This window comes from Mesorhizobium sp. YC-39 (assembly GCF_025753795.1).
GTDB lineage: Bacteria > Pseudomonadota > Alphaproteobacteria > Rhizobiales > Rhizobiaceae > Mesorhizobium.
The window spans coordinates 844200-885908 of the sequence record NZ_JAOWPS010000004.1 but is presented as its reverse complement, the minus strand read 5'-3'; the positions used below and the strand labels follow the sequence as shown (position 1 = coordinate 885908).

42 protein-coding genes, 1 tRNA gene and 1 riboswitch (1 of these 44 cut by a window edge) are annotated in these 41709 nt (G+C 63.2%); of the genes, 23 read left to right on the top strand and 20 right to left on the bottom strand.

The window, feature by feature from the left end; all coding sequences use genetic code 11:
- The 3 genes from OHD62_RS25735 to OHD62_RS25725 all read left to right on the top strand — a co-directional run.
- The coding region (locus tag OHD62_RS25735) for a glycine cleavage T C-terminal barrel domain-containing protein (protein WP_263788488.1) at nt 1-181 on the top strand (181 nt) is incomplete at its 5' end.
- Nucleotides 174-761, top strand: a complete 588-nt coding sequence (locus OHD62_RS25730; protein WP_263788487.1) for a sarcosine oxidase subunit gamma — start codon at nt 174-176, stop codon at nt 759-761. The genes OHD62_RS25735 and OHD62_RS25730, both read left to right, overlap by 8 nt.
- Nucleotides 762-900: 139 nt before the next feature.
- Nucleotides 901-2343, top strand: coding sequence for an MFS transporter (locus tag OHD62_RS25725; RefSeq protein WP_263788485.1), 1443 nt, complete (start codon nt 901-903; stop codon nt 2341-2343).
- A gap of 24 nt (nt 2344-2367) precedes the next feature.
- Here OHD62_RS25725 and OHD62_RS25720 read toward each other — a convergent pair whose 3' ends face one another.
- Nucleotides 2368-3066, bottom strand: a complete 699-nt coding sequence (locus tag OHD62_RS25720; protein WP_263788484.1) for a nitroreductase — start codon at nt 3064-3066, stop codon at nt 2368-2370.
- A gap of 259 nt (nt 3067-3325) precedes the next feature.
- On the opposite strand from OHD62_RS25720, the gene OHD62_RS25715 reads away from it, so the two are divergent.
- Genes OHD62_RS25715 through OHD62_RS25695 form a run of 5 tightly spaced genes read left to right on the top strand, consistent with a single transcriptional unit; the run spans nt 3326 to nt 10900 of the window.
- Nucleotides 3326-3913: a helix-turn-helix domain-containing protein gene (locus OHD62_RS25715; protein WP_263788482.1), complete on the top strand. Its 588-nt coding sequence runs from the start codon at nt 3326-3328 to the stop codon at nt 3911-3913.
- A gap of 15 nt (nt 3914-3928) precedes the next feature.
- Nucleotides 3929-6382, top strand: a complete 2454-nt coding sequence (locus tag OHD62_RS25710; protein ID WP_263788481.1) for a GcvT family protein — start codon at nt 3929-3931, stop codon at nt 6380-6382.
- Nucleotides 6379-7278, top strand: a complete 900-nt coding sequence (locus OHD62_RS25705; RefSeq protein WP_263788479.1) for a homocysteine S-methyltransferase family protein — start codon at nt 6379-6381, stop codon at nt 7276-7278. The genes OHD62_RS25710 and OHD62_RS25705 overlap by 4 nt, the downstream gene beginning before the upstream one ends.
- Nucleotides 7278-8459: a pyridoxal phosphate-dependent aminotransferase gene (locus OHD62_RS25700; RefSeq protein ID WP_263788477.1), complete on the top strand. Its 1182-nt coding sequence runs from the start codon at nt 7278-7280 to the stop codon at nt 8457-8459. The genes OHD62_RS25705 and OHD62_RS25700 overlap by 1 nt, the downstream gene beginning before the upstream one ends.
- Complete coding sequence (locus OHD62_RS25695; RefSeq protein ID WP_263788475.1) at nt 8456-10900, top strand: GcvT family protein; 2445 nt, start codon at nt 8456-8458, stop codon at nt 10898-10900. Before OHD62_RS25700 ends, OHD62_RS25695 begins: the two co-directional genes overlap by 4 nt.
- Before the next feature lie 45 nt (nt 10901-10945).
- Here OHD62_RS25695 and OHD62_RS25690 read toward each other — a convergent pair whose 3' ends face one another.
- From OHD62_RS25690 to OHD62_RS25660, 7 genes are read right to left on the bottom strand one after another with little or no spacing between them, the layout of a single operon-like run.
- A complete protein-coding gene (locus tag OHD62_RS25690; protein WP_263788474.1) occupies nt 10946-11533 on the bottom strand; it encodes an NAD(P)H-dependent oxidoreductase in 588 nt (195 codons plus the stop codon).
- Nucleotides 11533-12114 carry an NAD(P)H-dependent oxidoreductase gene (locus tag OHD62_RS25685; RefSeq protein ID WP_263788473.1) on the bottom strand — a complete coding sequence of 194 codons (582 nt, stop codon included), beginning with the start codon at nt 12112-12114 and terminating at the stop codon, nt 11533-11535. Before OHD62_RS25685 ends, OHD62_RS25690 begins: the two co-directional genes overlap by 1 nt.
- A gap of 8 nt (nt 12115-12122) precedes the next feature.
- The gene (locus tag OHD62_RS25680; protein WP_412177417.1) at nt 12123-13523 is read right to left on the bottom strand and encodes an FAD-binding oxidoreductase; all 1401 of its coding nucleotides are present in this window, start codon (nt 13521-13523) and stop codon (nt 12123-12125) included.
- Nucleotides 13520-14821 (bottom strand): cytosine deaminase, encoded by a 1302-nt coding sequence (locus OHD62_RS25675; RefSeq protein WP_263788575.1) that lies wholly within the window; start codon nt 14819-14821, stop codon nt 13520-13522. The genes OHD62_RS25680 and OHD62_RS25675 overlap by 4 nt, the downstream gene beginning before the upstream one ends.
- 13 nt (nt 14822-14834) lie before the next feature.
- The gene (locus tag OHD62_RS25670) at nt 14835-15686 is read right to left on the bottom strand and encodes an ABC transporter permease (protein WP_263788472.1); all 852 of its coding nucleotides are present in this window, start codon (nt 15684-15686) and stop codon (nt 14835-14837) included.
- Entirely contained in the window at nt 15673-16503 is an 831-nt protein-coding gene (locus OHD62_RS25665) for an ABC transporter ATP-binding protein (RefSeq protein WP_263788470.1), read from the bottom strand. The genes OHD62_RS25670 and OHD62_RS25665 overlap by 14 nt, the downstream gene beginning before the upstream one ends.
- A gap of 2 nt (nt 16504-16505) precedes the next feature.
- A complete protein-coding gene (locus OHD62_RS25660; protein ID WP_263788468.1) occupies nt 16506-17510 on the bottom strand; it encodes an ABC transporter substrate-binding protein in 1005 nt (334 codons plus the stop codon).
- 252 nt (nt 17511-17762) lie between these two features.
- Here OHD62_RS25660 and OHD62_RS25655 point away from each other — a divergent pair, with 252 nt between their 5' ends.
- Nucleotides 17763-18146, top strand: coding sequence for a RidA family protein (locus OHD62_RS25655; protein WP_263788465.1), 384 nt, complete (start codon nt 17763-17765; stop codon nt 18144-18146).
- 158 nt (nt 18147-18304) lie between these two features.
- Complete coding sequence (locus OHD62_RS25650) at nt 18305-19108, top strand: creatininase family protein (protein WP_263788463.1); 804 nt, start codon at nt 18305-18307, stop codon at nt 19106-19108.
- Between the two features lie 12 nt (nt 19109-19120).
- On the opposite strand, the gene OHD62_RS25645 is transcribed toward OHD62_RS25650, so the two are convergent.
- Entirely contained in the window at nt 19121-19630 is a 510-nt protein-coding gene (locus tag OHD62_RS25645) for a tyrosine phosphatase family protein (RefSeq protein WP_263788460.1), read from the bottom strand.
- Nucleotides 19627-20682: a threonine-phosphate decarboxylase CobD gene (cobD, locus tag OHD62_RS25640; RefSeq protein WP_263788458.1), complete on the bottom strand. Its 1056-nt coding sequence runs from the start codon at nt 20680-20682 to the stop codon at nt 19627-19629. Before cobD ends, OHD62_RS25645 begins: the two co-directional genes overlap by 4 nt.
- On the opposite strand from cobD, the gene cbiB reads away from it, so the two are divergent.
- A complete protein-coding gene (cbiB, locus tag OHD62_RS25635) occupies nt 20681-21652 on the top strand; it encodes an adenosylcobinamide-phosphate synthase CbiB (RefSeq protein ID WP_263788456.1) in 972 nt (323 codons plus the stop codon). The genes cobD and cbiB overlap by 2 nt on opposite strands.
- Before the next feature lie 361 nt (nt 21653-22013).
- On the opposite strand, the gene cobO is transcribed toward cbiB, so the two are convergent.
- The 5 genes from cobO to OHD62_RS25610 form a co-directional block, all read right to left on the bottom strand.
- A complete protein-coding gene (gene cobO, locus OHD62_RS25630) occupies nt 22014-22643 on the bottom strand; it encodes a cob(I)yrinic acid a,c-diamide adenosyltransferase (RefSeq protein ID WP_263788455.1) in 630 nt (209 codons plus the stop codon).
- A gap of 1 nt (nt 22644) precedes the next feature.
- Nucleotides 22645-23166 carry a bifunctional adenosylcobinamide kinase/adenosylcobinamide-phosphate guanylyltransferase gene (gene cobU / locus OHD62_RS25625; protein WP_263788453.1) on the bottom strand — a complete coding sequence of 174 codons (522 nt, stop codon included), beginning with the start codon at nt 23164-23166 and terminating at the stop codon, nt 22645-22647.
- On the bottom strand, nt 23159-23941 hold the full coding sequence (locus tag OHD62_RS25620; protein WP_263788451.1) for a CbtA family protein: 783 nt from the start codon (nt 23939-23941) through the stop codon (nt 23159-23161). Before OHD62_RS25620 ends, cobU begins: the two co-directional genes overlap by 8 nt.
- Before the next feature lie 15 nt (nt 23942-23956).
- Nucleotides 23957-24136: a CbtB domain-containing protein gene (locus tag OHD62_RS25615; RefSeq protein ID WP_183460518.1), complete on the bottom strand. Its 180-nt coding sequence runs from the start codon at nt 24134-24136 to the stop codon at nt 23957-23959.
- Nucleotides 24137-24172: 36 nt separating this feature from the next.
- A riboswitch (cobalamin riboswitch) is annotated at nt 24173-24368 on the bottom strand.
- A gap of 66 nt (nt 24369-24434) precedes the next feature.
- Nucleotides 24435-25127 carry a gamma-glutamylcyclotransferase gene (locus OHD62_RS25610; RefSeq protein ID WP_263788445.1) on the bottom strand — a complete coding sequence of 231 codons (693 nt, stop codon included), beginning with the start codon at nt 25125-25127 and terminating at the stop codon, nt 24435-24437.
- 119 nt (nt 25128-25246) lie between these two features.
- Here OHD62_RS25610 and OHD62_RS25605 point away from each other — a divergent pair, with 119 nt between their 5' ends.
- The gene (locus OHD62_RS25605; protein WP_263788444.1) at nt 25247-26428 is read left to right on the top strand and encodes an aromatic ring-hydroxylating oxygenase subunit alpha; all 1182 of its coding nucleotides are present in this window, start codon (nt 25247-25249) and stop codon (nt 26426-26428) included.
- A gap of 3 nt (nt 26429-26431) precedes the next feature.
- Here the strand turns inward: OHD62_RS25605 and OHD62_RS25600 are convergent, their stop codons facing one another.
- Complete coding sequence (locus OHD62_RS25600; protein ID WP_263788442.1) at nt 26432-27631, bottom strand: MFS transporter; 1200 nt, start codon at nt 27629-27631, stop codon at nt 26432-26434.
- Nucleotides 27632-27885: 254 nt separating this feature from the next.
- Between OHD62_RS25600 and OHD62_RS25595 the strand changes: the two genes are divergently transcribed.
- Entirely contained in the window at nt 27886-28890 is a 1005-nt protein-coding gene (locus tag OHD62_RS25595; RefSeq protein WP_263788440.1) for a DUF1624 domain-containing protein, read from the top strand.
- Entirely contained in the window at nt 28887-29363 is a 477-nt protein-coding gene (locus OHD62_RS25590) for a methyltransferase family protein (protein WP_263788438.1), read from the top strand. The genes OHD62_RS25595 and OHD62_RS25590 overlap by 4 nt, the downstream gene beginning before the upstream one ends.
- A gap of 15 nt (nt 29364-29378) precedes the next feature.
- Here OHD62_RS25590 and OHD62_RS25585 read toward each other — a convergent pair whose 3' ends face one another.
- The gene (locus tag OHD62_RS25585) at nt 29379-29765 is read right to left on the bottom strand and encodes a MerR family transcriptional regulator (RefSeq protein WP_107650335.1); all 387 of its coding nucleotides are present in this window, start codon (nt 29763-29765) and stop codon (nt 29379-29381) included.
- Between the two features lie 146 nt (nt 29766-29911).
- Nucleotides 29912-31342 (bottom strand): magnesium transporter, encoded by a 1431-nt coding sequence (gene mgtE / locus OHD62_RS25580; RefSeq protein WP_263788436.1) that lies wholly within the window; start codon nt 31340-31342, stop codon nt 29912-29914.
- A 395-nt stretch (nt 31343-31737) separates the two neighbouring features.
- Here mgtE and OHD62_RS25575 point away from each other — a divergent pair, with 395 nt between their 5' ends.
- The 8 genes from OHD62_RS25575 (at nt 31738) to OHD62_RS25540 (ending at nt 40246) form a co-directional block, all read left to right on the top strand.
- Complete coding sequence (locus tag OHD62_RS25575) at nt 31738-32421, top strand: LuxR C-terminal-related transcriptional regulator (protein WP_263788434.1); 684 nt, start codon at nt 31738-31740, stop codon at nt 32419-32421.
- A 135-nt stretch (nt 32422-32556) separates the two neighbouring features.
- Nucleotides 32557-33747, top strand: a complete 1191-nt coding sequence (locus tag OHD62_RS25570) for an aminotransferase class V-fold PLP-dependent enzyme (RefSeq protein WP_263788433.1) — start codon at nt 32557-32559, stop codon at nt 33745-33747.
- A 13-nt stretch (nt 33748-33760) separates the two neighbouring features.
- Nucleotides 33761-34717 carry an HpcH/HpaI aldolase/citrate lyase family protein gene (locus tag OHD62_RS25565; RefSeq protein WP_263788431.1) on the top strand — a complete coding sequence of 319 codons (957 nt, stop codon included), beginning with the start codon at nt 33761-33763 and terminating at the stop codon, nt 34715-34717.
- A 19-nt stretch (nt 34718-34736) separates the two neighbouring features.
- On the top strand, nt 34737-35921 hold the full coding sequence (locus OHD62_RS25560; RefSeq protein ID WP_263788429.1) for a malate--CoA ligase subunit beta: 1185 nt from the start codon (nt 34737-34739) through the stop codon (nt 35919-35921).
- A gap of 13 nt (nt 35922-35934) precedes the next feature.
- Nucleotides 35935-36834, top strand: coding sequence for a succinate--CoA ligase subunit alpha (sucD, locus tag OHD62_RS25555; protein WP_263788427.1), 900 nt, complete (start codon nt 35935-35937; stop codon nt 36832-36834).
- A 433-nt stretch (nt 36835-37267) separates the two neighbouring features.
- Nucleotides 37268-38128 carry a MipA/OmpV family protein gene (locus OHD62_RS25550; RefSeq protein ID WP_263788426.1) on the top strand — a complete coding sequence of 287 codons (861 nt, stop codon included), beginning with the start codon at nt 37268-37270 and terminating at the stop codon, nt 38126-38128.
- A gap of 25 nt (nt 38129-38153) precedes the next feature.
- The gene (locus OHD62_RS25545; protein ID WP_263788423.1) at nt 38154-38924 is read left to right on the top strand and encodes a response regulator; all 771 of its coding nucleotides are present in this window, start codon (nt 38154-38156) and stop codon (nt 38922-38924) included.
- The gene (locus OHD62_RS25540; protein WP_263788421.1) at nt 38921-40246 is read left to right on the top strand and encodes an ATP-binding protein; all 1326 of its coding nucleotides are present in this window, start codon (nt 38921-38923) and stop codon (nt 40244-40246) included. Before OHD62_RS25545 ends, OHD62_RS25540 begins: the two co-directional genes overlap by 4 nt.
- Nucleotides 40247-40425: 179 nt before the next feature.
- Here OHD62_RS25540 and OHD62_RS25535 read toward each other — a convergent pair.
- A tRNA-Leu gene (locus tag OHD62_RS25535) sits at nt 40426-40510 on the bottom strand.
- 181 nt (nt 40511-40691) lie between these two features.
- Between OHD62_RS25535 and lipB the strand changes: the two genes are divergently transcribed.
- Nucleotides 40692-41435 (top strand): lipoyl(octanoyl) transferase LipB, encoded by a 744-nt coding sequence (lipB, locus tag OHD62_RS25530; protein ID WP_263788419.1) that lies wholly within the window; start codon nt 40692-40694, stop codon nt 41433-41435.
- Nucleotides 41436-41465: 30 nt separating this feature from the next.
- Here the strand turns inward: lipB and OHD62_RS25525 are convergent, their stop codons facing one another.
- Nucleotides 41466-41709, bottom strand: the end of a protein-coding gene (locus OHD62_RS25525) for a site-2 protease family protein (RefSeq protein ID WP_263788417.1). 1022 nt of this gene lie beyond the right edge of the window; only the last 244 of its 1266 coding nucleotides appear in the window; its start codon lies off the right edge, out of view; its stop codon occupies nt 41466-41468.

Below are 41709 nucleotides of genomic sequence, written 5' to 3'. Positions count from 1 at the left end.
CACGGCATGCTGTTATTCGCCGGCGCTCGGCAAGCACATCGCGCTGGCGCTGGTCAAGGGCGGCAAGGCAAGGCACGGCTCTCGCGCCTTTGTCTCCGATCCACTGCGCAACCGGTTCGGGCCGATCGAGATCGTCTCCAACCACTTCTACGATCCGGACGGGAGCCGCATGCATGGTTGAGCGCCAATCACCGCTTGAGCCGGTGCTGCAGGCCGGTTCGCATGGTAATTTCGAACACGGCGTGGACATTATCCTGTCCGAAACGCAGCCGGGATCGATCGTGCAACTCGCTGCCTGGCCAGGCGAGGAGAAGAAGCTGATATCGGGCATCCGCGCGGTCACCGGCCTTGCCCTGCCCGATGGCGCTGGCGGCGGCAGCACCGACGGCGTGCGGTCGGTATTCGGCTTTGCGCCGGGAAAATTCACCGTCGTCGACGAAGCCGAAGGCCTCGCCTCGGCCTTTGCCAGTGTCGTCACCCCGGCAATCGGCACGGTGACCGACCTGTCGCATGGCCGCACCGCCATCCGCATCGCCGGACCGAAGGCCGAATGGGTGCTGGCGAAGTTCTTCGCCATCGATTTTGCGCTGCCGGCCTTCCCGCTCGGCGCCGGCCGTTCGACCGTCCATCACGATGTCTTCGCGCAGATCCAGCGCACCAGCGCCGACCAGTTCGACATCTATGTATTCCGCTCCTTCGCGCGCTCATTCTGGAAGGCGCTCTGCCATGCCAGCGAGGAAGTCGGCTACGAGGTGCAATAAAACTCTCGCAGGCCGCCTGGCACTATGGACTGACACAACTGCTGCTTGAGCCTTGGACCAGCCGGGAGGATAGATAGAAATCACGGGCCCTTGTCGGGGCAAGAGCTCGTTCAGGCAACCGGTTCGACAATATCCTTCCATGACCGCAGAGACTTCGGCGACAGCCACAACCCGCTTTGCCCCGGCGGGCGAGGCGTCGATGCTTTTGCCGGCGACGGTCGCCTGCGGCGTCTTCATGACCAGCCTCGACCAGAATGTCGTGGTGACCGCGCTACCCGGCATCGGCGAAAGCCTTGCCCGCCCGCCCAGCCAGCTTGGCCTGCTGATCACCGTCTATGTCGCCAGCCTGATCATTTCGATGCCGGTTGGCGGCTTGGCCGCGGACCGCTTCGGCTTGCGCAACGTCTATTGCTTCGCCTTGCTTGTCTTCGCTACTGCCTCGGCGCTGTGCGGCCTGTCCGGCGACCTCTGGACGCTGGTCGCCTCACGCGCCTTGCAAGGTTTCGGCGGCGCGCTGATGGGAACGCTCGGCCAGGTCGTGATCCTCTCAAGCTTTCCGCGCGATCGCACGCTGAAGATCAACATGTACATTTCGCTGGCCGGCCAATCCGGACCGCTGGTCGGCCCGCTGGTCGGCGGCGCACTAACCACCTACATTTCCTGGCGCTGGATCTTCTTCATCAACGTGCCGTTCGCGCTGACGGCCGCGCTGCTCGCGGCTTCGCTATTCCCCACCACAACCAAACCGGTTCGCACCTCATTCGACTTTCCGGGCTTCCTGCTTGTCGGCAGCGGCATGGCGCTGCTCGTCTTCGGCATGGATTCGCTTGCCGCCAGGGATGCCGCCGGCGGGATCATCGCCGGCGAACTCGGGCTCGCCATCGCCATCCTTGCCGTCGCCGCCTTCTATTGCCTGCGCGCCCGCAATCCGCTGCTCGACCTCAATCTGCTGCGCATCCGCACGTTCCGCATCAGCTTCCTGACCGGTGGCGGTCTCGACACGATCGGCCTCAGCTCGGTCGTCTTCCTGTTGCCGCTGATGTTTCAGCTTGGTTTCGGCATGAGCGCTGTGCAGGCGGGATCGCTGACCTTTGTCGCCGCGATCGGCTCGCTGCTGATGCGCTTCTTCATGCCGCGCGTCTTGAACCGTTTCGGCTTCCGGCGCGTGCTGGTCTTCAACACGCCGGTTGCCGCGTGCCTGGTAGCGGGCTTTGCCTTGATGCAGGAGAGCACTCCAGCCTGGATCGTGCTCGCCTACATCTTCGTCTTCGGCATGTTCCGTTCGGTGCAATGGGCTTCGACCGGCAACCTCTCCTATTCGGACATCGCCCCCGAGCAGCTCTCCCGCTTCAGCGCGCTCTATTACATATTGTGGCAGCTTGCGGTGGCGATCAGCGTCGGCCTGGCGGCCGCGCTGCTGTCGCTTCTGGCTGGCGGCGGCCATGCGAGCATCGACGATTTCCGCGTCCTGTTCATCGTCGAGGGCTTGATCACGCTGTGTGCGCTGTTCGCCTATCTCAAGCTGACGCCGCAGGACGGTGCTCACGTCAGCGGCCATGGGGCGCCGGTCAACACCGAATAAAAGCAACCGAATCCGAAGGCTGCCTCACTTGGCGAAGGTAACCCACTCTTCCAGTGGCGCGCGGTCGGTGCGGAACTCGTTTTCGGGCTTGGACGTGTCCTCATGACCGAGCGCCATGCCGCAGACGACGATCTCCTCGTCGGGAATGTTGAGCACCGGTCTGATCTGCCGGTGATAGGGCGCGAAGGCTGCCTGCGGGCAGGTGTGCAGACCCCTGCCCCGCGCCGCCACCATGATGTTCTGCAGGAACATGCCGTAGTCGATCCACGACCCCTTGTTCAGCCGCCGGTCGACGGTGAAGATCATGCCCACCGGCGCGTCGAAGAAGACAAAGTTGCGGTCGTGCTGCGCGCGCATCTTGTCGACCTCGCGGCGGCCGATGCCGAGCACGCCGTAGAGGCCGAAACCGTTCGCCCGCCGCCGTGTGAGGTAGGGTTCGAAGAACTGGTCGGGATAGTAGCGGTACTCGTCCCAGTCGGCCTTTTCGGCGCGGATGCCGGAATTGAGGATGGCGTCGGTGATCCGCTGCTTGACCTCGCCCTTGGTCACATAGACCCGCCACGGCTGCATGTTGGTGCCTGAAGGCGCACGCGCCGCAACGGCCAGAATGGCACGGATCGTGTCGTCGTCGACCATGTCGGGCAAAAATGCTCGTACCGAACGGCGCGAAGTGATCGCCTCGTCGACGATCGCCGTCGCAATCCGGGTGTTGTCTTCCAGCATGGGCCGTCCCTTACCCCAGTGCATGTCGCCCAAAAGTGTGTAGCGGTTTTGGGACAACGACATGCACAAAACAAAGACTTAAAGCGCGACGCGCTTTAAGGACCGACCGGACGCCCCCACTCGCCGTTCGCGGCCGAGCCTTTGCATGAACCGTCAAAATGGCGCAAGCAATTCTTCTGGCTCATGAAAATCTCCTTGATTTTTTCACAGACTTGACCTCTCATGAAATTTGTTCAAGATTTTTCATAGAGAATCTGGCTTGCCCTCAACAGCGATCCGACCGGAGCAGGAAAACGCCGAACGGCTGCTGGCCGGCGATATCCGTGCACTGCGCAAGGCGCGCGGGCTGACGCTGGCCGAGATCGGCCTCAAGCTCGGCCGCTCGGTCGGCTGGGTCAGCCAGGTCGAGCGCGGACTGTCGATGCCATCGCTCGGCGATCTCAGGGCCTTTGCCGAACTGTTCGGCGTGCCGCTCAGCCTGTTCTTCAGCCATGACGTGCCGCTCGAGAAGGAGCGTGGCGTCGTCGTGCGCGCCGGCAGCCGGCGATCGCTTGGCACAAGCGAATCCGGCCTGGTGGAAGAGCTTCTGTCACCCGATCTCGGCGGTAGCTTCGAGATGCTGCGTTCGGTCTTTGCGCCGGGCGCGGAACTGAAGACCGAGGCGCGCCGGCCGACGGAGGAAGCCGGCTATGTCGCGTCGGGCACTTTCGAGATCGAGATTGCTGGCGTCTGGCACAGGCTTGGCGAGGGAGACTCCTTTCGCTTTGACGGCAAGCCGTTCCGCTGGCGCAATCCGGGCGCCGAGCCGGCGGTGGTCATCTGGGTGGTTTCGCCGCCTGTTTACTAGACAAGGGGTTTTGATATGGCCGGTTTGCCGACCACGGCACGCGTGGTGATCATCGGAGGCGGTGTAGTTGGCGCCTCTTCGCTCTATCACCTCGCCAAGGCGGGCTGGACCGACTGCGTGCTCTTGGAAAAGAACGAGCTGACCTCGGGCTCGACCTGGCATGCTGCCGGCAATGTGCCGACCTTCTCCTCGTCATGGTCGCTGATGAACATGCAGCGCTATTCGACCGAGCTCTATCGCGGACTGGCCGACGCGGTCGACTATCCCATGAACTATCATGTCACGGGTTCGCTCAGATTGGCCCACACCAACGAGCGCATGCAGGAATTCCAGCGCGCCAAGGGCATGGGCCGCTATCAGGGCATGGACATCGATGTGGTCGGGCTGGACGAGATCAAGCGCCGTTATCCCTTCATCGAAACCCATGAACTGAAAGGCGCGCTTTACGATCCGAGCGACGGCGACATCGACCCGGCGCAGTTGACCCAGGCGCTGGCCAAGGGCGCGCGCGATATGGGGGCCAAGATCATCCGCTTCTGCCCGGTCACCGGCGTGCGCCGCGAGAACGATGAATGGGTGGTTGTAACAGCGCAAGGCGAAATCCGCTGCGAGATCGTCGTCAACGCCGCCGGCTACCGCGCCGCCGAGGTCGGAAAAATGTTCGGCCGCGAGGTGCCGATGATGGTGATGAGCCATCAATACATATTGTTCGAGGAAATTCCGGAGCTCGCCGCCTGGTCGAAGGAACAGGGCAAAAAACTGCCACTGCTGCGCGACGTCGACACCTCCTACTATTTGCGCCAGGAAAAGACCGGCATGAATCTCGGTCCCTATGAGCGCAATTGCCGCGCCCATTGGGCAACCCACAACGATCCGATGCCGGAGGATTTTTCCTTCCAGCTGTTCCCCGACGATCTCGACCGTCTCGAACATTATTTGGCCGACGCCGTCTCCCGCGTGCCGATCCTCGGCACGGCCGGCCTGTCCAAGGTCATCAACGGTCCGATCCCCTACGCACCGGACGGCAACCCGCTGATCGGACCGATGCCCGGCGTGCCCAATGCTTTCGAGGCCTGCGTCTTCACCTTCGGCATCGCGCAAGGCGGCGCCGCCGGCAAGGTGCTGGCCGAATGGGTCACCGAGGGCCAGACGGAATGGGACATGTGGTCCTGCGACCCGCGCCGCTTCACCAGCTTTGCCGCCGCACCCGATTATTGCGTCGCGAAGGGCATGGAGATCTACGGCAACGAATACGCCATTCAGTTCCCGCGCCATGCCTGGCCGGCAGGACGCGACCGCAAGCTGTCGCCGATCCACGATCGCATCAAGGCGCTCGGCGCCCGCTTCGACGCCTATAATGGCTGGGAGCGCGCCACCTGGTACGCGCGACCAGGCGATGATGTCTCCGAGGAATCAACGCTCACCTTCCGCCGTGATGGTCCTTGGCAGCAACGCGTGCGCGAGGAATGCCTGGCAGTGCGCGATGCCGCCGGCATCCTCGACCTGCCCGGCTTCTCGCGTTTCAACCTCGAAGGTCCCAGCGCTGCTGAATGGCTGGGACTGCAAGTCACCGGACTGGTGCCCAAGCCCGGCCGCATCGGCCTCGTCTATTTCTCCGACGACCAGGGCCGCATCGTCACCGAAATGTCTGTCGTGCGCCATGGCGAGGAGCAGATGACGCTGATCACCGCGGCGGTGGCGCAGTGGCACGACTTCGAATGGCTGAAATCGCGCATGCCCAAGGATGCGCCGTTCAAGCTGATCGACCGCACTGAGGAATATTCGACGCAGATCCTCGCTGGTCCCAACTCGCGCAAGATCCTCGCGGAGGTCTGCGCTGCCGATCTAGCCCTGCCCTGGCTCACCCATCAGGAAACCAGCATCGCCGGCCGCTGGGCGAAGCTGGTGCGTGTCTCCTTCGCCGGCGAGCTTGGCTGGGAGATCCACACCAAGGTCGGCGACACCGCCGCCGTCTTCGATGCAGTTTGGGCCGCTGGCCAGAAGCATGGCCTGAAACCGTTCGGCATGTATGCGCTGGATTCGCTGCGGCTCGAAAAAGGTTACCGCGCCTGGAAGGGCGACCTGTCGACCGATTACTCGATCCTGCAGGGCGGGCTGGAACGCTTCGTCAAATGGGAAAAGCCCGAATTTCGGGGCAAGGCAGCGCTGCTCAACGAGAAGCAGCAAGGCGTGAAGAAGCGCTTCGTCACGCTGGTCGTCGAAAATCCCGGCGATTGCGACGCGCCCTATATGTCGACGCTCTGGCATGACAGCAAGATCGTCGGCGAGACGACGTCCGGCGGCTGGGGCCATCGCATCGACAAGTCGATCGCGCTCGGCATGCTGCGCGCCGACCTGACCGAACCCGGCACCGCGGTCGAGGTCGAGATCTTCGGCGACCGCTTCAAGGCGGTGGTGCAGAAGGACGAGCCACTGTGGGATCCGAAGAATGAGAGATTGCGCGCATGAAGTCCGTCATCCTCACCGACGGCGGCATGGGCCAGGAGCTGGTCCGCCGCAGCAAATCCGAGCCGACGCCGCTATGGTCGGCCAGGGTGTTGATCGACGAGCCCGATCTGGTGCGCAACCTGCATGCGGAATTCATTCGGGCGGGCGCCCGCGTCATCACCGTCAACACCTATTCGGCGACGCCGGAGAGGCTCGCGCGCGAGGGCGCGGAAGCGCTGTTCGAGCCGTTGCAAAAACGCGGTATCGAGCTCGCAAGGCAGGCTTGCGACGATGCCGGTGACGTGGCCATCGCCGGCTGCCTGTCGCCTTTGTTCGGCAGCTATGCACCGGCGCTGACAATTTCCTTCCAGGAGACGCTCGACACCTATCGCCGCATCGTCGCCGAACAGGCTGATGGCGTCGATCTGTTCCTGTGCGAGACCATGGCCTCGGCCGAGGAAGCACGTGCCGCCGTCACCGCAGCCTCGGAAAGCGGCAAGCCGATATGGGTGTCGTGGACGCTGGCCGATCACGGCGCGCCTCACCTGCGCAGCGGCGAGGCTATAGCGGCAGCGGCGAGCGCGCTCGACGGCCTGCCGGTCGCAGCCAGGCTGATCAATTGCTGCCGGCCCGAAGCGATCACCGCGGCACTGCCCGAACTGATCGCTCTCGGTGGCCCGGTTGGCGCCTATGCCAATGGCTTCACCTCGGTCGAGGCGCTCAAGCATGGCGGCACTGTCCACGTCCTGCACGCCCGCCACGACCTTGATCCGGAGGCTTATGCTGACCAGGCCGTCGGCTGGGTCGAAGCCGGCGCCAGCATCATCGGCGGTTGCTGCGAAGTCGGCCCAGCCCACATCGCCATTCTGCGCGACCGGCTCGAACAGGCCGGCTACGAAATCTCGGGAGTTGCATAATGCCTAGACCATCATCGCGTATTTCCGGCATCGTGCCTTCGGGCAAGGATGGCTGGGAGGTTCATTCCGCCGCCTGGGCGCGCAAGGAGGCCGGCGAGGACATCATCATGCTGTCGGTCGGCGACCATGATTTCGATACGCCGAGCCAGACGATCGAAGCCTGCGTGACGGCGGTTCGCGGCAGCAATCACCACTACACGCCGCTTCCCGGCCTGCCGCGCCTGCGCAAGGCCATGGCGGCGGCCTCGACCGCCTGCACCGGCGTTGCGACCAGCCCCGACCAGGTCATCGCCACGCAGGGCGGACAGGCAGCGCTCTACGCTGCCGTGCAAGCCGTTCTCGATCAGGGCGATCATGCCATCGTGGTCGCGCCCTATTACGCGACGTATCCAAATACGTTCAGTGCCGCGGGTGTGGAATTCACCGTGGTCGAGACGCCCGCAGAGGACGGCTTCCAACCCCATGCGGACATGATCCGCGCGGCGCTTCGGCCGAATACGCGCGCCATCCTGATCAACACGCCGAACAATCCGACCGGTGCGGTCTATTCGCGACAGCATCTCGAAGAGCTGGCGCAGGTCTGCCGCGAGCATGATTTGTGGCTGCTGTCCGACGAGGTGTACTGGACGCTGGGTGGCGGCGAGCATATCTCGCCCCGCGCCTTGCCCGGCATGGCGGAACGCACGCTGGTCATCAATTCGATGTCCAAGAGCCACGGCATGACCGGCTGGCGCATGGGCTGGCTCACCGGCCCCGAGGCGATGATATCGCTGCTGATCAATCTCAATCTGGTGACAACCTACGGCCTGCCGGCCTTCATCAGCATTGCTTGCGCCGAAGCACTGGAGAACGGCTATGGCGTCAAGGAGATCGCCGAGCGCTATGCCGCGCGGCGTACCGTGCTGCTCGATGCCGTGCGCGGGATGAACGACGTCACTGTGCGCGGCTCCGAAGGCGGTATGTTCGTCATGCTCGACATATCGGCCGTCGAGCCCGACGATGAGAAATTCGCCTGGGCATTGCTCGACAAGGAGAAGGTCGGCGTCATGCCGGGCTCCAGCTTCGGCGAAGCTGCCGCCGGCCACATCCGCGTCAGTCTCTGTCAGCCCGAACCCGTGCTGCAGGAGGCGGCGCTTCGCCTGCGTCGCTTCGCTTCCAGCTATCGCCGCGAGGCCGCATGACCGCCAAGACCATTCCTACCAAAGCAAGGGCCGTCATCATCGGTGGCGGCGTCTCCGGCTGCTCGGTCGCCTATCATCTGGCCAAGCTCGGCTGGACCGACATCGTTCTTCTCGAGCGCAAGCAGCTCACATCAGGCACGACATGGCATGCTGCCGGCCTGATCGGCCAGTTGCGCGGCTCGCAGAACATGACGCGGCTGGCGAAATATTCGGCCGATCTCTACGTCAAGCTGGAAGCCGAGACCGATGTCGGCACCGGTATGCGCCAGGTCGGCTCGATCACCGTGGCGCTGACCGAGGAGCGCAAGCACGAGATTTACAGGCAGGCGTCCCTCGCCCGCGCCTTCGATGTCGACGTGCGCGAGATTTCGCCGAGTGAAGTCAAGCAGATGTATCCGCATCTCAATGTTTCCGATGTGGTCGGCGCCGTCCATCTTCCCCTCGACGGCCAATGTGACCCGGCCAATATCGCCATGGCGCTGGCCAAGGGTGCGCGCCAGCGCGGCGCCACCATCGTCGAGAACGTGAAGGTAACCCAGGTCCGCACCAAAGCCGGCCGCGTCACCGGCGTGTCCTGGGCGCAAGGCGACGAGCAAGGCACGATCGAGGCCGACGTCGTCGTCAACTGTGCCGGCATGTGGGCGCGCGAACTCGGGCGCCAGAATGGCGTCACCATCCCGCTGCATGCCTGCGAGCATTTTTACCTCGTCACCGAGCCGATCCCCGGCCTGACCCGCCTGCCGGTGCTGCGCGTGCCCGACGAATGCGCCTACTACAAGGAGGATGCCGGCAAGATGATGCTCGGTGCGTTCGAGCCGGTGGCAAAGCCGTGGGGCATGGAGGGCATTCGCGAAGATTTCTGCTTCGACCAGTTGCCCGAGGATATGGAGCATTTCGAGCCGATACTCGAAATGGGCGTCAATCGCATGCCGATGCTGGCGACCGCCGGCATCCACACCTTCTTCAACGGCCCCGAGAGCTTCACGCCTGACGATCGCTACTATCTCGGCGAGGCGCCGGAGCTGTCCGGCTACTGGATGGCGACCGGCTACAACTCGATCGGCATCGTCTCTTCGGGCGGCGCCGGCATGGCGCTGGCGCAATGGATCAACGACGGCGAGGCGCCATTCGATCTCTGGGAGGTCGACATCCGCCGCACCCAGCCGTTCCAGAAGAACCGCCGCTATCTGAAGGAGCGTGTCTCCGAAACGCTTGGCCTGCTCTATGCCGACCATTTCCCCTACCGGCAGTTTGCGACGTCACGTGGTGTCCGCCGATCGCCGCTGCACGAGCATCTGAAGGCGCGCGGCGCCGTGTTCGGCGAGGTCGCCGGCTGGGAGCGCGCCAACTGGTTCGCCCGAGAGGGACAGGAGCGCGAATACCGCTACTCCTGGAAGCGGCAGAATTGGTTCGACAACCAGCGCGAGGAGCATCTGGCGGTCAGGAACGGCGTCGGCCTGTTCGACATGACCTCGTTCGGCAAGATCCGTGTCGAGGGCCGCGATGCCTGTGCCTTCCTGCAAAAGCTTTGCGCCAACGACATGGATGTGGCGCCGGGCAAGATCGTCTACACCCAGATGCTCAACCAGCGCGGCGGCATCGAGAGCGACCTGACCGTCTCGCGCCTGTCGCAAACGGCCTATTTCCTCGTGGTGCCCGGCGCCACTCTGCAACGCGATCTCGCCTGGCTGCGCAAGCATCTTGCCGACGAATTCGTCGTCATCACCGATGTGACAGCTGCGGAAGCCGTGCTCTGCCTGATGGGTCCGGACGCACGGAAACTGATTCAGAAGGTGAGTCCCAATGATTTCTCCAACGAAACCAATCCGTTCGGCACGTTTCAGGAGATAGAAATCGGCATGGGTCTGGCCCGCGCCCACCGCGTCACCTATGTCGGCGAGCTCGGCTGGGAGCTCTATGTCTCGACCGACCAGGCAGCCCATGTCTTCGAGGCGATCGCAGATGCCGAGGTCGGCCTGAAACTCTGCGGCCTGCACACACTGGACAGTTGCCGCATCGAAAAGGCCTTCCGCCATTTCGGCCATGACATCACCGACGAGGACAATGTGCTGGAGGCCGGCCTCGGCTTTGCGGTGAAGACGGCGAAGGGCTATTTTCTCGGCCGTGATGCGGTGCTGAAGAAGAAGGAGACCGGCCTGTCACGCCGGCTGGTCCAGTTCCGGCTGAAGGACCCGCAACCCCTGCTCTTCCACAACGAGGCGATCTTGCGCGACGGCAAGATCGTCGGCCCGATCACCTCGGGCAATTACGGCCATTATCTCGGTGGGGCGATTGGGCTCGGTTATGTACCTTGCAAGGGCGAGAGCGAGGCTGACGTGCTGGCCTCGTCCTACGAGATCGAGATCGCCGGCGAACGCTTCGCCGCCGAAGCGTCGCTCAAGGCGATGTATGATCCGAAGGCCGAACGGGTCAGGATGTAGCGCTTCTTCTTTCTCCCCTTGTAGGAAAAGGGAGTCGCGCGCACTTCAAAACCGCTCCAGCTTCCTCCGCACCTTCTCCAGAAACGCCGCCCTCGTCTTTGGTGTCGACGCATCCATGAGATAGTGCGCCAGGAAGAACGTCCTGCAGCGGGTAGCGCATAGCGCCCGCATGCCGCGCAGGATCGTCTTGCGCCCCGGCTGGCCGACGACGACGCTCCACCAGGTCGGGGCGCCGCAGGTCGTGATCACGCCGACCTTCGTCACATGCGTCATCAGCGACACGATCCGCCCCTTGCCCGCCGGCAACCGGAAGGCAACGTCCGTCGCCCACACCCGGTCAAGCCAGCCCTTGAGCATCGCCGGCAGCCCGTACCACCATGTCGGATAGATGAAGAGGATCGCTTCAGCCCAGCGCAGATGGTCGATATGCGGCTTGAGCGCCGGGTCCCGCGGCGCACCGTCATTGTAGGAGCGCCGCTCGTCGCAGCCCATCACCGGATCGAACTTATCCGCATAGAGGTCGAGCAGCCGTACTTCCCAGCCCCTCGCCTTCAGCACTTCGATGGCACTGTCCCGGATCGCGGCGCAAAAGCTCTCCGGCACCGGGTGGCAATAGACCACCAGGGCCCGCATCAGAACGCATCCATCCCGGCCGCGACCTTCGCCATGAACGCTTTGCGCGTCCCGTCGGTCGACAGGTTCATCGAATAATGCGCGAGATAGGAGACCGCCGCTCCCGGCTTGATGGTGGCGCGCAACATGCGGTTGACCAGCTTGCGTGGCGGGTCGCCCATCAGCATGGCGCGGAACCGGCTGCCGCCATAGGTGGTGACCGCGGTCAGCTTGCTTATGTTGTGCAGCGTCGGCTGCACTTTGCCGTCGACCAGCCTGAACGACACGCCGGGCAGGAAGACGCGGTCGAAAAAGCCTTTCAGGATCGCCGGATAGCCGTAATTCCAGACCGGGAACGACAGCACCAATGCCTCAGCCCTTTGCAAGCGCCGGACATAGTCGGCCACCGCATCGCCCGGCCCGCGCTGGTCGTGGTAGCCCAGTCGTTCGGCTCGCGTCAGCCTGGGATCGAAATCCTCGGCATAGAGATCGCAGTCGTCGACGGCATGGCCGGCCGCCGTCAGCCGCTCGACGATCACCTTGTGCAGCCCGGCATTGAAGCTGCTCTCGACCGGATGAGCGAAGAGGACGAGGATGTTCATGCGTGCTCTCAGCCCGCCTTCTGCAAGCCCTTGAACAGGAACGACTTGCCCGAACGGTAGTCGTAATCCGGGTTCTCCCAGGCGATCATCTTGCCGGGGTTGAGCAGCCCTTGCGGATCGGTCTCGCGCTTGAAGGCAAGCTGCACCTCGTCGGTCTGCTTCATGCCGCCCTCTTCCAGCGTGTAGCGATGCGGGTTGAAGATCCAGCAGCCATTGTCTTCATGGATGCGGATGATCTCGTCGAGCCGTTCCGCCGTGGTGAAGCGAACCAGCGGCAGGCCGGCGACACCGATCGCGCCGTCGAAGCGGATGAATTCGAGATGCGACGGTACTTCGTCACCAAAACGGTCGATCATCGCCTTGACGTGACCAAGATGATCCGGCGAGGGATAGCGGGCCTGCAGATAGGTGATCGTGGGATCAACCCTGATGGCGCGCAATGTCGTGTGGTTCCAGGTCAATTCATAGGCCGGCGGCAGGCCTTTTAGATCGCTCTCCTTGTCGGCGCGGAAGACGATCTCGCCCTTGCTGCGCGCTGTGAAAGCGAGGAAGGCGTCCATCGCATGCGGCGCGATCATCAGGACTACGATGCTCTGCTCGCGCCGGAAGAATCTCTGGTGGCGCTTGAAATAATCGTACGGGATGGGTGCCGCGATCGGCGTGATCAGTTTCGCCAATATGCCGTCCTGGACGGCGAGATCGTCGCCGAAGCCGGCCGCGTCCATGAAATCGTCGAAGCCGACGATGACATCGATCCAGTCGTAAGCTGATGTCAGCGGCATCTCGACTTCGGTGATGATGCCGTTGGTGCCGTAGGCATGCATGACCTTCAGCACATCCTCGCCGGTAAGCTCCATAACGCGCGGTTCGGCCTCCATCGTCACGGTTCGCAGCCGGATGACATTGCCGAGGTCGCGCAGGCCGCCCCAGCGGATCGAGCCGACGCCACCCGACCCACCGGCGACAAAGCCGCCAATCGACGCCGTGTTGTAGGTCGATGGCGACATCCTGAGCTCCTGGCCGGAATGCGCCCGCGTCGCTCTGTCGATTTCGGCCAGAACCGCGCCCGGCCCAGTGACGACGCGACCGGGTGCAATCGCCTTGACCGCGTTCATCTCGGCGAGATTGAGCACCACGCCGCCCGACAAGGGCATGGCCTGTCCGTAATTGCCGGTGCCGCTGCCACGCGGTGTCACCGGAACGCCGTGCCGGTGGCAGGCCGCCAACACGCGGATCACTTCCCCCTCGGTTTTCGGCGTCACGATCAGGTCGCCGGTGACATGGTCGAGCTGCTGTTTCAGCACCGGACTGTACCAGTAGAAGTCGCGGCTCTTCTGCTGGACGATCGCTGGATGGTCGTCGATCTTCAGCCCGTCGAGGTCGTGCTTGAGCGCCGCAATATCCATCATTTCACCATCAACTCATCGAGTTCGGCATAGTCGGGCAATTGGCGCTCGATGGCGCGGCCATCGCGCACCACGATGCGATCAGATTCCGGCCGCGACAGCAATTCCGTCCAACTCCGCCCCTTGAAGACGACAAAATCGGCGGCGCCGTCAACGGCAAGCGTGCCGAAGCTGTCGAAACGCATCACCTTGGCCGGTGTCGAAGTCACCGCCATCGGCCAGTCGCCGACAGGATGGTCGAAATGCAGGATGCGCGTCGCCATGCGGTAGACCTCCAGCATGTCGAGATCGCCATAGGCATAGAACGGGTCACGCGTATTGTCGGAAGCAACGGCAACGGGAATGCCGCGCGCCTTCATCTCATGCAAAAGCGTCACGCCGCGCCAGCGCGGCGTGGTTTGGTCAGCGCGCCGATCCTGCAGATAGAGATTGCACATCGGCAGCGACACCACGGCGAGACCCGCCTTCGCCACCTTGTCCAGCGTATCGAGCACGTCGAGATCCGGCTGGCGGGCCAGCGAACAACAATGGCCGACGAGGATATTGCCCTCGAAACCGTTCCACAGCGCAGCCTCGGCGATCTTCTTCAGCGAGATCGCGGCAACGGCGTCTGTCTCGTCGGCATGGAAGTCGAGATCGAGCCCGTGCTTGATCGCCTGCGCGAACACCTGATCAAGAAGTTCGTCGAGGTCCGGCACCATGTAGGTGACGACGCCGAGGACGCCCTTGGCCGCGGCCACGCGTTTGGCCAGTCCTTCGAACCATTTCCTGTCGCGCACGCCTTCGATGCCGAGCAGGCAGGCCGCCTGCAACTCGATACTGCCGCGCCACATCTCCCGCATCGTCTCGAACACCGGCCAGGAGATCTCCTCCTGCGGCGCGACACTGTCGAGATGAGTGCGTAAAGCCTTGGTGCCATGTGCGTAGGCGCAGCGCAGCGAAAAATCCATGCGGCGCGCGACGTCCTCGGCACTCCAGCGGGCGGCGCGGTCCGCACCTGTGGCATTCAATGCTCCCATGAAAGTGCCGTCGGGATTGGGTTTTCGCGGCCAGATATGGCCCTTGTCGATATGAGTATGGCAGTCGACGAAACATGGCAGGACGATGCGCCCGCCGAGGTCGATGGCGCCCGCAGGCCCCTTGGATCGGCTATGCGCGGCAATGCTGGATATCTTGCCGTCGGCGACGGCGATATCGGCAAGCGCGAAACCATCGTCATCGTAAGCCGCGACAAGGCCGAGCATCAGCGACCGATGAGCACGGACGTTGGCGAGATGATAAGAACCCGAGGCCGGTATCAAGTGCTCCGACATTTCACCGCTCCTGCTTCAGGGCGCTTTCGTGCCAGCGCCGCAAGATGAGGTGGGAAATCAGCGACAGCACCAGGAAGATCAGAATGCCGGTTAGCGAGATCAGGATCAGCGCCGCGAACAGCCGCGGCGCATTGAGCCGGTAGCCGGCCTCGATGATGCGCGAGGCAAGGCCGGACGACTGGCCGGTGGCGCCGGCGACGAATTCCGCCACGACAGCGCCGATCAGCGACAGGCCGCCGGCAATCTTCAGACCGCCGAGGAAATAGGGCATGGCCGCCGGCAGCCTGAGATAACGCAATTGCTGCCAGCGCGTCGCGCCGTTGAGCTTGAACAAATCGCGCAGATTGCGGTCGACCGAGTTGAGGCCAAGCGTGGTGTTGGACAGGATCGGAAAGAAGGCGACGATCCAGGCGCATAACAGCAGCTTCGTCGTCTGGTTGTCGACATAGATGTTGATCAGCGGGAAGATCGCAACGATCGGCGTCACCTGCAGCACGATGGCGAAGGGGAAGAACGACATCTCCACCCATTTCGATTGCGCGAACAACACCGCCAGCCCGACCCCGCCGACGACGGCCAAAGCCAAGCTGAGAAAGGTGATCTTGAGCGTCACCAGCAGCGAGGAGAACAACAGCCCGGCATCGTCATGGAGCGTCTGCAGGACCACGCCGGGGCGTGGCAGGATGTATTTCGGGATATCGTTCCAGACGCAGATGCGGTCCCACAGCCAGATCGCCAGGATCATGATCGCCAGCGGCAGCAGCCATCTGCCGATCCGTTCCAGCCGCTCCTGGCGCAGGCGACGCGCCTCCTCGGGATCCAGGGTTACGGCAGGATGATCAATGGCCGTCATGATGCGATCCGGCTGTTGAGTTGATGGCGCCGATCAGCACATCGGACGCCTGGCGGCAGAGCGCGGCATAGGCGGGCGAGGTGCGAAACGCTTCGTCACGTGGATAGGGCGCTTCGACGGCGAATTCCCTGAATACGCGTCCCGGCCGCGCCGCCATGACGACGACGCGGTTGGACAGGAACACGCTTTCGAAGACGCTGTGGGTGACAAAGACGACGGTGAATCGCTCGCCTTGCCACAGTTCCAGAAGATCGTTGTTGAGCTTGAAGCGGGTGATCTCGTCCAGCGCTCCAAACGGCTCGTCCATCAAAAGCACGCGCGGCTTGGTGACCATGGCGCGGGCGATCGAGACGCGCATCTTCATGCCGCCGGAAAGCTCGCGCGGCACGGCGTTTTCGAAGCCGGTCAGATGCACGCGCGCCAGCATCTCCATGACTGCCGGCGCGGCCCTGGCCCGCGACACGCCTTTGAGCCTGAGCGGCAGCCAGACATTATCAAAGACATCGGCCCAGGGCAGCAGCGTTGGCTCCTGGAAGACGAAACCGATGTCGGAACGGTCGAAGGAGCCACTGCCGCGCCAGTCGAGCAGGCCGGAGGTCGGTGTCGACAGGCCGGCAATCAGCCGCAGCGCCGTCGACTTGCCGCAACCTGACGGGCCGAGAAGGCTGAGGAAGTCGCCCTCCCTGATCGTCAGGTTGACATCGCTAAGCGCTGTCACGCCGTTCGAAAAGACCTTGCCGACATCGCGCAACGCCAAGAGCGTCGAGCCTTGGCCCGAAGCCGCCACCGGCGCTTGCGCCACTTTCTCGAACTTCACGATTATTTCTTCAGGTCCAGCCCGACGCCCTTGTTGACGAAAGCCAACGTGTAGGCCTTCTTGATGTCGATGTCAGGCTGCGCCACCTTGGCCTTGACCATCTTGTCGTAGAAGCTCTGGATGCGCGCTTCCGTCATTGCGCCGATGCCGAGCTTCTCGGTATCGCCGGAATCGACCACGCCGAACTTCTTCAATTGCTCGATCGAAAAGGCGATCTGCTCATCCGTCATGTCGGGATTGTCCTTCTTGATCATGTCGTTGGCAGCCTTGTTGTCGCCGTAGAGGTAGTTGTACCAGCCCTTGGCCGAGCCATCGACGAAGCACTGCACGACCTCCGGGCGCTTGTCGATCGTGTCCTGCATAACCTCCACCGTAGTCGCATACGTGTCCCAGCCATAGTCGGCGAGCAGGAACTGGTTCGGCATGAAACCGCCCTGCTTCTGGACGGCGAACGGTTCCGAGGTGACATAGCCCTGCTGGATCGACTTCTTGTTGGCGATGAAGGGCGCCGGGTTGAAGGTGTAGGGGACGCGCTTGGCGGCATCGAAGCCGAGTTCGGTGACCATCCATTGGAAGAAGGTCTGCGCGCCCTCGTCGCCGAGGATGTACTGCTCGGCCTTTTTCAGATCATCCCATGTGTCCAGTCCCTGGCCGGGCTGGGACATGATGACCTGCGGATCCTTCTGGAAGTCGGCCGCAACAACGCGCATCGGAATCCCCTGCTGCACGGCGTCGAAGGCCGACAAAAGATTGCCGCCCATGTAGAAATCGATCTTGCCGGCGAGCAGCAGAGGCCGGCCGCTGACCTGCGGACCGCCTTGCGAGATCGTCACGTCCAGGCCGCAGGCAGCGTAAGTGCCATCGGCAATCGCCTGATAGTAGCCGCCATGCTCGGGCTCGGCCAGCCAGTTGGTGCCGAAGGTCACTTTTTCGTTCGCAGCCGCCTCAAGCGTACCCATAGCAAGCAGCGCGATCGTGCCTGCCGAGATCATCCATTTTCTACGCATGAACACCACCCTTTGTTTGCTCAGCGCGCCACGCGCCGGGCTCGACACCATTGTTTCAAGAAGCAAGACACATGCCACCACCAGGGCCGTCCGCTTGCGCAACAGCCGCATGCGAAGGCTGGACGGGTCGTGCCGTATGGGATGCATCGTGCCTATTTTTTAAACGCCTGTCCACAATTGCACCGATGGCATGCACCACATCTTGAAGACCCCACCGGTCCGGTCCTACGCTGGCGCAAACAGGAGATTGTCATGTTCAGATTCCTCGCGCCGAAGTCGATCAAGCCGCCTTTCGCCCGTTACAGCCACGGCGTCGAGGTGCCCGCGGGCAAGCGGCTGGTGCTGTGCTCGGGCCAGGTGGCCATCACGGCGGACGATCAAATCCCGGAGGATGCCGGCACCCAGGCCGAACTGTGTTTCCAGAACATCGCGGCGATTCTCGGCGAGGCCGGGCTTGGGCTTCAGAACATCGTGCGCATCAACGCCTATGTCACCGACCGCGCCTTCCTCAGGCCCTATATGGACGTTCGCGACCGGCTGTTTTCGAGCCCGGCGCCGGCCTCGACGCTGATGATCGTCTCCGGTTTCGCCCGGCCCGAATTCAAGGTCGAAATCGAGGTCGCCGCGGCCGGGTGATCGACAGGCGATGCCCGCCGCGCTAGAGCATGATCCTGAAAAGTTGCAGACTTTTCGGACAAGATCATGCGAAAAAACAAAGAACTAGAGCAGGATGGCCGATTCAACCTCAATTCATCCTGCTCTAGGTCTGGCCTGTTCGTTGAAAGAGGCATGAGATGACCGCTGCAAACAGACGCGTATGGTGGGGCGACTACCGGACCACCGAATACGCCACGATCGACCCGGAGGCGACGATCGCCATTCTGCCGGTCGCGGCGATCGAACAGCACGGCCCGCATCTGCCGGTTTCGACCGACACCTCGATCATGAACGGCATGCTTGAAACGGTGATCGCACGCCTGCCCGGCGATCTCGATATCCGCATCCTGCCTGTCCAGGCGGTGGGCAAGTCGAACGAGCATCTGCATGCGCCGGGCACGCTGACCCTGCCGGCAATCACGCTGGTCGATGCCTGGACCGAGCTTGGCCTGTCGGTCGCCCGGGCCGGCGTCAGGAAGCTGATCGTCGTCAACGCGCATGGCGGCAACGAGGAGATCATGGGCATCATCACGCGCGAATTGCGCGTGCGCGCAAAAGTGCTGGCGGTGAAGACGAGTTGGCAGCGCTTCGGCCGGCCGACCGGCATGTACACCGAGCTTGAGGACCGTCACGGCATCCATGGCGGCGATGTCGAGACCTCGTTGATGCTGCATTTCCGGCCGGATCTCGTCGACATGGCCAAGGCCGACAATTTCGCCAGCAATGTCGGCCGCGCCGAAAAGGAGTTTTCGCTGCTGCGCCACACCGGAACGCATGCGTTTGCCTGGATTGCCACCGACCTCAACCCGAATGGCGTGGTGGGCGACGCCAGCATTGCGACAGCCGAAAAGGGCCGGCTGACCGCCGAACATCAGGCCGACGGTTTCATCAGTCTTTTGAGGGATGTGCGCAAAGCGAAGCTCGCCGACTGGCTAGCCTAGAAATCCCGGCGGTCAGGCATCGATTCTGAACTCGAAAGGCACGCCCTCGAAAGCGTCCGCGCCGCGCCCGATCGCCGCTATCGCCGCGACCATGCGGCCGTCGCGCTCGAGCAGCGCGTCCGCAACCGCAATCAGCCGTGGATTGGGCGTCGCCGTTGGCGACAGCGCACGCAGCGTGTGAGCCAGTTCGACCTCGGAACGCTTCGGCGCAAGTGCCGCCGCAATAATGTAGGCCGAGGCGGTCGAGCGGCTGATGCCGGCATAGCAATGCACCACCAGCGGCCTTGCACGATCCCACCGGCGCGCGAAATCGAGCAGGCTGCGGACATGCTCCTCGCCTGGCATGGTCATGCCGTCCTGCGCCACGGCAATGTCGTGCATGACGAGGTGCAGATGGTTTTCCCTGGCGATCGAGGCCGGCCGCGTCACCTCGGTGCCGGTGGCCAACAGCGAAAGCAGCCGTTCGGCGCCGGTCTTCGCGACTGTTTCCTCGACCTTCGACAGCGAACAGACATGGATCATCGCTTGATCTCCCTGGCAGCATCGTTGCGCCGCGAAGCCCAGTCGGCAAGAGCCGATTCGAGCCGCCGCCATTCCTCGTCTCCACCCGGCAGCCCGGCGCGCAGCACCTGTGGCCGATCGGAGAAATGCCGAAACAGGACGCCGCGTTCGCCGAGCGCCGAAAACAGGCCGGCAGCGTCCGGCAGTCTGACATAGCGAAACAGCGTGGTGCCGCCAGCGACCGGGACGCCGAAGCGGGAAAACAGCGCATCGAGCCGCGCCGCGTCCTCGGCCAGCCGGCGCCGCATCCCGGCCTGCCAATCCGTGTCGGCCAGCGCGCGGATGCCATATTCGAGCGCCGGGCCGGCAACCGCCCATGGCCCGAATTGCGCTTCCAGCCGTTCGACGGTCAGCGCATCGGTCAATGCAAAGCCAAGCCGCAAGCCGGCGAGACCGAAGAACTTGCCGAAAGAGCGCAGCACGACGATGCCGCCCCGGTCGACGTCGCCCGCAAGGCTTTCCTCATGCGGGCCGACATCCATGAAGGCTTCGTCAACGACCAGCAACGCCCCCTTTGCGCGCAATGTCTCGGCAAGCTGAAGCAGTCTGTCACGCTCGACGACGCGCCCGTCCGGATTGTTGGGATTGACGATGATGGCAAGGTCGGCCCCGGCAAGCGTCTCGAAATCATCGACTTCCGCCGCCGCATGGCCGGCAATCGCGGCGGCTCTGGCGTGTTCGGCATAGGTCGGCCCGAGCACCAGCGCCTTGCCGGGCTTTACCAGCGAAGCGACGCGCGGCAACAGAACCTGCGTGCCGGGCGCCGCCGCCACATTCGCCGCCGAGGGCGCGCCATAGGCGCTCGCCGTGACATCGGCGAGTTCACGCAGACGCGCGGCCTCAGGTAACCGCGACAGGACGGTGGCGGGCAGCTCGAAAAGCGGATAGGAGTGCGGATTGATACCGGTCGAGAGGTCGACGAAAGGCTGCGGCGCCTGGGGAAAGAGCGCCCTCGCCCGGCCAAGGCTTCCGCCATGATCCACCGCTGCCACCGCTCCATCAAGAAGCTTCATGTCGTTCCTGATCGCCTTCCTGTCATTGGCTATTGAATTCGCCCTCGGTTATCCGGATTGGCTGTTGCGTAGCATCGGCCATCCCGTCACCTGGTTCGGCAGGCTGATATCCTTTCTCGATGCCAGGCTCAACCGCGCCACTGATTCCGACGCGCTGCGTCGCCGGCGCGGTGTTCATGCGCTGTTGGTGATCGTGCTGGTACCGGCGGTCATCGCATTGATTCTGGAAATCCTCTTGTGGCAGATTCTTCCTTTCGGTCTGCTCATTGTCGCAGTTCTCGCGACGTCGCTGCTGTCGCAGAAGAGCCTGGCCGAGCATGTCGAGGCGGTGGCCGACGCGCTCGACAATGGCGGGCTGGCCGTCGGTCGTGTCGCGGTTTCGCACATTGTCGGCCGCGATCCCGAAACGCTCGACAGGGCCGGCGTCTGCCGCGCCGCGATCGAAAGCCTGGCCGAGAATTTTTCCGACGGCATTGTCGCGCCCGCCTTCTGGATCGGCGTCGGCGGGCTCCCCGGCGGCGTCGCCTACAAGGCCGCCAATACCGCCGATTCGATGATCGGCCACCGCACCCCGCGCCATGAGGCCTTCGGCCGGGCGGCGGCGCGTTTCGACGATCTGATCAACCTGCCGGCGTCACGGCTGACCGCGCTGCTGATCGTGCTGGCAGCTTTTCTCGTCGAAGGCGCCGATGCGAAAAATGCCTGGCACACCGTACGGCGCGATGCGAAAAAACACCGCTCGCCCAATGCCGGCTGGCCGGAAGCTGCAATGGCCGGCGCACTTGGTCTCGCCCTTGCCGGCCCGCGCTCCTATGGCGGCGTGGTAGTCGAGGATGCCTTCATGGGCGACGGCGGCCGGCGCGATGCCGAGAGCACCGACATCAGGCGGGCGCTGAAACTCTACCGGACGGCCGACTTTCTGCTGATCGCGCTGTTTGGGGTCATCGCGGTGATCGTCCTGGCCGCTTGACGGTTTGAATGAGTCGAAATCCGACTTACCAAGTAACGCGGACTTCCTTTGCGCTTGGATCGGCTGCCTCTCCAAGCCTTTTGATCGCATACCCACCGGCAGCCGCAGGAGAAGATTTCAATACGGGTTCAATCACAGCAAAAAGCCGTTCAGCGTTTGGCCCATACATGTAGAGGATGCATTTGCCCTCGCCAAACTCGTCGCCATCGAACTCACCAACTGAAGCACTCTCGACAACTTGCTCTAGCCCTCCAGCGCGAGAATAGATTCGTGCTCTCGCGACGTTCCAAACTGACCGTCATTGAGAAGAAGATAGATGATTACCGCTTGTTCCACAGATAACGCTCGTACTGCCAAGTGATCAGAATTCTATCCCTTGCTGCGCCTTCACGCCCGCCGAGAAATGGTGCTTGGTCACGCCCATCTCGGTGACCAGGTCGGCCGCCTCGACCAGCGCCGGCTTGGCGTTGCGGCCGGTGATCACGACGTGCAGGCCTTCGCGCCGAGCTTTCAGCGCCGCGACAACCTTGTCGAGGTCGAGATAATCGTAGCGCAGCGCGATGTTCAATTCATCGAGCACCACAAGGCTGATCGATGGATCGGTCATCAGTTCGAGCGCCTTGGCCCAGGCGGCCTCGGCCGCCGCGATGTCGCGCTTCAGATCCTGCGTCTCCCAGGTAAAGCCCTCGCCCATCGTGTGCCATACGACCCGGTCGCCGAAGGCGGTGAAGGCGTCCTTTTCCCCGGTGTGCCACTTGCCCTTGATGAACTGGACGACGCCGATGCGCTTGCCATAGCCGAGCATGCGCAGCGCCAGCCCGAAGGCGGCGGTGGTCTTGCCCTTGCCGGGCCCGGTGTTGACGATTAGCAGACCCTTCTCGATCGTCTTTCCCGCCACCTCGGCGTCCTGCACCGCCTTGCGCTTGGCCATCTTGGCGCGGTGGCGTTCCTCGTCCCGGTCTTCGATGGATTTGCCGTCGATATCGGTCATTTTACTTCACCTTGAGCGGCAGGCCCGCCACCATCAAGAGCACCGTATCGGCGGCTGCGGCGACCTGCTGGTTGAGCCGGCCGGCGGCGTCTCGAAACCGGCGGGCAAGTGCATTGTCGGGCACGATGCCTTGGCCGACCTCGTTGGAGACTACGAACCACGGCCCGCGCGGCCGTGACAGCACATCGGCCAGGTGCCGGGATTCAGCCTCAAAATCATGTTCGGCCAGCATATGGTTGGTCAGCCACAGCGTCAGGCAATCAATCAGGACCGGCCGGTCGTCAGGCAATGCGGCGAGCGCGCCGACAAGATCGAGAGGCGCGTCCACCGTCGTCCAGCCCTCGCCACGCCGCGCGCGGTGCAACGCGATACGCTCGCGCATCTCGTCGTCATAGGCTTGCGCCGTGGCGATATAGGTCCATGGCCCCCGACAGGCTGTCGCCAATGTTTCGGCGTGCGCGCTCTTGCCGGAGCGCGCGCCACCGATGACCAGGGTCAACGCCCCGGCAGCGCGATCAGGCAAAGCTGCCGCGCAGGCTGGTCGCCGTGCCGGTGAAGCGGCCGCGCACCACGCCGACAACGGCGCCGAGCACCAGCCAGAACACTAGGTTGGTGAGCGTCACCGCCACCACGAACTGGTGGTGCAGGCCTTCGGGGATCGGCGTCTCGAAACTGTCAGGCTGCGGCGCGCCGACAACATGCGGCGCCACGATCAAGGCCACGGCCAGGATGGCTAGCGGCAGCGATTTGCGGAAGGCAAGCAGGCCGAGACCGGCCGCGGTTGCCACCGCCGTTGCCGTCCACCAGATCTGGCGCTGGGTGAGATCGGCCGCCGGCATCGCCGGCAATTCGGGCGGCAGGCCGAGGCCTGGCGCCAGCGTGAACACGGCAAAGCCGGCCAGGCCCCAAAACACGCCCTGGCGCCAATTGCCAATGCCGCCGGCGAATTCCGAAACCGCGACCAGGATCAGCGCGAAGCCGATGCCGGTGACGATATTGGCAACCACGTTGAAGGCAAAGCGCTCGAAACCATCGGCCGGCGCCCAGCCTTCATCTTCCGCCGGCGGAGCGGCCGCTTCGGCTGGTGCCGGTGCAGCGCTACTCATGGCATTGGTGTCGGTGGCGTTGGCGGCCGGCGCGGCGGCATGCTCATGCTGGTGGCCGCCGCCGGCCTGTTCATAGACTTCCGCCTTGAGGATCAGCGGCACGGTGGCATAGGCCTGCAGGCAGGCAAGAACGACGCCAGCCACGAGCCCTGCGATCGCCGCGATGAACACGACGTTGCGAAACAGTGTCATGATGTCAATTCCTCGTCAGTGGCAGGGAAACGCCATGGAATGGCGATAGTCGTGGGCGGCATTGTGGACCGCATCGATATGCGAGAAGCCGACAAAGCCCATGACGAAGATGCCGAGCAGCGCGGCAAGCGCCAGCTGCATGAAGCGCGACTGCGAGGAGACGGAAGCGCCGAGGGAGACGGAAGCGGTATTCATAATCTTGTCCTTTCGCCCTCCACCCGAGGGCATCGAAGTCAGTTTCCTGTCGCCGGCAGGTCTCCTGGCTCGCGGATCAGCGCCCTTCCCCACCTTCCCGAAGAAAATCTTCAGTGGCATATGGAGAGGACTACCGCACACAGTTGCGGGGGCAGCCACGGCATCGGACAAAGATTCGCCCTCACCGCATTCCCTCTTGGTTCCAAACGGAACCGACGACAACCGTGACTATAGGCAGAATCGCCGCGCCCGGCAAACCAAATTCCGCCTGTTACCAGCGTGAATGCGCCACCTGATTTCAAGGCTTCGAGGCAGCGATCCGCTCGGCAACCAGCCGTTGCAAACGCCACAGATGGCGGTCGTGAATGCCGCGCTCTTCCAGGTTTTTCACCGTGTTGTAGAGGTAGTCGGCGCCCGATCCCCAATGCCCGCAGGATGTCGCTAGCCTCTCGACCACCGCGTCTTCGTCGAGCCGGCCGGCATATGTGGTACCCCCGCGGTTGATGACGAAGGCCAGCGCCCGCAACGACCCAGCGCTGCTCGCCAGGCTGAGCAGGCGCGGGTGATAGCTGGTCGGCTTCAGCGTCACTTCACGCCTGAAAAGCTTGTCCAACTGTTGCCGCCGGTCACCGTCGGCCAGCCGAAAAGCGACGCCCTTGCACTGTCCGCCACGGTTGAGAGCCATCATCAGGCCGGGGCTATCCTTGGTGCCGCGCCAGCGCGTCATGTTCATGCAGAAGGAGCGGTGCCAGCCGCGCGCTACGGCGACACGTTCCTCGACGTGGTCGATTTCCGGCTTCCAGATCAGCGAGCCGTAACCGAACAGCCACAGCGGTTCGGAGGCTGGGAGCTCAGCCTGCAATTCGTCGAGCATCGCGTCATAGTCGCGGTCATCCAGATGCGCCGCGTCCGGATCGGGACCGGCGTCCTCGATCTCGCGCCAGCAGCGTGCCACCAGTTGGGGTGTGAGTGACATCTGTCGTGCGGTCATGTCCCAATCCCGTTGCTGCCGGGTATGATTAGGCATCACGATCGAAACCGGCAATGCCGTCGCCCCAATTGACAAACGATTTGCCCGGGTGTCGGCTGGCGCATCACAGGAAGCCTGTCATGCAACCCAACCCGAGCGAGCGCGATCCCTATAATGGTTTGACCCGAGCTGAGCCGACGCTGCCCTCATCAGCCTATTGGGACGCGGACGCCTATCAGCGCGATCTCGACGCCATCTGGTACAAGAGCTGGCTGCTCGTCTGCCGCGAGGCCGACCTTGCCCAGCCGCTGGCTTTCAGGACGTTCAGGATCGGCACGCAGGAGATCGTCGTGCTGCGCGACGAGACCGATGCGTTGCGCGCCTTCCACAACACCTGCCGGCATCGCGGCTCGCAGCTCTGCCAGGAGAGCGAGGGGCGGCTGAAGGCGCGGCTCATCACCTGTCCCTATCATGCCTGGTCCTATTCACTGCGCGGCGACCTCGTACGCGTGCCGTCCAAATCGCTGCCCGAAGGTTTCGACAAGGCCGAGCATCCGCTCTACCGCGTGGCGCTTTCAGTGTGGCGCGGCTTTGTCTTCGTCAATCTCGCCGAGAATGCTGGCGGTTCGGCTGAGACATCCTTCGATCCCGCATCCGGCAACCTCGCCAACTGGCCGCTGGAAACGCTGGTATCAGGCCATGCGCTGCGCAAGGTCATGAACTGCAACTGGAAGATCTTCTGGGAGAACTTCAACGAATGCCTGCACTGCCCCGGCGTGCACAAGGATCTGTCGCGGCTGGTGCCGATCTATGGCCGCGGCCTGATGGGCCGGCACGACGATCCGGAATGGGCCCGCCATGCCGACAATGACGCGCCGGAGTTTTCCGGCGGCCTCAGGGCCGGAGCCGAGACGTGGTCGCGCGACGGTCAGGTCCATGGCCCGGTCTTTGCCAATCTGACGGCGGCCGAGCGGGGGGCGGGACAGACCTACGCAACCAGCCTGCCGTCGATGTTCATCGTCGGCCATGTCGACTATGTCAGGACAGTCCGGCTGGTGCCGCTTGGCCCGGAGCAGACCGAACTCACCGCCGAATGGCTTTTTTCGACCGAAGCGCTCGAAGCGCCCTCGACCGATATCGACAACATCGTCGCTTTCGGCAGGCAAGTGCTGGAGGAAGACGCCGCAATCTGCGAGGTCAATCAGAAGGGCTTGCGCTCGGTGCGCCACAAGGCCGGGGTGCTGATGCCCGAGGAGTACGACCTGCACCGCTTCCACAACTGGGTGCGCGCGCGCCATTCCGCGCTTGTGCCCAAGCCATAAGCGTCAGAGCGATTTGGGCAGATAGCGCCACGTGACAAAGCCGCAGGCCGCGGCCAGAATACCGAGGGTGGCGAACACCGAGCCCAGCCCGAAAAACGCCAGCACAACCGAATAAACCAGCGGCGGTGTCAGCTCGGAAAAGTCGAGGTAGGTGCGATAGACCGCCGCCATCTGCGCCCGCTCATAGGAGCGCACCGAACGCATGAAGGCGGTCGAGCCCAGCGCATCCAATGCGATGGCGAAGAACGCGCCGCACAGCAGGAAAGCGCCGGTGAGCAGCGGCACAGATTCGCCGACGGCGCCAGCCGCCAACAATATGGCCGACATGGCGAAATAGGCAAAGGTCATGGTTCGCCGGCCGCCGAAACGCTGTCCCACCCTGCCCCAGAAGATGGCCGTAAACAACAGCGCATTGCCGGCCGAAACCAGCAGGCCGCCGGCAAGCTCGCCCTCGCCCGTGATCACCATAAACAAAGGTCCGTAGACGAAGAACGTCGTCCAGAAGCAGGAACGGCCGAAGGCGATCAGCCAGGCGAGCCTCAGCCTGGGCTGCGCGACGAAGCGGCCGATATTGGCGAGCGGATTGGCCGGCCGCGTCTTGCCCGGGCGGATCGACTGGTTGTCGCCGAGCCGGTAGGTCCAGAACAGCGCCAGCAGGGCCATCGCGAAGATGGCGACGGTGCCATGCGCGGCATAAATGCCGAAACGCGTATAGAGGAAGATGCCGAGTGTCGGCCCGCTGGTCCAGGCGAGCATCGACCACGCCATGCGCAGCGATTCGGCCTGCATGAAATCAGTCTTGCGGATATGGTCCATGATGTAGAGGTTGAGCGTGATCGATAGCGCGCTGGCGCCCATCACCCGGCAAAGCATGCCCGCCAATTGCCCGGCCAGCGTATGCGTGACGAAGAACAGCGAGCCGATGGCAAGCAGGCAGGCACCCGCGGTGTAGACCCAGCGCCGGGCAAAGCGCCGGATCAGCATCGGCATGAACAGCGTCACCGACAGCCCAAGCAAGGACACGATCGTGTAGAGGATCGAGACGACCTGCTCGTTGTGGAGGATTTCATAGGCCTGGATCGGGATGACGCTCGACACGGTGGCGCGCGCGAAGGATTCGACCGCGTAGAGCGAGGCGAAGGTGCGCGCATCCGCCGACCGCAAGGCCGGAAGCCCGATCGGATGGCGCACATGGGTAGCCATTGCCTTCCCCGAAGCAGAATCGCCCAAAGCTGGACGTGGGGGCCAATCTGCCGTGGTAATTCCTGACCCGGTAACAGGAAACCGACGCGTTCACGGCAAAAAGCGAAGCCGGCCAAAGGCTTTCCGGCGCTGGCCTAAAGCGCACCTTGAGACCGCGCCGCTCGAACCGGCACAGAGGTCATGCATGGCTGCCTTCTTTTACCCGGGGCAACCGTGATAGTCGTCTTGGCTTGCTGAATCAGAATTGCGAGACCATGAGCACCCTCACGCTGACCGCACCCGTTCAGGATCAACCGAAGCCGAAGCGGATCGTCGCCATCGACATCGCGCGCGGCATCGCCTTGCTTGCCATGGCGAGCTATCATTTCACCTGGGATCTCGAATTCTTCGGCTACACCGACCCCGGCCTGACCGCCTTCGGCTGGTGGAAGTTCTACGCGCGCTGCATCGCCTCGACCTTCCTGTTCCTGGTTGGCGTCAGCCTCTATCTCGCCCATGGCAAACAGATCCGCTGGCCCGGCTTCTGGAAGCGCTTTGCCATGGTCGCCGGGGCAGCACTTGCCATATCGGTCGCCACCAGGCTCGCCACGCCTGATGGTTTCATCTTCTTCGGCATACTACACGAGATCGCACTGGCCAGCCTGCTCGGCCTGGCGTTCCTGAGATTGCCGGCGCTGCTGACGCTGCTTGTGGCGGCTTTCGTCATCGCCGCGCCCTTCTATCTCAGGTCCGAAATCTTCGACCATCCGGCCCTGTGGTGGGTCGGCCTGTCGGCATCCAATCCGCGCTCCAACGACTATGTTCCGCTGTTTCCCTGGTTCGGCGCCGTGCTTCTGGGCATCGCGGCGGCTAAACTCGGCTCCGCCTCAGGGGTGCTGACACGGCTGGCGAACCTCGTGCCCGGCCGCTGGTCAAATCCACTGGTGTTCATAGGCCGGCACAGCCTCGCCTTCTACCTGATCCATCAGCCGCTGCTGATCGGCTCGGTCTGGCTGTTTTCGCAAATCATGCCCGCCCCCGCTGAAAACAGGGACGTCAGCTTCCTCAAATCCTGCCAGGTATCGTGCGAGCAACAGCGCGACAACGAATTCTGCTCCAACTATTGTGGATGCATGCTGGATACGCTGCGGGGCGAGGCAAAGCTTGATCGGCTCTACAGCGGCGACCAGACCGCCGAATGGAAGTCGCATCTTGCTGACCTGGCGAGCACCTGTACCGCCAGCACCGAAAGCAAGTTGATGGAGGGAGGACAACAATGACCGATAACCTGCCGAAGCCCGGGCACATACCATGGCCGCCGCTGATCTATCTCGCGGCGATCGCCATCAGCGTCGCGCTCGGCCTGCTCTACCCGCTGCCATGGATCGGCGACCTTCTCGGCGACATCCTGTTCGCGGCCGGTCTTGTGGCGCTGTTCGGTGTCGTTGCCCTCTGGTTCACGGCGATCCGCATCATGATCCGGGCGAAGACGACGCTCAACCCGAATGGCGTGCCGGAGCATCTGATCACGTCAGGCCCCTTCGCTATCAGCCGCAACCCGATCTATTTGGCCAACACGCTGCTCATGATCGGCGTCGCCTTCGTATCGGGCATCGCCTGGTTCCTGCCGATGGCATTCATCGCCGCCTTCGCAACGCAGAAGGCCGCGGTCGAAGGCGAGGAGAAAATACTGGCGGCGAAATTCGGCAAGAAGTACCGGGATTACGCGAAAAGGGTCAGGCGCTGGATTTGAGCCACGCGAAGGCCGTCAAGTATTGACGCCGAGTTCCACCAGCCGCTCGACGCAGGATTCCTCGGCCTGGTCCAGCTCGGCCAGCGTCTCCTCGAGGTCACGGCGCTTCTGCCGGAGATCCTCGCGCTTCTCCTCGATGCGCTTGATCATCAGCTTGAGCTGGCCGACCTCGCCGGGCGGCTCCTTGTACATCTGGATGATTTCGCGGATTTCGTTGATCGAGAAGCCGAGCCTCTTGCCGCGCATGATCTGGCGGATGAGATGCCTATCGGATGGACGGAACAGCCGCGTGCGGCCGCGTCTTATCGGCTGCACCAGCCCCTCGTCCTCGTAGAAACGCAATGTCCGCGTCGACACGTCGAATTCACGGGTCAGTTCGGTGATCGAATAATACTCCCGCATCGTCACTCCAAATGCCTGGACTGGCGGGTTGCCGATCATGCGGCGATGCCCTTCATCCCCAAGAAAGGGCTCCCCCGTGCCGGAATCGACCGGTAGCTCCCCGCCGAAGCCTCGCACGCCACTTACGTAAAAGTCAATTGAATGCCTTATCCGGTTCCCGCGCCCAGATGCAGCCACCAGGTGGCAAGGCCAAGGAAGGCAAGAAAACCGATTACGTCGGTAATCATCGTCGTGAAGATCGATGACGAAATAGCCGGATCGGCGCCGAGCTTGTCGAGGAACAACGGAATCAGGATGCCTCCGAGCGCCGCGGCCAGCATGTTGACGATCATCGCCGCGGCAATGACCAAACCAAGATCGGGATTGTGAAACCAGAAGCCGGCGACCAGCCCGAGGATGGTCGCAATGACCATGCCGTTCAGCATGCCGACCATAACCTCGCGGCGAATGACGCGGCCGGCATTGTAGATATCGAGGTCGCGCGTGGCGAGCGCGCGCACGGTCACCGTCATCGTCTGTGTGCCGGCATTGCCGCCCAGCGAGGCGACGATCGGCATCAACGCGGCAAGTGCCACCATTTCCTCGATCGTCGCACCGAACATACTGATCACCGAGGCCGAGATGAAGGCCGTGCCGAGATTGACCAGCAGCCACGGCACACGCGAGCGTGAGGTCGCCGCAACCGTGTCGGAGAGTTCTTCGTCGCCGACGCCGCCCATGCGCAAGAGATCCTCCTCAGCCTCCTGCTGGATGACGTCGACCACATCGTCGATAGTCAGCACGCCGACCAGGCGCTCGTTCTCATCGACGACCGCGGCCGACAAAAGGTCATACTGCTCGAATTCCCGCGCGGCCTCTTCCTGGTCCATGGTCGCCGGAATGGCGTGTCGCGTCTCATGCATGACCTCTTCGACCTTGACCGAGCGCTTGGTGCGCAGGATCTGGTCGAGATCGATGGCGCCAAGCAGCTTGAAGCTCGGATCGATGACGAAGATCTGGCTGAAGCGATCGGGAAGGTTCTGGTCCTCACGCATATAGTCGATGGTCTGGCCGATGGTCCAGAATGGCGGCACCGCGACGAACTCCGTCTGCATGCGGCGGCCGGCGGTCTCTTCGGGATAATCGAGAGAGCGGCGCAGCCTGATCCGCTCGGTGAACGGCAGTTGCGACAGGATCTCGTCCTGGTCTTCCTTCTCGAGATCCTCGAGAATGTAGACGGCATCGTCGGAATCGAGTTCCTGCACCGCCTGGGCGATCTGCGCGTTGGGCAGATTGTCGACGATCTCCATGCGGATCGCCTCGTCGACCTCGGTCAGCGCCGAGAAGTCGAAGTCGGCGCCCAAGAGTTCGACCAGCGCGCGGCGTTGGTCGGGATGCAGCGCCTCGAGCAGGTCGCCCAGTTCCGATTGGTGCAGGTCGTTGACTTCGCGCTTCAGGGTCAGCGTGTCGCGATCGGCGATGGCGGCGCCGATCTGGGCCAGAAACGACGACAGGACGGCGCCGTCCTCGCCGTAGATATCGGCGTGAGGCTCCTCATGCGGCCTGGCGCCGGTCGTCTGATTGTCCTGGCCTTCCACCAGCGCCTCCCGCCGTCAGGATTCCGGAAAAGCTAGAGTTCAGGTCTAGAGCATCGAACCCAAAGGGGAAACCGGTTTTGGGAGAATCCGATGCCCAATCGAGAGATAGCGCGACAGCACCATTCGATTTACGAACCTGTCGCCCTAACGCACGGTAATATCAAACGAAAATACGCCTTTCCTCCCCGACCAAATCCGCCAGGAGACGACCGCATCCGCCAGGTGCCCGGAATGCCGATTCCGGCGAAATGGCATATGGGCCGGACTGCAGGCCGCGCGACAGCGCATGTCGCTGGGGAAAGAGCACCCCTGCGCGGTTGGGGCAGAATTGTCATGATGCAGCCCAGGAAACGGCCGGAACCGCCCATGCCCGCAACCAGAACAACCGGAAGCCCTTGAAGATCAGGTCGCAGACAACGAACAAGGCAATTGGCGAGCGGCGCGTTCGCGTGGTCGTCGCCGAACGCAATCCGCTTGTTGTCTCGGCGCTGCGCGAAATGCTGGACTGCGACGGGCGCTTCGAGCTTTTGACGTCCGTACAAAGCGGCAAGCGTTTCCTGGAGCTGGCAACGGAACAAAAGTTCGACGTCGCCCTCATCGGCTGGAAGCTCGCTGACATGGACGGCGCCGACGTTCTGGCCGAGGTCCAAAGCCGCGGGCTCGAGGTCCGCATCACCGTGTTTTCCAACGACCACGACATTGGCATCCTGAAACAATGCGTGCGCCTCGGGGCGCAAGGCTACTGCTTCCAGTTCGACGACCCGCCGATCATCTTCGAGACGATCCTGGCCGTCGCGCACGGTCGTATCTGTATCCCCTATATCGACATCAACAAGGTCAACGACACGCCTTTGTCGCAGCTCACGGTCCGCGAGCGCGAGCTGCTGGCAGTGCTTTCCGACGGCTGGACCAATTTGCAGATCGCCACAAGGACGGGCATCTCCGAGAACACGGTGAAATACCATCTCAAGAATCTCTACGACAAGCTGGACGTCCGCAACCGGGCAATGGCCGTCGCCCTTTATTCAAGCGAGAAGCAGCGTAGCCAGAAGCACCTTTCGGGTAGGGTGACAGGGTAGGACGAGCGGGTAGGCCAAACGGGTAGGCCGAGCCCACCCGCGCGCGGCGAGATCTTACCCGCCAAGGTGTTGTTGCCATTCACCATCGAAACGAAACTCCCCACCACCGTTTGCTGGATCAGGAGGAGTTCGCGCATGGCCGGTTTCACCCATCTTTTCATTCCGGGGCCGACCAACATCCCCGAGCAGGTCCGGCAGGCGATGAACCTCCCGATGGAGGACATGCGCGCCGGATCCTTCCCCGATCTCACCCTGCCGCTGTTCGAGGACATCAAAAAGGTATTCAAGAACGAGACCGGCCGCGTCTTCATCTACCCGTCCTCCGGCACCGGTGCCTGGGAAGCGGCAATGACCAATGTGCTCAGCCCCGGCGACCGCGTGCTGATGTCGCGCTTCGGCCAGTTCTCGCATCTATGGGTCGACATGGCCGAGCGCCTCGGCTTCAAGGTCGACGTGATCGACTGTGAATGGGGCACTGGCGTGCCGCTTGAGCTCTACGCGGAAAGGCTGAAGGCGGATAAGGCGCACCGCATCAAGGCGGTCTTCTGCACGCAGAACGAGACGGCGACGGGTGTGACCAGCGACGTCGCCGGCTGCCGCGCCGTGCTGGACGACGCAAGCCACCCTGCCCTGCTCTTCGTCGACGGCGTGTCGTCGATCGGCTCGATCGATTTCCGCCAGGAGGAATGGGGCATCGACTGCGCCGTCAGCGGCTCGCAGAAGGGTTTTATGCTGCCCGCCGGCCTCGGCTTCCTGTCGGTCAGCAAGAAGGCGCTGGTGGCTTCGAGGAGCGCGACCCACCGGCGCTGCTTCTTCTCCTTCGAGGACATGATCCGCGCCAACGATGCCGGATATTTCCCCTATACGCCGGCCACGCAGCTCCTGCGTGGGCTCCGCGCCTCGCTCGACCTGATCGAGGACGAAGGGCTGGACAACATCTTCGCCCGTCACCATCGGCTGGCTGAGGGCGTGCGCAAGGCAGTCGAAGCCTGGGGTCTGAAGCTCTGCGCCAAAGCGCCGAAATGGCATTCCGATACGGTGAGCGCCATCCTGGTGCCCGAAGGCATCGACAGCGGCGACGTCGTCAAGCGCGCCTACCAGACGTACCGGACCTCGCTCGGCGGCGGCCTCAACAAGGTGTTCGGCAAGGTATTCCGCATCGGCCATCTCGGCTGGCTGAACGAGGTGATGGTGCTGGCCTCGCTGTCGGCCGCTGAAATGGCGCTGCTCGACTGCGGCGTGCGGCTGGCGCCGGGCTCTGGCGTCGGTGCCGCCATCCAGCACTTCCGCGCCTCGGCCGAGCTGCCGGTCGCCGAAGCGGCGTGAGAGGGAGCCGACGATGAGCCACACCATCAACCACCTGAAAAAACTCCGCCTGCAGCGCAGCGAGCTGGCGGTTCCGGGCTCCAGCCCAGAGATGATCGACAAGGCGGCGAACAGCGCCGCCGACTTCGTCTTCCTCGACATCGAGGACGCGGTCGCACCGCCGGACAAGGAACGCGCCCGCAAGAACATCATTCAGGCGCTCAACGACATCGACTGGCGCGCCAAGGGCAAGACGGTCTCGGTGCGCATCAACGGCCTCGATACCCATTACATGTATCGCGACGTGGTCGACGTGATGGAACAGGCGGGAGACCGGCTGGACACGATCCTGGTGCCGAAAGTGGGCGTGCCGGCCGACCTCTATATGGTCGAGGCCATGGTCAACCAGATCGAGATGGCCAAGGGTTTTAAGACCCGCGTCGGTCTCGAAGCGCTGATCGAGACAGCGCTTGGCATGGCCAATGTCGAGGCCATTGCCGCCAGCCCGGGCCGGCTGGAAGCGATGCATTTCGGCGTCGCCGACTATGCCGCAAGCTGCAAGGCGCGCACCGTCAATATCGGCGGCCTCAACCCCGACTATCCCGGCGACCAGTGGCATTTCGCGCTGTCGCGGCTGACCGTTGCCTGCAGGGCTTACGGCCTGCGCGCCATCGACGGACCGTTCGGCGATTTCTCCGATCCGGAGGGCTACATCGCCGGAGCAAAACGTGCCGCCGCACTCGGCATCGAAGGCAAATGGGCGATCCACCCCTCGCAGGTCGAACTTGCCAACAGCGTCTTCTCGCCGCCGGAAAAGGAAGTCGCCCGCGCCAGGCGCATCCTCGAAGTGCTCAAGGAGGCGGAGGCGCTCGGCAAGGGAGCGGCGGCACTTGACGGCAAGATGATCGACGCGGCGTCGGAGCGCATGGCGCGCAACGTGCTGGTGGTCAACGAGGCGATCGAACGCGCCGGCCAGGCTGCGACGCACTGAGAATTACCGGGAGGACAAAATGGACATCCACGAATATCAGGCCAAGGAACTGCTCGCCCGTCACGGCGTGCATGTGCCGCGCGGCGGGCTTGCCTACAGCCCCGAACAGGCGACCTACCGGGCGCGCGAGATCGGCGGCGGCAAATGGGTGCTGAAGGCGCAGGTTCATTCCGGCGCCCGCGGCAAGGCCGGCGGCATCAAGCTCTGCGCCAATGACGAGGAGATCTCCAACGCGGCGGAAGCCATGCTCGGACGCAAGCTGGTGACCCAGCAGACCGGCCCGCGCGGCAAGTTGATCTCGCGGCTCTACCTCGAGGAAGCCGTCGACATCGCCCAGGAGCTCTATGTCGGCTTCGTGCTCGACCGCAAGGAAGAGCGCGTCATGATCGTGGCGTCGGCAGCCGGCGGCATGGAAATCGAGGACATCGTCGAGAAAGCTTCCGATTCCATCATCCGTACCACGGTCGATCCCGGTGTCGGCATGCAGCGCTTCCAGGCACGCGAGATCGCCTTCGGGCTCGGCCTCGACCAGAACCTGATCGGCAAGGCGACCGAAACCATCTTCAGCTGCTACCAGGTGTTCCGCGACTATGACGCCTCCATGTTGGAGATCAATCCGCTGGTGGTGACCCGCGACGGCAACCTCGTCGCGCTCGACGCCAAGATGTCGTTCGACGAGAACGCGCTGTTCAGGCGGCCGGAAATCTCCGAGCTGCGCGACAAGAGCCAGGAAGACCCGCGCGAAACCTTCGCCAGCGACCGCGGCCTCTCCTATGTCGGCCTCGACGGCAATATCGGCTGCATCATCAATGGCGCAGGCCTGGCCATGGCGACGATGGACATGATCAAGATCGCCGGCGGCGAGCCGGCCAATTTCCTCGACATAGGCGGCGGCGCCTCGCCCGAGCGGGTGGCGAAATCGTTCCGCGCCGTGCTCGGCGACAAGAATGTCGAGACCATCCTGGTGAACATCTTTGCCGGCATCAATCGCTGCGACTGGGTCGCCGAGGGCGTCGTCAAGGCGATGCGCGAGGTCGGCGTCAACGTACCACTGGTGGTGCGGCTCGCCGGCACCAAGGTCGAGGAAGGACGCCGCATCCTGGCCGATTCCGGCGAGAAGGTGATCGTCGCCGACACGCTTGCCGAAGCCGCCGAAAAAGCCGTCGCCGCATGGCGCGCGGCCACCAAGAAAAAAGCAGCCTGAGGGAGGTCGAAACATGGCAATCCTGCTCAACCGCAGCACGCGGGTCATCGTCCAGGGTTTTACCGGCAAGATCGGCAGCTTCCATGCCGAGGACATGAAGCGCTACGGCACCAAGCTCGTCGGCGGCGTGACGCCCGGCAAGGGCGGGCAGACGCATCTCGGCCTGCCGATCTTCAACACCGTCAAGGGCGCGGTGCGCGAGACCCGCGCCGAGGCCAGCATCGTCTTCGTGCCGCCGCCCTTTGCCGCCGATTCCATCATGGAAGCGGCGGATGCCGGCATAAAGCTTTGCGTCTGCATCACCGACGGCATCCCTTCGCAGGACATGATGCAGGTCAAGCGCTACATGCTTCGCTATCGCTTCGAGGACCGCATGCGGCTGATCGGGCCGAACTGCGCCGGCGTCATCACGCCCGGCCAGGCGCTGATGGGCATCATGCCGGGCAACATCTATCTGCCCGGTCGCGTCGGCATCGTCGGCCGCTCCGGCACGCTCGGCTATGAGGCCGCCTCGCAGATGAAGGCGCTCGGCATCGGCGTTTCGACCAGCGTCGGCATCGGCGGCGATCCGATCAACGGCTCCTCCTTCAAGGACATGCTTAAGCTGTTCGAGCAGGACGACGACACCGACGCCGTGGTGATGATCGGCGAGATCGGCGGACCGCAGGAAGCCGAAGCCGCGATCTGGGCGCGCAACAATATGCGCAAGCCGCTGATCGCCTACATTGCCGGGCTTTCCGCGCCAAAGGGCCGCCGCATGGGCCATGCCGGCGCCATCATCTCGGCCTTTGGCGAGTCGGCGCAGGAGAAGGTCGAAATCCTGAAAGAGGCCGGCGTCGTCATCGTGCCGACGCCCTCGTCCTTCGGCGAGGTCGTGGCCGACACGCTGGCACGGACGAAGAAGGCCGCGTAGTCCCCGAGGTCAGGCGGGGCCAAGGGCGACCGCAAAAGCGAAAACGGCGGCGCGCCCTGCGTGGTGCACGTCTCAAGACGCTGCGCGCACGGCTTGGCAATGCGGCGGCCAGGGTGCCGGGCAGGCGCCTGCCCGGTTTCATCGTGCGTCTGATGCTGCCATTCAGGCCGCACCTGCGAACGCTGGCGCCATTGATCGGGCGGAGATTCGAACTTTCGTCCGGGAAGGCGCGCCGGGTGCTCGGCTTTGCGCCATGCTCCGGCCAAGTAACCATCGTCGATTGCGCTCAAAGCCTGCTGGAAGATCGGCGAGAGGCACCAAGATAATACCACGATTGCGCAACAAAACTTAACACCACTTAACGCATGCCGCCGCTTTCATCTGAAATGGTGAGAGCATCGGGGGCTTATGGCCTCGCTATACTGGAGCGCGCATGTTTGCCAAAATGGACTCTGGAATATTTGCTGGCCGGGCATCTCTTGCAGCGATGGCCATCCTGTTTTCAACGCATCCGGGAATAGCCCTTGCCGCCGATGCCATTGCGGTGAATTCGGACGATTTCACCCTGCCGCCGCCCGAACCTTCCCGTTTCGCTCGCTTCGAGCAAAAACTGTCCGACTGGCATGTCGTCTTGGGCGGCGGTGCGATCATCGTCCCGGAATATGAGGGCAGCGACAAGTTCAAGATCATGCCGGTGCCCTTTGTCACGGCGACATTCCTCGACGTGGTGACGATCGACCCGACAGGCGCCAACATCGCCGTCTATAAGCAAGGCCGGTTCGAATTCAGCGCGCGGCTTGGTTATGAAATGGGCCGCAAGGAAGACGATTCCGATCGCCTGCATGGGTTGGGGGACGTCGATATGGGCGCGACCGTCGGCGGGAAGGCCGCAGTGAATTTCGGCCCGGCCGAAATCTTCGCGCAATTGGACAAGACCATCGGCGGCAGCGACGGCATGGTGGGCAGGATTGGGGTCGAGGTCAACCAGCCCTTGTCGCAATCATTGATGATCGGTGCCAGCGCTTCCGCCGAGTTCGCCGACGAAAATCATATGCAGGCGTATTTCGGCGTCACGCCGGAACAATCGGCTCGCTCTGGGCTGGCGCGCTACGATGCCGGCGCCGGGTTGAAGCGCGCCGATTTTTCGATCTCCGCCACATATATGCTCAACCAGAACTGGATGGTGCGCGGCGAAGCGGGGGTCGGCTTTCTCGTGGGTGACGCCGCGGACAGCCCGATCGTCGTCGAAAAAGTGCAGCCCTCAGGAATGCTTCTCGTCGGATATCGGTTCTGACGCCCGCACAGGTACCGGTCAGGCAATGGCAAATGTCGCACGGCAAAGACACCAGGGCGAGCTGGCCGCCGAATCCAAATCGGCAAGGCAAGGTGCGCGTATCCTCATCGTCGAAGACGATGCCGAGATCGCGCGCATGCTGGGCGAGACGCTCACCGAAAACGGCATGATTGTGCAAATAGCCGAGAATGGCGTTCGGATGAATGCCGCGCTTCGCAGCCAGAAATTCGATCTCATCGTGCTCGATGTCATGCTGCCTGGCGAAAACGGCCTCAACATCTGCCGCCGTCTTCGCGCGGAAACGAATATTCCGATCCTGATGCTGACCGCGCTTGGCGAGGAAATCGACCGTGTCTTTGGGCTGGAGATCGGCGCGGACGATTACGTGACGAAACCGTTCAGTGCGCGCGAACTGACGGCCAGGATACGGGCGCTGCTACGCCGCACCGTCTACGCTCCCGACGAGCGCGATTGGTCGAGGGTGCTTCTCTTCAATGGCTGGCGCCTCGACCCCATCCGTCGGCAATTGCATGATCCGAGCAATGCGCGGGTTTCGACCACGACGCATGAATTCGACCTGCTGCTCGCGTTCTGCCGCAACGCCGGCCGGGTTCTGTCGCGCGAGGAGCTTCTCGGCGTCACTCATGCCGGGCTCGCCGGGCCGATCGAGCGAAGCGTCGACGTCCATGTCAGCCGCATCCGCCAGAAGATCGAAAAGGATGCGCGCGATCCAGTGCTTCTCAGGACTGTTCGGCTGGGCGGCTACATCTTCACCGCGACAGTGGAGGAAGCATGAGGAATTTCGTCCGCCGCAGCCTGCCGCAGTCAGTGCGCGGGCAGCTCACGGCGATCATTCTCGTCGCGGTGTTTGTGATCCTGTCCACCGGATCGGTCATCGAAAGTTTTACAAGGAATATCGACTTGCCGGTCATCGACGACAGCGTCGTACGCGCCAGCGTGATTGCCGGCCTGTTGCGCGAAGCACCAGCGACAGCGCGTAACGAGATCCTCGCAGCGACGGCTCGTGCGGGCCTGGATTTCAAAATACTTTCGAAGGAAAAGACCGACAATATTCCATACTCTTATGTGCAGTGGCGAAACATCGAATGGCTTCTCGGGGTCGAAGACAGGCCGATTGACGGGCGATGGCTGACCATTGATGGTCAATCCGCGTTTGTCATCGGCCTGGATCAGCAGACCATCCTGGCTCATTTCGGAGTACCCGACACCTTGCTGACGTCAGACCTCGTCCGCTCCTTATTCTACAAGTTTATGGCCTTCATCGCCTTGCCAACCCTGATCTGGCTCTTTGCGGTATGGACCGTGACGGACCCGTTGAAGCGCATCTCGACAGCTGTCGGTTCGGCCGAGATCGAGAATGGCGACGAGCTTTTCGTCGAACGCGGCTCCATCGAGATGGTCGGCCTGGCGCGCGCATTGAACCGGATGAGGACACGTATCCGGGCGATGATCGAAAACCGCACGCGCATGCTGCGCAGCGTCAGCCACGATCTGCGCACGCCTTTGACGCGGCTGCGGCTTCGCACCGAGCGCATGGAGGACAACGCCACCCGCACTGCGATGCTGTCCGACATTCAGCACATCGAAGATCTGATCAACGAGACATTGACCTATCTGCGCAACGACGTTTCGACGGAGAAGTTGCAACGCGCCGACATTGCCAGCGTGCTGCAAACCGTCTGTGCCGAATTCTCCGATGTCGGGTTTTCGGTCTCGTATTCCGGACCGGACCGGCTTCTCGGCTGGTGCAAGCCCAATGCGCTGGCGCGTGCGATCACCAATCTCTGCGACAATGGGGTCAAATTCGCCAGCCATGTCACCGTCGCATTGACGCAGACCGACACAGTGGCGCGCATAGCGGTCGGCGACGATGGGCCGGGGATTCCAGTGGCGGCGCGCACCGATGTCTTCGAACCCTTCTTCAAGGAGGACACCTCACGCGGCATTGCGTCAAAGCATGGCTTCGGTCTTGGCCTCTCGATCGTTGCGGACATCATCCAGGGTCACGGCGGCAAGATCGAATTGCAGGACAACCGACCAAGTGGGCTCGTCGTTACCGTCGATCTGCCGAATGGACCAGGTGTCCAACAGTCATAAGACGGCTCACACAGCGCCTTCGTCTGACGAGCGCCATCGCGCGAGAATGGCCGAAACGCTGGCGCGGACAAAGAAGGCCGCGTGAACACAACGGTCCTCCTACGCCAAGGCTTCGGAGGACACTCCTTCGTCTAACGACCTTCAGGTGGCCTGCCACCCGAAGCTCGAAGAGCGAAGGGTGGTGCGGTCGAGAAGACTCGAACTTCCACGGGTTGCCCCACAGCGACCTCAACGCTGCGCGTCTACCAATTCCGCCACGACCGCACGTGGTAGGAGCCGGAACGAACCGGCTCGCGGCGTGTAGCAAATCGTTTCCGGCGAAACAAGGGCGCGTCGCGCAATAATCGCCCGGGAATCGGCACATGGGTCGAGAAGATTGAAACGCGCTCCGAACTGGACGTTTCGGCCGATTGCCGCCATATGAAGGGCGAGACGAGATAAGCCCATGACACAACGCAGCCAGATCGCCACGTCGTTCCTGCCCCTGCCCGGTTCGGCACCGGTCGAATGGCGGATCGAGCCCGGCCTCACCGCCTATCCAGACGCACTCGCCTTCATGGAGGCGCGCGCCGAAGCGATCAGAGCTGGCGCGGCCGGCGAGATGGTCTGGCTGGTCGAGCATCCGCCGCTCTACACCGCCGGCACCAGTGCCCATGTCGAGGATCTGATCGAACCGGATCGTTTCCCGGTATTCGCGGCCGGGCGCGGCGGCGAATATACCTATCACGGGCCGGGCCAGCGCGTCGCCTATGTCATGCTCGATCTCAAGCGCCGGCGCGAGGATGTCCGCGCCTTCGTCGCCGCCCTCGAACAATGGATCATCGGCACGCTCGCCGCCTTCAATGTGCGCGGCGAACGTCGCGAGGACCGCGTCGGTGTCTGGGTGGTGCGGCCGGATCGCCCCGCTTTATCAGACGGATCACCTACCGAGGACAAGATCGCCGCCATCGGCATCAGACTGCGGCGCTGGGTGAGCTTTCACGGCATCGCCATCAATGTCGAGCCGGATCTCAGCCATTTCAGCGGCATCGTGCCATGCGGTGTTGCGGATCGCGGCGTCACCAGCCTTGTCGATCTCGGCCTTCCCGTGACCATGGCCGATCTCGACCTGGCTCTGAAATCGGCCTTCGAGGATGTGTTCGGCCCGGCCGCGCCTTTGCCTGCCGAGGCGGCCCGCAAGGCCAGCTGAAATCGCGTCCGGATCAGGGTGTGTTGAGATTCAGGTCAGGCCTAAGCTGACAAGCCGGGCGTATGCCCACAAAACCCCATAGCCGTGAATGGTGAACACCGCCAGCAGTGCGCCGGCCATGGCGAAGCGGTCGAAGGTGCGGATCGGCTTCAGCTCATGACGCGGCTTTACCGCGCTGCCCATCGTCAGCAGGCTGAGGATGGCAAAGACGGCCCCCGCCACCAACAGGAAGCCGTGCGAGAAGCCGGCCCGCCAGCCGAGCGTCAGAAAGGCG

Coding starts and splice junctions, on each gene's coding strand:
- OHD62_RS25730 (WP_263788487.1), top strand. CDS start 174: ATGGTTGAGCGCCAATCACCGCTTGAGCCGGTGCTGCAGGCCGGTTCG.
- OHD62_RS25725 (WP_263788485.1), top strand. CDS start 901: ATGACCGCAGAGACTTCGGCGACAGCCACAACCCGCTTTGCCCCGGCG.
- OHD62_RS25720 (WP_263788484.1), bottom strand. CDS start 3,066: ATGCTGGAAGACAACACCCGGATTGCGACGGCGATCGTCGACGAGGCG.
- OHD62_RS25710 (WP_263788481.1), top strand. CDS start 3,929: ATGGCCGGTTTGCCGACCACGGCACGCGTGGTGATCATCGGAGGCGGT.
- OHD62_RS25705 (WP_263788479.1), top strand. CDS start 6,379: ATGAAGTCCGTCATCCTCACCGACGGCGGCATGGGCCAGGAGCTGGTC.
- OHD62_RS25700 (WP_263788477.1), top strand. CDS start 7,278: ATGCCTAGACCATCATCGCGTATTTCCGGCATCGTGCCTTCGGGCAAG.
- OHD62_RS25695 (WP_263788475.1), top strand. CDS start 8,456: ATGACCGCCAAGACCATTCCTACCAAAGCAAGGGCCGTCATCATCGGT.
- OHD62_RS25690 (WP_263788474.1), bottom strand. CDS start 11,533: ATGCGGGCCCTGGTGGTCTATTGCCACCCGGTGCCGGAGAGCTTTTGC.
- OHD62_RS25685 (WP_263788473.1), bottom strand. CDS start 12,114: ATGAACATCCTCGTCCTCTTCGCTCATCCGGTCGAGAGCAGCTTCAAT.
- OHD62_RS25680 (WP_412177417.1), bottom strand. CDS start 13,523: ATGATGGATATTGCGGCGCTCAAGCACGACCTCGACGGGCTGAAGATC.
- OHD62_RS25670 (WP_263788472.1), bottom strand. CDS start 15,686: ATGACGGCCATTGATCATCCTGCCGTAACCCTGGATCCCGAGGAGGCG.
- OHD62_RS25660 (WP_263788468.1), bottom strand. CDS start 17,510: ATGCGTAGAAAATGGATGATCTCGGCAGGCACGATCGCGCTGCTTGCT.
- OHD62_RS25655 (WP_263788465.1), top strand. CDS start 17,763: ATGTTCAGATTCCTCGCGCCGAAGTCGATCAAGCCGCCTTTCGCCCGT.
- OHD62_RS25650 (WP_263788463.1), top strand. CDS start 18,305: ATGACCGCTGCAAACAGACGCGTATGGTGGGGCGACTACCGGACCACC.
- OHD62_RS25645 (WP_263788460.1), bottom strand. CDS start 19,630: ATGATCCATGTCTGTTCGCTGTCGAAGGTCGAGGAAACAGTCGCGAAG.
- cbiB (WP_263788456.1), top strand. CDS start 20,681: ATGTCGTTCCTGATCGCCTTCCTGTCATTGGCTATTGAATTCGCCCTC.
- cobD (WP_263788458.1), bottom strand. CDS start 20,682: ATGAAGCTTCTTGATGGAGCGGTGGCAGCGGTGGATCATGGCGGAAGC.
- cobO (WP_263788455.1), bottom strand. CDS start 22,643: ATGACCGATATCGACGGCAAATCCATCGAAGACCGGGACGAGGAACGC.
- OHD62_RS25620 (WP_263788451.1), bottom strand. CDS start 23,941: ATGACACTGTTTCGCAACGTCGTGTTCATCGCGGCGATCGCAGGGCTC.
- OHD62_RS25615 (WP_183460518.1), bottom strand. CDS start 24,136: ATGAATACCGCTTCCGTCTCCCTCGGCGCTTCCGTCTCCTCGCAGTCG.
- OHD62_RS25610 (WP_263788445.1), bottom strand. CDS start 25,127: ATGACCGCACGACAGATGTCACTCACACCCCAACTGGTGGCACGCTGC.
- OHD62_RS25605 (WP_263788444.1), top strand. CDS start 25,247: ATGCAACCCAACCCGAGCGAGCGCGATCCCTATAATGGTTTGACCCGA.
- OHD62_RS25600 (WP_263788442.1), bottom strand. CDS start 27,631: ATGGCTACCCATGTGCGCCATCCGATCGGGCTTCCGGCCTTGCGGTCG.
- OHD62_RS25595 (WP_263788440.1), top strand. CDS start 27,886: ATGAGCACCCTCACGCTGACCGCACCCGTTCAGGATCAACCGAAGCCG.
- OHD62_RS25590 (WP_263788438.1), top strand. CDS start 28,887: ATGACCGATAACCTGCCGAAGCCCGGGCACATACCATGGCCGCCGCTG.
- OHD62_RS25585 (WP_107650335.1), bottom strand. CDS start 29,765: ATGCGGGAGTATTATTCGATCACCGAACTGACCCGTGAATTCGACGTG.
- OHD62_RS25570 (WP_263788433.1), top strand. CDS start 32,557: ATGGCCGGTTTCACCCATCTTTTCATTCCGGGGCCGACCAACATCCCC.
- OHD62_RS25565 (WP_263788431.1), top strand. CDS start 33,761: ATGAGCCACACCATCAACCACCTGAAAAAACTCCGCCTGCAGCGCAGC.
- OHD62_RS25560 (WP_263788429.1), top strand. CDS start 34,737: ATGGACATCCACGAATATCAGGCCAAGGAACTGCTCGCCCGTCACGGC.
- sucD (WP_263788427.1), top strand. CDS start 35,935: ATGGCAATCCTGCTCAACCGCAGCACGCGGGTCATCGTCCAGGGTTTT.
- OHD62_RS25550 (WP_263788426.1), top strand. CDS start 37,268: ATGTTTGCCAAAATGGACTCTGGAATATTTGCTGGCCGGGCATCTCTT.
- OHD62_RS25545 (WP_263788423.1), top strand. CDS start 38,154: ATGGCAAATGTCGCACGGCAAAGACACCAGGGCGAGCTGGCCGCCGAA.
- OHD62_RS25540 (WP_263788421.1), top strand. CDS start 38,921: ATGAGGAATTTCGTCCGCCGCAGCCTGCCGCAGTCAGTGCGCGGGCAG.
- lipB (WP_263788419.1), top strand. CDS start 40,692: ATGACACAACGCAGCCAGATCGCCACGTCGTTCCTGCCCCTGCCCGGT.